Raw genomic sequence first — 55,721 nt, 5'->3', positions numbered from 1 at the left:
CGAGCTCAGTCACAGTCCAGTGCCGATCCAACTCCGCACGCAGGACCTGCGCGACCTCAAGAACCTCTGGACGTACCGGACGGAATTGACGATGACGTGGCACGGTGGGCGCCGATACACTTCGCCGCGCGCCAGCTGTCCCTTCATTGGCAACCACAATGAACGGAACCAGAATGTCGAACACGGCGGAGACGAGCGATTGCGCTCGATAGAACCGATCAGGAGGAAGGCCGTCTACGCTCAATGCAACCAACTCATCGAGCCATGGCATCATCAGTCCCGCCTTGTGCCTACCGATACGGACCACCTGGGTGGGTTCTGCGTAATGGGCGTCAAGGAACTGACTGGCGTCGAGCCGCTCATGGAACCGGGACGCGTACTGCCAGAACACTTGATCGATGACATAGTCTCGGTCAAGGTAGAGCGTCGTGGTCGAAATCCACCCCTCGGGCTCAGCTCCACAGAGAGTGTTCGCGGCCAGAATCACGACGTCACCCATGCTGACGAAGTGCACGCCAAACTCACTGAACAGTCGAGCTCTGCCCGCGCGAACGACGATGAACTTGAGACAGTCAAAAGCGATCGGGTCAACCGGGGCGTGTGCGACCTGGGTTCGGGCGAGGAGTGGCGAAAACGTGGCCACCGGCGCCAACGACACACCGTTGGGCCTCGTGAATACGTCCTGTCGACCATCGACCGTCATACTCGCTAATCGAAGGCTAGTCGCCGCCGAGAATCGAGTACCCCTAACAGTACCCATACGATGCGGGCCGAGAACCCTAACGCTGGCCTCGCACTGGACTCACAGAATCGAAGGTTGAGTCGGGTCTGTCACCAGAACATCGGTAGAAGTGACGCAAGGAACCCTACTACTGCGGTGCTGAGCATGGTGATCGCGAGAGTCCAGCATAAGCGCTCAGCGTGGGAGCGCTTATGAAGTTCAAGTCTCTCTGGATCGCGTTCTGATACGAAACCTGTGACGCTTGTCGATTCGCGGTCACGGATCTCGTCGCGTGCTGTCAGGGGGCGCGTGTAGGTGCGGTCCTGCACGCTCCACATCGCGATCGGTCTCTGGTCGAGGTCCTCGACGATGGTGACGTTCGTGGTGAGGCGGGGCCCGTCGATGGCGCGGATGATGAGGGCGGCGATGGCGAAAGGGACGCCGATGATCGCACCGATCCAGGACAGCAGCTCACCGATGATGCCGATGGTGTCGAGGATGCTCAAGGTCGCGTCGGTATCCCGAAGGTCAGGTGGTCATGCCGTCGAGACGGTAGCCCATACCCGGCTCGGTCAGGAGATGCACCGGACTGGTGGGGTCTTCTTCGAGCTTGCGCCGCAGTTGGGAGACATAGAGGCGGAGGTAGCCAGTGTCTTCGGCGTGTTCGGTGCCCCAGATGGTGGTGAGGATTGTTTGGCGAGTAACGAGCTTCCCGGCGTTGCGGATGAGGATGTCGATGAACTGCCATTCCGTGGGGGTAAGGCGTATCTGCTTTTGCCCGTCGGGAGTATCGCGGGTGACGCTGTGCGCGGCGAGGTCGATGGTTACCGCACCGAGGTGGACGACGGGGGTGGCGTCTTCTGGGGGGACTCTGCGGGTAAGGGCGCGGATACGGGCGAGGAGTTCTTCGACGGCGAAGGGCTTGGTGATGTAGTCGTCCGCGCCAGCGTCGAGCGCTTCGACTTTGTCAGCGGCGCCGGCACGTCCGGAGACGACGAGGATGGGTGCCTGCGACCAGCCGCGGATGCCGTGGATGACTTCGATGCCGTCGAGTTTGGGCATGCCGAGGTCGATGAGGAAGATGTCGGGGTGGTGGTCGATCGCGGCTGCGATAGCTTCGGCACCGTCTGCTGCGGTGAAGATCTGGTAGCCCTTGGCGGTGAGGGTGATGCGCAGGGCGCGGAGGATCTGCGGGTCGTCGTCGGCGATCAGGATTCTCATGATTGCTCCTGGCTGGTGCTGGTGGTGTTGAGGGAGATGACCATGGTGAGCCCGCCACCGGGGGTGTCCTCGGGCGTGAGGGTGCCGTGCATTGCTTCGATGAACCCGCGGGAGAGGGCCAGGCCGAGACCGAGGCCGGTGGTGTTGTCGGTGTCGCCGAGGCGTTGGAAGGGCAGGAAGATGTCGTCCAGATTCTCGGGCGGTATGCCGGGGCCGCGGTCGATGATGCGGATCTCGAGCCGGTCACCGAAGGTGCTGGTGCTGACATGGATCGGTGTGCCGGCCGGGGTGTAGCGGTGGGCGTTGGCGAGGAGGTTCACCAGGACTCGTTGCAGGAGTACGGGGTCGGCGTGGGCGAGCGCGTCGCCGTGGGCGAGGTTGAGGGTGACGTCGGTCGGGCCGAGGTGGAGTTCGTCGAGGGCGGGAGCGATGGTTTCTGCCGGGTCGGTGGGGATGTCCGCGATCGTCAGAACCCCTGCTTGTAGGCGGCTGACGTCGAGGAGGTCGGTGACGAGAGCCGCAAGGGCTGCGAGGCTCTCATCGGCGGTGTCGAGGAGTTCCTTCTTGTCTGTCAGCGCCAGGTCGGGGCCCGCCGCCTTCAACCCTCCGACCGCCGCGGCTGCGGCTGCAAGGGGGCGGCGCAGATCATGGCTGAGAGCGGAGAGGAGGGCGCCGCGTACCCGATCCGATGCCGCGATCGGTTCGATCTGCTGCGCCGTCTGGGTAAGGTGCTGGTGTTCGAGTGCGGCGGTGAGTTGGGCGGTGACGACCGCGAGGAGGCGTTGTTCCGCCGCAGCAAGGTCGGGGCCGTGCAGTTCCAGAGTGGTGTCGTCGGTGACGCGAATGCTGGTGTGGTGATTGTCGGGCAGCGGTTCCCCCGACCGGGCGAGCACGTCTTCGCCGCGCATGAGGCGGACGCCGGGAAGTTGGAAGGCTTCGCGGGTGCGGTCGATGAGCGCTTGGATCGCGTTGTCTGCGCGCAGGACGCTGCCGGCGATGGTCTGGATGAGTTCGGATTCGGCGGCGGATCTGCGGGCGGCGCGGGTGTAGCGGGCGGCACGGTCGACGATGAAGCTCACCAGACTCGCGATTACCACATACAGGATGAGAGAGAGGAGGTGGTGGGGCTGGTGGATGTGGATCGTGTAGAGCGGTTCGATGAACAGAAAATCCAGGGTGATCCCGGACAGCACCGCGGCGAACAGGGCCGGCCAGATTCCTCCGACCAGGGCGACGATGACGACGAGGAGCTGATACGCGAGGACGTCGGTGGTGATGGAGTCTTCGCTGCGGAACAGGGTCAACAGTGCGGTGAGCGCGGGCCCGCCGAGGAGGGCGACGACGAACCCGAGGATGCGGCGTTTGCGGGTGAGTGCCCCGGTGAGCGGGGGCAGGGTGAAGCGTTTCCCGGCGGCGGCGTGGTTGACCATGTGCACGTCGATGTCGCCGGATTCGCGGACCACGGTCGCACCGATGCCAGGCCCGGTGAACGCGGAGGTGATGCGGCCGCGTCGGCTGGCGCCGAGAACGAGCTGGGTGGCGTTGACGGAGCGGGCGAACTCCACCAGCGCGGTGGGGATATCTTCGCCGATGACCTGATGGTAGGTGCCGTTGAGTTTCTCCACGAGCGCCCGCTGCTCGGCCAGGATGGCGGGGTTGCCGGTCCGGAGCCCGTCTTGGCTGGTGATGTGCACGGCGATCAGTTCGCCGCCGGCGGAGCGGGCGGCGATGCGTGCCCCGCGGCGCAGCAGCGTTTCGCCTTCGGGGCCGCCGGTGAGGGCGACGACGACGCGTTCACGGGCCTCCCAGGTGCTGTCGATGCCGTGGTCCTTGCGGTACCCCTTCAGTGCTTGGTCGACTTCGTCGGCCAGCCAGATGAGGGCGAGCTCCCGCAGCGCGGTGAGGTTCCCGAGCCGGAAGTAGTTCGACAGGGCGGCGTCGATACGTTCAGCGGGATACACGAACCCGCCGCTGAGCCGGTCCCGGAGGGCTTGGGGGGCCAGGTCGACGACCTCGATCTGTTCGGCGCCGCGCAGGAAACTGTCCGGGACGGTCTCGCGCTGCGGGACGCCGGTGATCTGCTCGACAACATCGTTCAGGGACTCGATGTGCTGAATGTTGAGGGTGGAGATCACATCGATCCCCGCCGCGAGCAGCTCCTCTACGTCCTGCCAGCGTTTGTCGTTCTTCGATCCGGGCGCGTTGGTGTGGGCGAGTTCATCGACCAGCGCGACGGCGGGCTTGCGGTCAAGCACCGCGTACAGGTCCATTTCTTCGAGGGTGACGCCCCGGTGTTCCACGCGGGTGCGGGGCACACTCGGGAGCCCCTCGGTCATGGCCGCGGTAGCGGCACGGCCGTGGGTTTCCACGATCCCGACGACGACGTCTTTCCCGTCTGCGAGCAGGCGCCGACCGTCTTCGAGCATCGTGAAGGTTTTGCCGACCCCGGGGGCAGCCCCGAGCAGCACCCGAAGCTGCCCCCGTTTCGGCATGTTCAGCCCTCCAACTCGTCCACGGCGATGTTCAGTTCCAGAACGTTCACCCTCGATTCTCCCAGGTAGCCGGCGTCCGGCCCCTGGGTGTGCGCCGCGACCAGCTCCCGCAGCTGCTCTGCGGGGATGCCGCGGGCGTCGGCGATGCGGTTGATCTGGATCGCCGCATACTCGGGGCTGATGTGCGGGTCAAGCCCCGAGGAGGAGGCGGTGACCGCGTCGACGGGAACCTCCTCCTCGGTGACCCCGTTGAACTCCGCCACCTGGGTCTTGCGTTCGGTGATGGCGGCGATGAGGTCCTTGTTCTCGGGGCCGTAGTTCGACCCGGACGAGGCGCCCCCGTCGTACCCGTCGCCGGCGGCAGAGGGGCGCGGCTGGAAGTACTCCGGCAGCGGGTTCCCCTCCTCGTCCGTGAACGACTGACCGATCAGCGCCGACCCGACCGGGTCGCCGTCCTGGTTGGTGACGATCGACCCGTTCGCCTGGGCGGGGAGGGCGAGTTGTCCGATGCCGGTGATGAGGAGGGTGTACCCGACCCCCAACGCGAGGGTGAGGAGGGCCATGGCGCGGGTGGCGACCCAGATGGTGCGCCCGACTCCGCGAGCTTGTGTGTTCATGATGATCTCTTTCTCAGAAGGCTCAGAAGCCGGGGATGAGGCGGACGACGAGGTCGATCAGCCAGATCCCGATGAAGGGGGCGATCACGCCGCCGAGGCCGTAGACGGCGAGGTTTCGGCCGAGGATGCTGGACGCGTTCCCGGGCCGGTACTTCACCCCACGCAGCGCCAGCGGGATGAGGAAGACGATCACGATCGCGTTGAAGATGATCGCCGACAGCACCGCCGAGGCCGGCGAATGCAGCCCCATGATGTTGAGGGCGGCGAGCTGCGGGAACACGCCCATGAACATCGCCGGGATGATTGCGAAGTACTTCGCGATGTCGTTGGCGATGGAGAACGTCGTCAGCGCCCCACGGGTGATCAGCAGCTGCTTCCCGATCCGCACCACGTCGATGAGCTTGGACGGGTCGCTGTCGAGGTCGACCATGTTCCCGGCCTCTTTCGCAGCCGAGGTGCCGGAGTTCATCGCGACACCGACGTCTGCCTGCGCGAGCGCAGGGGCGTCGTTGGTGCCGTCACCGGTCATCGCGACGAGGTTGCCGCCCTCCTGCTCCTTGCGGATGTAGGCGAGCTTGTCCTCGGGGGTGGCTTCGGCGAGGAAGTCATCGACACCCGCCTCTTTCGCGATCGCGGCCGCGGTAAGGGGGTTGTCGCCCGTGATCATGACGGTCCGGATACCCATCGACCGCATCTCGGCGAACTTCGCCGGCAGCCCCTCCTTCACGACATCCTTCAGATGCACGACGCCCAGGAGGGTCCCTTCCCCGGCGGTGTCCTTGGTCGCGACGACCAGCGGGGTGCCGCCGGACTGGGAGATGCGTTCGGCGTACTCGTCCAGCTCGGCGAGCAGGGACGACGGCAGCCGCTTCCCGCCTTCTTCGAGCCAGGCGATGACGGCGGAACCGGCACCCTTGCGGATCTGGGTGCCATCAGGCAGGTCCAGGCCCGACATGCGGGTCTGCGCCGTGAACGGCACGACCTCCCCAGTGGTGTTCCGGTCGAACTCCCCATGATCTTGCTCGGCGAGCTCGACGATCGACACACCCTCCGGGGTCGGGTCTGCCAGCGAAGACAGCGCCGCCGCGCGCACGAGGTCCTGTTCGCGCACCCCGCCGAGGCGCACGAACTCGCTCGCGCGCCGGTTGCCGTAGGTGATGGTGCCGGTCTTGTCGAGCAGGAGCGTGGTGACGTCGCCTGCAGCTTCGACCGCGCGCCCGGACATGGCCAGGACGTTGCGTTGCACGAGCCGGTCCATGCCCGCGATGCCGATCGCGCTGAGCAGTGCGCCGATCGTCGTTGGGATGAGGCACACCAGCAGCGCCACGAGCACAGTCACGCTCACCGGCGCCGCCGCATACGAGGCGATGGGATTCAGGGTGAGGGCGACGACGACGAAGATGATCGAGAGCGACGCGAGCAGGATGTTCAGCGCGATCTCATTCGGCGTCTTCTGCCGGCTCGCACCCTCAACGAGGGAGATCATCCGGTCCACGAACGTCTCACCCGGCTTGGAGGTGATGCGCACCACGATCCGATCCGACAGCACCCGGGTGCCGCCGGTGACCGCGGAACGGTCGCCCCCGGACTCGCGCACGACCGGGGCGGATTCGCCCGTGATGGCGGACTCGTCGACCGAGGCGATGCCCCACACGATGTCCCCGTCGCCGGGAATCAGTTCGCCCGCGGTCACGACCACGACATCACCGAGAGTGAGGTCCGAGGACGAGACCTGCGTCGTTGCAGACAGTGTTGCGGCCGCGTCCGTGTTCGGGTCGTAGCTGGTGACGCGGTTCGCCATGGTGCTGGTTCGGGTCTTGCGGAGGGTCTCGGCCTGCGCTTTCCCGCGACCTTCTGCGACGGATTCGGCAAGGTTCGCGAACAGCACCGTCAGCCACAGCCAGATCGCGACTGCCCACGTGAACGACCACGGCACGACGGTGCCACCAGAATCGGCGGGGCCGCCGATGAACGGTTCTGCGACAGCGAGCATCGTGGTGAGTGCGGCGCCGACCCAGACGAGGAACATGACGGGATTGCGCCACTGTTCCTTGGGACTGAGTTTCCGGAACGCACCGGGCAGTGCCGCCCGGACTTGCTCCCAGGTGAACCCGCTCTTTCGGGCAGGGGTGCCCGCTGCGGTGGTGCGGGGCTCAGTGAGTGTGGACATGTGTTACATCAGCCCTTCAGCCAGGGGACCTAGCGCGAGAACGGGGAAGAAAGTCAGTGCCGTCACCAGGACAGTGACCGCAGTGAGGAGTCCGATAAACATCGGACGGTGGGTGGGGAGGGTGCCCGAAGTGGTGGGAACCTTGTCCTGCGCGGCGAGCGAGCCGGCCAGGGCGAGAACGAACACGATCGGCACGAACCGGCCCAGCAGCATCGCCACCCCTAGCGCGGTGTTCAGCCACGGCGTATTCGCCGTCAGGCCGGCGAACGCGGAACCGTTGTTGTTCGCAGCCGACGTGAACGCATACAGCACCTCGGACATGCCATGGATACCGGGGTTCCAGATCGACGTGCTCTCCACCTCTTCCCGGACGCCGGGGAGCGCGAAGCTCAACGCAGTGCCGGCGAGCACGAGGGTGGGCATGACGAGGATGTAGAGGGCTGCGAGCTTGATCTCGCGCGGGCCGATCTTCTTACCCAGGTACTCCGGTGTACGACCGATAAGTAGGCCTGAGATGAACACGGCGATCACCGCGAGAATGAGGATCGCGTACAAGCCCGAACCGACACCACCGGGGGTGACCTCGCCGAGCATCATGTTCAGCATCGGCATCATCCCACCCAACGCGGTGTAGGAGTCGTGCATCGAGTTCACCGCACCAGTGGAGGTGCCGGTGCTCGTGGTTGCGAACAGGGTCGAGCCGATGATCCCGAACCGCTGTTCCTTGCCCTCCATTGCGCCGCCGGCGAGACCTGGGGCGGTGCCCATGCCTGCGCTTTCCAGCACGGTGAGGATGCTGAACGAAGCGATATAGAGCACCGCCATGACCGAGACGATCGCAACCCCCTGACGGTTGTCACCAACCATGCGACCGAAGGTGCGGGGCAGAGAGAACGGGATAGCGAGCATCAGCAGGATCTCGAACATGCTGGTCCACGGTGTCGGGTTCTCGAACGGATGCGAGGAGTTCGCGTTGAAGAATCCACCACCGTTGGTGCCCAAGAGCTTGATGACTTCCTGAGACGCCGTCGGTCCACCAGGGATCGTCTGTGTGCCACCGGTGAGCGTGGTCACGGTGGTGAATCCGTTGAAGTTCTGGATCACCCCGCCGATCATGAGGACGATCGCGCCGAGCACCGCGATGGGCAGCAGGATGCGCAGCGTGCCACGGATCAGATCCACCCAGAAGTTCCCGATCGTGCCCGACCGGCGGTACGCGAACCCGCGCACCAGAGCGATCGCGACCGCGATACCCACCGCGGCGGACACGAAGTTCTGCACCGCAAGGCCCGCGAACTGCACCGTGTATCCGAGCGTGAGCTCAGGAGAATACGACTGCCAGTTCGTGTTCGTGACGAACGACACCGCAGTGTTGAACGAGAGCGATTCCGAGGGGGCCGGGAGCCCCAACGAGTACGGAAGCCACTGCTGCAAGCGCTGCAGGGTGTAGACGATCAGCACACCGACCGCGGAGAACGCGAGCACGCCGCGCAGATACGCCTGCCAGGTCTGCTCGGTCTTCGCGTCGACACCGATGACCTTGTAGATCCCGCGTTCGACCTTCCAATCCTTGCGAGACGTGTACACCCACGCCATGTAGTCACCGAGCGGACGGTAGAGGACGCCAAGAATGATGGCGACGGTCGCGAGCGCGAGGAGCGCGTACACCCAGGTCATCAGAAGCGCTCCGGTTTCACGAGAGCGAACACGAGATACACGATCGCCGCGACCCCGAGGCCTGCGGCGAGAAGTTCAAAGACGATCACAGCTTCTCCACCGCCTTCCCCAGCAGCCCGACGACGACGAACAAGGCGATCACGCCGAGCACGTAGACGATGTCAAGCACAACAAGCTCCATTCGGAGAACAAGCGACAGCAGGACCACTAGCCGCACGACCCGAAAACGCGGGCGCAACTCCCGATCAAACACGCGCCGCACCCTGTGAAACAGGCGTCCTAACGGAACCCATACGAGGATCCGCGCAACTCTGACATCCCCCTAACACGACACCCCGGTGCCCCGCCCCCGACGCCTCCGAGGCGGGTCACGGGCGATCCGGCCGGTCTTGTTAGGGGCTGCCGGTGTGGGCGCATGAGTTCTGTGAGGGACCATTCCGTACCGGTCGATGCCCGCGTAGGACTTGAGGCATGACTCTCACCGCGATCCTGCCCGCCCTCAGACGCAGCATCCCCGACCCCCTCGAACCTCGACATTGGCCGGAGCACACCGTGCCCACGATCTCGGACGTCGTGGTGGGCGGGGTGTCCTTGACGAGGCTGGTGGAGATCACCGGTACCCCGGCGCTGCTCACCGGAGACCTCCCGCACCCCAAGCCGGCGCACGCGCGCGCCCACGGCATCGGAAACGACGTGACCGTGCTGGTTTTCCGGATCACCCTCCGCATCGACACCGAAGCGGACAAGCAGGTTGCGCTCACCGACTGCGCGTTCGACCGTGTCACCCCTCGCTGGGACCAGTGCCGGCTCATCGGACGCACGTCGATCGCGAAGAACACCACCATCGAGCTCATCCCCGGTGAATCCGGTGCCGCTCCCTGGCCGTACCCGATCGTCACCCTCCCCGGGGATCTCCACCAGGGCGACCTGCTCGCCGTTCCCTGCGCCGGCGCTGTAGCGCTCCGCGACGTACGCCCGCAACTACCGGTGAAAACTGTCGCCACCCCCATGCCGCGCATCCTTGAACTCGCGAGTGCCTCATGAGCGTCCTGCACACCCTGATCTCGACGAAGGCGATGGCGCTCGCCGAGCTGTACCAGGACACCCCGACCTGGCCGGCAGGTACCACGTTCACGGACAGCGACATCACCGTCGGTCAGCAGTCGCTCACCAGTCTCGCGGCTGAACGCGGCACCCCGTGCGTGCTGATCGCGCCCAGCGGAGCACGTCAGCCGGGTGAGGAGTACCGCACCGTCGTGGTCGCTACGGTTTTGTCCTGCACGCCACGTGCCGGATGGCGGCACCCGATGGACGTCACCATCGACTGTGATCTCCGCGCCCTCGACGGCCGAGTCCTCGACACCCTGCTCCTGCAGCACCCGAACGCACGACACCGCAAAACGGTCCTCGTGCACGCCCCAGGCCAGCAGACCACGATCCGCGCCTGGCTCCCCGAGACTGCGGCCCCCGGCGACCTCCTCGCCCTCACCGTGGCCGGGACGATCGCGTTGGGACAGGTCATGTCCCACCCCACCCGCCCCGCTACAGGAGAAGACGATGACGAGCAATGGCAGGGCAGGTGCCTGAAGAAATGAACTCCATCCGCCCCGCCACCGGCCACACCTCCCTCGATAAGCGCGCTCCGTCACCGGTGCCCGTACTGCTGTGTGGCGACCCGCTCGACTGCCTCGGGCAGCTCGTCGTGCACGACTCAGAGGCACGGGACGCGCTGGAGCGTCATCGAGCCCGCGCGATCGTCATCGGCATCCACATTCCTGACACAGACCACTCCCGCAAGGCGGTGAAGTACCGACTGCGGAACGCGCACGACACCGTCAACACCCACCTGCGCAGGCACCCCCTCGTCCGCCACATCATCTACATCGTCCACCCCGACTCCGGTCAGGGCGCACCTGATACGGCGGTTAGGCTCCTGTCCGCGACCGTGGGCGTGCACCATGCCGAAATCGAAATGCGCCACGGCCGAGATGTCTGCATCACCGGGATCGTGACCTCCGTCCACACCAGCCCGGAAGCCCTCACGGAACGCGTGACCGGCAGAATCAAGACCACCCCGATCGAGGGGTCCTACGCAACCACATGGGACGAGATCGCCGACAGGCCACTCGCCACCGCAGCGGCAGAAGCGCTCCTCTGATCGCTCACCCGAACTGAACCGGCTTCGTCTCAATGCAGATGCGGTTATCCCTGGGGCGAAAGCTCATTGCTGCGATTTGCTTGGCTGATCCCCATCAGCCAAGGCATACGTTTCCTCGTACACCGCCATCCACACTCGCTCATAGACCGATCGAGAAATCTGCCCATGACGAAGATCATCCGTTGCCTGCTGCATCAGCAACGACAACTCCATGATCATCTCCTCACGTTCATCATCATCCCGGCTAGGCCGCAGAACAGAACGACTCGACCATACTGTGGCCACCCGCCCGCGAAGGGGGCGGGCCCTCCACCACAAGAACACCCCGATCGCACTACCGACGATCGCGAACCCGAGCGCAGCCCCCTCGGGCAACAACCCCGCCGCCACACACAGCAACCAACCCACCAACCCAGCGCCCAGCCCCACCGGAGCGAAGGCGCCCGATAGCCACGCCCGGAACCGTTCACGGTCAGAAGACACAGGCGAGTACACGACCAAGCGGGAGGTTCCCACCCCATGACGCGAGACAGAATGAGAAACGTGGCCCCAGCGCACAGGACGGGGCAGCTTGGATCCGCCACCCAGCGTCGAGTCGCTGGCGCCAGAACGAACAAGGGGCATGATCCGATAATCGCGAGATCGGCGCAGCTCCGGGAGCACGCATAACGGGGACTGTCAGCAAAACGGTGGATCTGGGACTGGCCTGACCGAAAGGAAGGGCTATGAGCCAGACCATCGAGATGATCGATCCTGTGACGGGAGAGATCATCGATCAGCAACAGATCGCCGAGCAGCTGCTTGCGCAGGCGAAGGAGCAGGGCGTCAGCCTCGTGGGGCCGGGAGGCCTGCTGGGCGGGCTGACGAAGACCGTGCTCGAGACCGCGCTCGAGGCGGAGATGACCGAGCATCTCGGCTATGAGAAGCACGCGTCATCGAACGGCGAGAACGCGCGCAACGGGACCCGGTCCAAGACCGTGCTCACCGAGGTCGGTGCCGTCGAGATCGACGTGCCGAGAGATCGGGACGGGTCGTTCCAGCCGAAGATCGTGCGCAAGCGGCAGCGGCGGTTGGACGGGATCGACGAGATTGTCCTGTCGCTGACCGCGCGCGGGCTGACGACTGGTGAGGTCGCGGCGCACTTCGACGACGTCTACGGGGCGAGTGTCAGCAAGGACACGATCTCGAAGATCACCGACAAGGTGATCGAGGAGATGACCGAGTGGCAGAACCGTCCACTGGACCGGGTCTACCCGGTGGTGTTCATCGACGCGATCGTGGTGAAGGTCCGGGACGGGCAGGTGCGCAACAAGCCGTTCTACGTCGCCGTCGGCGTCACCACGGCCGGGGAGCGCGACATCCTCGGGGTCTGGGCCGGCGATGGCGGCGAGGGCGCGAAGTTCTGGCTGGGCGTGCTCACCGAGATCAAGAACCGCGGTGTCGAGGACGTGTGCATCGTGGTCTGCGACGGGCTGAAGGGCTTGCCGGAGTCGATCACCACGACGTGGGAGCTCGCGGTCGTGCAGACGTGCATTATCCACCTGATCCGCAACACGTTCCGCTTCGCGTCGCGCAAGTACTGGGACCAGATCGCCCGTGACCTGCGCCCTGTCTACACCGCGCCGACCGAAGCCGCCGCGAAGGCGAGGTTCGAGGAGTTCGCCGAGAAGTGGTGCACGATGTATCCCGCGATCCGCAAGCTCTGGGAGAACGCCTGGACGGAGTTCATCCCGTTCCTGGACTACGACGTCGAGATCCGCCGCATCATCTGCAGCACCAACGCGATCGAGTCCCTCAACGCCCGCTACCGCCGCGCGGTCAGGGCGCGTGGGCACTTCCCGAACGACGCCGCCGCATTGAAGTGCCTCTACCTCGTGACTCGGTCGCTTGACCCCACTGGCAGGGGTCGGGCACGCTGGGTGACGAGGTGGAAGCCCGCACTCAACGCCTTCGCGATCACCTTCGAAGGCCGAATCAACTGAAATGCGCCAGGCCAGATCCACCGTTAATCTGACACACCCGCATAACGAGATCCATGCGACAAAGCCGCTGATCCGAGGTCTTTCCTGACAGGATCCTCATGACCTCATGCGGTGCTGACTCTTCAGTGCAGAGCAATCGACGTCAATAGGCGGTGGTCGAAGGACCGACTTCCCCGACTGTGTTGAGTGCGAGTGCGGTATCGATGAGCGCCAATCTGCCGAGGTGATCGAACCGAGCCGGCAGTTTGGCATTACCTAAGGTCGATTATGGTGCGCAAGAAGACATGTGTGGAGAGCGGTCGTCGCCTGCCGTGGAAGCACTCCATTCCCCAGCGCTGCGAGCTGCTGGTTCAATGTAAGGCCGTGCCTTTCATCGGTGACCCAGCCCGTCGGGAGACCCATAAGCCATTCCACGAACGCCGGTGCCGGACGCGGTCCAGAAGCATCGCTAACGAGTGCGGAGGCTGGCGCTGGACGGCCCACAATCTGCTCCCATCGGATCACCGCTTCGGCGTATCGTCCCCATCGTTGAAGAGCTGCCCGATTAGCGTCCACAGGGTGTCCGGCTCCTCTGGTTGCGGGTACCCGTTCGGTCCGTGGAGGGCGAGGTCGATGATCTGATGACTCAGCGCGATCGTGCCCCGGCGTGCCTTGACCTGTTCCAAGCTCTCCCCTCCACGGGAGGCATCGGAAGCGAGTGGGGTGCGGAAGAGCGCGGCGGGCGAGGATGAAGACACGGAATCTTGGATGAGGTGCACCAATGAGGGATGCGGGTAGACCAATCCATTGCGCGTCATACCGGAGGTCGGCCAGGTCTCCGAGAACTGCTCCTGCTGCCCGAAGAGGTCGAGTTCCGGTTTCTCCCAGATGCCACGGGTCGGGTTCCATATCGCGAGGGGTTGCATCGGTGGTGGATGCATGTTCGGGGTTGCGTTGCTCATTGTCGTCTCCTTCGAGGTTCGTGCGGATTGCGGGTGCAGACAGTAGCCCGCGGACGTTCTCGATCACGACCCACTCGGGTTGCAGCACGTCGATCGCAGCAGCCATGTGCGCCCAAAGCCCGGAGCGGGTGCCGGGTTTCAGGCCGGCCATCTTCCCGACGGTGGACACGTCCTGACAGGGGAACCCGCCACAGAGGATGTCCACCGGTGGCACGGCGTCCCAGTCGATGGTGGTGATGTCGCCGAGGTTCGGGGCATCGGGCCAGTGGTGCGAGAAGACGCGCGCGACGGGTTCGTTGATCTCGGAGAACCAGACCGTTCGAGCGTCGAAGACTTCCTCGACGGCGAGATCGAGTCCGCCGTAGCCGGAGAACAGCGACCCGACACGCAGCGGCGCGACACGGTCGGTGAAAGTCTGGTCGGCCACGGGTGAACCTCCTAGAACGGTGATCCCCGGAGTCGTGCTGCCACTCCCAGTTGGTCACCAGCCAGGTGCACGAGCCCCCCCACCCGCCGCCGCTAAGCCGACGCCTCCCACTCCGCACCGGCCGCTGTGGACGCGCAGCGCTGCCGACCTCCGCGGTTCGCTCGAACGGGTTGTCACGCGTCTTGCAAGCAAGGAGCGCCACCGTCCGAAAGCGACCTCAGAAGTCAACGCGACAGCGGATGACAGGGCTCACCTTCGGGGTGAGGAGAGGCGGTGACTGGTGACGGTTTCGATGCGGGTGATGTCCGCCGGCGACGGCTACAAGTACCTCCTGCGCACCGTCGCCACCGGTGACGGCGGCCGGATGCTCTCCACCCCGCTGACGAGGTACTACACCGAGGAAGGCACACCACCAGGGCGCTGGATGGGGTCAGCCGTCACCGAACTCGGCAGCGGAAGCATCACTGTCGGAGATGAGGTCTCCGAGGAGCATCTTCAACGTCTGATCGGCCAGGGCCGTGACCCCGTGACCGGCCAGGCGCTCGGCAGGCAGTACCGGAACTACCCGACCGTGGCCGAGCGCATCGAGCACCGCACCGCCCGTCTCGACGCGGGCCTCCCCGTGACCGCGCGTGCAGAGGCCGTCGCTGCGATCGAGGCTGAGGAGAGCGCACGGGGCGCACGGAAGGCGGTTGCGGGGTTCGATTTCACGTTCTCGATTCCGAAGTCCGCATCGGTGCTGTGGGCGGTTGCGGATGCGGGCACGCAATCGCTGATTGCGGACGCGCATCACGCGGCGGTTGCGGAGTTGGTTGTGTTCATCGAACGCGAGGTCGCTGCAACCCGGATCGGTGCAGCAGGACGCAATGGGGCTGTTGCGCAAGCCGATGTGTCCGGCGTGATCGCAACCGCATTCGATCACTACGACTCCCGCGCGTGTGACCCGCATCTGCATACGCATGTGGTGATCTCGAACAAGGTGCAGACCGTGCACGATGGCAAATGGCGCTCACTCGACGGCCGACCCCTCCACGCCGCCACCGTCGCGCTCTCCGAACTGCATGAGGCCGTGTTCGCGGATCATCTCACCCGCGCGTTCGGGGTCGAGTGGGAAGCACGAGATATGGGTCGTGACCGCAACCCGGCCTGGGCGGTCACGACGGTGCCGGAGAAACTGGTCGCTGAGTTCTCCTCCAGGTCCAGGCAGATTGATCAGGAGAAGAACCGCCTCATCGATGAGTGCGTTGCCCGGCACGGTCGGCAACCGTCGCTTGCAACGGTCATCAAGCTGCGTGCTCAGGCAACGTTGGCGACCAGACCGGAGAAGCAGGTTCGTTCCCTCGCGGATCTCACCGGCGATTGGCGGGAGCGTGCGTCGCACCTTCTCGGTGAAGACGCCACCGGCTGGGCTCGGACCATCACCGCGAATGACGCACCGCTGCTGTTGCGCGCTGACGATATGCCCTTGGACGTGATCGACTCACTGGCCCGCAGTGTCGTGGGGACTGTGGGTGAGAAACGGTCGACCTGGCGCAGATGGAACCTCACCGCCGAGGCCGCACGCCAGACCATGCCCTACCGGTTTGCCTCCACGCAGGATCGTGAGGCGGTGGTGGGGATGGTCGTCGATGCCGCAGAACGCGTCTCGATCCGTCTCACTCCGCCCGAGCTCGCATCCAGCCCGGCCATCTTCCGCCGCCCTGATGACAGCAGCAGGTTCCGGCCGACCGCTTCTACGGTGTACTCCTCACCGGACATTCTGGCGGCCGAAGACCGGCTCCTTCAGCGCGCACGTACCCTGACTGCTCCGACGGTTCCCGTGGAGGTGATCGAGAAGATCACCCGCCGCCCGGACCGTGACGGCCGTCTCCTCGCTGACGACCAAGCTGGGGCGCTGGCCAGTGTGGCGATCTCAGGCCGATCCGTTGATGTGTTGGTCGGCCCCGCAGGGGCAGGCAAAACCACCGCCATGCGCGCGCTACGTACCGCTTGGGAGCAGGAATATGGGCGCGGCAGTGTCGTAGGGTTGGCGCCGTCTGCGGTCGCAGCGCAAGTCCTCGCCGATGATATTGGGATCACGACGGAGAACACCGCGAAGTGGTGGCAAGACCACCAGAACACGGGAGCATCCTTCCGCGAAAGGCAGTTGGTGATCGTGGATGAAGCCTCCCTCGCTGGCACGCTCTCCCTGGATCGCATCACCGAGCAAGCCGTCGAGGCGGGTGCGAAAGTGCTGCTCGTGGGCGACTGGGCGCAGCTGCAATCCGTCACCGCCGGCGGCGCATTCTCCCTCCTCGTCCACGACCGCGACGACGCACCCGAACTGGTCGACGTGCATCGCTTCATCAACGCATGGGAGAAGACCGCATCCCTCGACCTCCGCCACGGACACAGCGAAGCAATCGACGCCTACGCCGAACATGACCGCATCACCGGCGGCGACACCGAGGCGATGATCGACGCCGCCTACACTGCCTGGCGCACCGACACACTCGCGGGCGCTTCAACGGTGTTGATTGCGGACTCGAACGAATCCGTCCATGCGCTGAACCAGCGTGCCCGCGCCGATCTCATCCTCGATGGCACCGTGGATGCCCGGCGTGAAGTCGCCCTCCACGGTGATGCTCATGCCGGGGTCGGTGACACGATCATCACCCGCAAGAACGACCGACGCCTGCACACCCCGCGCGGGTGGGTACGCAACGGTGACCGCTGGACCGTGACCGGCATCCGAAACGACGGATCAATCACTGCCCGCCGCGCTGGCAGCCGCGGCACCGTAATCCTCCCGACTAGCTACGTCTCCGAGCACGTTGACCTCGGCTACGCCGTCACCGCCCACCGTGCTCAGGGCATCACGACCGACACCTCACACGTGCTCGCCGACCCATCTACGACGCGCGAGAACTTCTACGTTGCAATGACCCGCGGCCGCCAGAAGAACCTTGTCTACGTCGCTACCGACCGACCAGACGACAGTCACTCCACTCGGCATCCTGCGGATGATCCGGATGCGACCGCGCGGAGCGTGCTCTACGGGGTACTGCAACACGTCGGGGCCGAACTCTCCGCGCACGAGACGATCACCGCTGAACAAGAAGCCTGGGGTTCGATCGCGCAGCTCGCGGCGGAGTACGAGACGATCGCGCAAGCCGCCCAACACGACCGCTTCGTCACCCTTATCCGTCAATCCGGCCTCACCCGAGACGAGGCAGAAGACACAATCCAATCTGACGCGTTCGGTGCCCTTTCCGCTGAACTCCGGCGCGCAGAAGCGAACCGCCACAACATCGACGCCCTTATGCCGCGCCTCGTCGCAGCGCGCGGGTTCAGCGACGCGGACGACATCGCTTCCGTGCTCCACCATCGTCTCGCCCGTGCGACCGTCAATCCCGCAGGGTCCGGCCGCACCCGCAAAGCGCCGCGCTTGATCGCAGGCTTGATTCCTGAGGCCGCAGGACCAATGAGCACCGAAATGCGGAAGGCACTCACTGAACTACGTGAGCTCATCGAACACCGCGTAAACGCCGTCCTTGACCAAGCCATCAACGAACGCCAGGAATGGGCACTCGTACTGGGCGAGGAACCCGACGGCGCGAAGACCGCCGCCGTGTGGCGACGGCAAGCCCGGACGGTCGCCGCATACCGGGACCGTTACGGCATCACCACGCGCACACCCCTCGGCCCGGCGCCCGAGGGCGACGCGCAGAAGCTCGACGTCGCACGGGCGAAAACCGCATTGACAAGGCTCCGTGACCTCGCCAGCACCCAGGGACATGACGAGCAGTCACGGACTCCGCGGCGTGAGGGAGCGAGTCGGGGTCTGTAACCGGTTGCCCTTCCGAATGTCTCTGGTGCGGCGTAACCTTGAACGTGAGGCGGATTTCTCCTTGATATGACGCTCTTCGGGGCAGGCCGAAAGGCCACTCACACACGCACCGCCTCCGACACGCTGTCGTACATGTGAGAGGAAACCCGTCATGATCCGTCAACTCTGGACCCTCAGCGTCCACACCCGCGCATTCCTGCGCCGCTATATGCCCACCAACATCCTCCTTGACGCAATCCGCACGAGGCGAGGACTCAAGTGGGGCGTACCCGCGATGCTCCTCGCCGTGCCCTACCTCCTGGCAGCCAGCACCTTCACCACCCTCATCACCGACGGTGGCCCAGGATGGCTCAACCTCCTCGTCCTCCTCTGCCTGTGGAATACGATGAAGTTCATCATCATGGGACCCGTCAGCCTGATCCTGCTCGCTCGAGTCCGCGTGCGTGAGGCCGTTACCTTCCATGCGCAACGGCGAGCTGCGACCGATCTGGCCAAGCAGATTGTTTGAGCGACCGTTGAGGTGAAGTACAGCCTCGTTCCCATGATCAGGGAGTTGCGCAGAGATTCCGACACCGCGATGAACGACGGCGATGCGCAATAACTGATGAAAGTGCATGCAAAGTGGCATGCGCATCATGCTTACCCTTGGGGCTGGATCGTGACTCTGGAACGGACCTGAGCTCGCACCTGGCTGTACACGTCGACGTTGAGTGCAGGTGCGACCCAGAGGGAGAGCGCGACGGCGAAGTCAATCCTCTCGCCGAGTAGTCCGCCGGCTTGCTCGTAGCACTTGACCCGTACCTTCATGTTCGATCCTTGCCCGGATGCGAATGTGCTCTGCAACTCCCACGACTGACGTTGCAGGGTTGTTGCTCCACGCGTAGTGGCGTCTGAGCTGAGTCCGGTTGGTGTTCCAAGCCGTGGAATGGCGCCCTCCGGCTTGACGAAAGACAACGCAGCTTTCCGGTACTGCCGATGCCGCCAGTTGACCGGAGTGAGCCAAGCGAGGGTCGCTTCGATACGCTTGGTCTCGCGTACGTTGAGGCCATCGGGCAGCGGGAAGAGCAGTTCTTGCTCCTCGTTCGCGCCGATCGATCCGATGAAGAGCACAACAGCCTCATTCGAGGTGCAGCCCTCCGAGTAGTCGCGTATCGCGGCGCCGTTCCCGAAGGCATTCTCACCAGGGATCGGGTCATGCTCCGAATGATCTGGGGCTGCTGCTCCGTGCGCCAAAAGTGCTTTGATCGCAGAGGCTCGTTGTCTTGTGCTGATGGATACCCCGGCGGTGATGTCGGAGACCACATCGTGGAGCCGCGCTGCTCTTCTGGCGACGAGTGCCGCTGCCGGGCTCGTGCCAGAGATGTGTGTCTCTTGAAACTGGCTCGGGGTCGCCACCCGGATGCCGGGTCCGAGCGCCGAGATACCAGCGAAAGAGATCGTTTCCTGCGCGGAGATGCCGTCTCTAAAGAACACGCGACCGCCGTTAGCTGCGAGGTCTGGTTTAACACTTCGACGGTATCCACTGCCAGTCGGAGATATGGGGCTGATGGCCGGAAGTCCATCAGTGGGATCAACGGCATATCCCTGCGGATCGACTGTCGATGCGTCGCCATGAATTGCGCCGACGCTGATGGCGTTCACTGATTCAGCGGGAGCAAGAAGCCGTCGTTTGTTCTGCTGGCGGGCGATCGCATTTAGGGTCGCCCGTCGTCGCTCGTCGCCTTGGAGTCCAGCGATCTCGGTAGAGGATGCTGGGCTGAGAACGAGACTCTGGTGATTTCCCGCCGAGACGATGATGAGCACGCCGTACTGATAGCTGAGCCAGTCGATGATGCGTGCCCAAGACGAGAGGATGGTTTCGAATGGTGAGGCCGGGTCACCCACCGAGATGTTGACGATCGCGATCGTCTCACCCGCTGCTGGCTGCGCGTCTGTGCCGTCGAACAGTTCCCGGAATGCCCGCCACATCAGGTCCGGCACAAGTTCCTCGGCAGGAAGCTCTTCGATCCTGTTCTCAGTGTCGTCGGCAGGGGTCAGGATTGGGCGGACGAGTACCGGTCGCACCGCAGGAGCCTCGCCGAGGCCGCGGTCGCCCCAGACGGCCACTGACGACATCCACGTGCCGTGTCGGAGTTCATCCACGGTTGCCTTTTCGAGCAGGTCGTCGGGATCGTAAACCTCCACGCGTCCGCGCAACAGCGGGTGGTTCGCCGCAGGGGCTCCATCAAGCAGGCAGAGAACCGGATCGCCCGTGGGCAGGGCGTTATCGATCTGTCCTTGTACTTCGGTGGGCGGTCCGACGATAGGGAGGGCTTGCCCCGACACGCGCAGGTACATGACATTCGCGGATCGGACGACACGAACCGCATCGTGGTCTCCGGACGCCAGATCACGCAGCACCTTATTCGGCACGGTGCATTTGAGCCCGTGATATCCGATCTGGTCAATGATCGCCGATGCAGTGACTTGACCACCGGCCTGTTCGACCAGAGCGGTCACCTCCTGCTGACTCTGTCGCCGCTTCTGATCACTCCGGCGATACCACAACTCAATTTCGATACTCTGCGGGCGATCATCAATGTGCCCGGCGAAGTACTCGTCCCAGTCGATGGCCCGCAGCCGATCTTGTGGCCCCCACGGTCGGAGGTCTTTCAGGTGGGCGAAGAGGTCCCGGAGCTTCGAATATCCGTTAGGAAGACCTTCCGTGGTTCTCCACGTACGCCAGAGCGAAAGCAGATTCTCAAACGCGGTCTGGTTCGCACATACGGCATGCAAACATGAACCGATGTACGGGTTCCGTGGTTCCTCGCTGACAAGCTCGAACTCCTCGGTGGGCGTGATCGCGCTCTCAGCCTCGATGAGAATTTCGATGCCAAGGTTGTTGGCCACAGTAGACAAATCGATCTGCTCATCGAGCGCTTCGAAAACGAGCACTAGCTGAGGGTCAGCAGCATGGATCGAATTCGAAATTTGAACCTGATCGCCGATCGCGGCTAGCGCCTCATCAAAACGTGCATCGATCCGCCGCGAGCGTTCCTCCGGATCGGTGAACCGAGCTCGTTCACCACCGCCACGCCGCCCTGGAATCGTGCGCGGCGATGTAACTCGCCCCAGAATGACGGGCCGCTCTGTTGAGGCCCGGTCCTCCGGAGGCATTACGCCTCGCTAACGTGGGCGCGACTCGACCACTGCTTGAGTAACTGCTGCACGACCAACGTCGAGTCGGGCTCCGGCCCCGAGAGGATGGAGCGCCTTTGGACGTCCAAAGCGAACTCTTCGAGCTCAGCGAAGCTGACCCGGCCGAGACGGTCAGCAATCGTCCGAGGAGAGAGCCCAAGGTTCACTCCGCTCCGAGCCGACCATGCTTGCAGCCACTCGATCTTTCCGGCTCGTGTGGGGTTCGGCAGGTCGAGCCGAAGTTGCATGCGCCGCCAGACCGCGCGATCCAGGAGCTCGGCATGATTAGTGGCTGCAATGACGATGACGTGACTCGGAAGCCTGTCCACTTGCAGCAGCAATGAACTCACAACCCGCTTGATCTCGCCGGTCTCATGAGTGTCACCACGTTCTTTCGCGACAACGTCGAACTCATCGAAGAAGAGCACGCACGGCCTGACCCTCACCGCATCGAACAATGCCTCCATGCGGGATGCGGTCTCACCGAGGAAACTGCCGATCAGACCTTCATAGCGAACACTCAGCAATGGAACGGCCAGCTCAGTCGCGACCGCCTCGGCCAGTGAAGTCTTACCGCCGCCGGGCGGCCCGACGAACAGGAGGCGATGACGAGGCTCGACACCGTGACTGCGCAGAAGATCACGGCGGTGATGCTCTTCAATGAGTTGACTGACTGATTGACGGGCCTCGACGGGAAGAACCAACTCCGACAGTCGCCGTTCGGGTTCCTGCTCGTAGAACAACCCGCGAACTGCGTCATTCCGCGCGAGTGATGTGACGTTGGCCGCCGGGGTGGATCGCCGAGTGTGCAACGCGTCCGTCAGCTGCGAGGCAAGCACATTGTGCTTCTTGTTTTCTTCCTCGGCGATGAGAGCCTCGGCTGCGCGCCGGAACGCGAGGTCGTCACCTCCGGCGCCAGATTGAACGAGAGCCAAAAGCAGGTCTCCGCGTGCCATGCTTCACTCTCCTCTGTGTTTGTTCAGTCGACATCCCTGATCTATCCTACCGAGTGGCCATAGGTGACCGTCCGTGCGCCGCGCCGTCGGAGAGTGTCCTGTCGACTCTGGCGGTCGTTGTTGCGAGCGCACTGGTCTTCTGACTCGGTCGCGCATTGTTCGCCGCAGACCGCTCAGAGCCGGCCAACTGGATTCCCCATCCTGGCAATCCTCGCGCTCAGTTTTACCCTCGCCTCCCTCCCGGCATGGCTTGATTTGCTTCACTCGCCCCTCACGCCACATCCGCCGTCCTAATTCATGTTCGCGTGAGCCGTCGGCGACCTTGCGGACGCAGCCTGCCACCTTCGCGAACCACGGCATTGCGAACCGTCTTGTCGTCAACACCAAGCCTCTCGGCGACCTCCTTCAGGGTGAGCCCATCCGCATAGAGAGTCGCTGCGCGGACACGGCCAGCGTCGCTGAGGCCAGGAGTCCGCAGAGCGCCACCAGACCTGAGCACGAACTTCGGGATCGTGCCACGGTGAACTCCGTACTTCGCAGCTATCGAGCGAACGGGTATCCCAGCCTCGTAATCGGCGACGAGTTCGGCATGTCGCTCAGCGGTCAATCGTGTTTGAGACTTGACCGAATTTTTCGCGACCACACCTCGTGTATCGTGCCTTTCCGGGGTTCGATTCCGAGGCCCATGCCCCTCAGACCCCCTGAGAACACGGCGAATCAACGATTTCAGCGCCGGACGCTTGTTTGAGAATCGCCTGGGAAGGCCCGCTCGGAGGTCCGAGGTTCGAGTCCTCGGCCGACGGGGTACACCGGGGACGCCCGGCCGTCGAGACGTGGAGAACTTCCCGGTCCCCGGTGGCTCAACGGCAGAGCGTCCGATTGTTAATCGGCAGGTTCCTGGTTCGAATCCAGGTCGGGGAGCTGGCTCATGCACGAGCCTTGGAGGATCCAGCCGATGTGGTGGCGGCACCCGTCTTGAAAACGGACTGCCCGAAAGGGCGTGCGAGTTCGACTCTCGCATCCTCCGCACCTTCCGCTGTGCGCTGCTGGTTGCGCGGCCAGACTTTGAATCTGGCGGACGCAGGTTCGAATCCTGCCGGCGGAGCCCGTCGCACCGTGCAGGTATGGCAATCGACGAAGAAGTGATGGCGCGGTCCTTCGTCCACCACACCGCTACCGACCTGTTCGCCGGCGCAGGTGGCTCATCCGAAGGGCTACGACAGGCAGGCATCACCGTCAAGATCGCCGCCAACCACAGCGTGCGCGCAGTGGCTACTCACCAGCGCAACCACCCCAAAACCGAGCACCGGATCGCCGACCTATCCGAAACGGACTGGACCACGTTCCCGAGCACCACCATCGCTTGGGCGTCACCATCCTGCGTGTGGCACGCACGCGCCGGTGGACGCCGGCCGCTCCCCGCCGACGTTGAGAAGGCTCGTGCTTCGGCGGGCGCGATCGACCGGGCAACCGCGTTCGCCGTTATTGCGGCATCCGAGGTCCACCAGTACAAGGCGGTGATCGTCGAGAACGTCCCTGAATTTCAGGGATGGGTGCTCTACCCGCAATGGCTGGCGATGATGAACGCCCTCGGCTATCACCACCAGGAGTACATCATCAACGCCGCGGCCCTCGGCACGCCACAGCATCGAAAGCGGATCTTCATCATCTTCACGCAGCGGCCGCTCACGTTGGACCTCCCCACGATGCCGGCCGTCACCGCGAGCACCATCCTGGAAGACCTGCCCATGAAGCGAATGGACCGGCACCTGTACATCACGCCGCAGGTCCACCAGATCACCGAACGCGACACCCCGCATCTCGTGATGATGCGCCGAAACGCCCAGCCTCGCCGAGCTGACCTGCACCCGGTCGCGACCGTCACCGCGGGCGGAGTGCACCACTACCTCGCCGAACGCACCGGGACCGGCGATTGGTACCGCCGATTCACCCCGCGCGAGCTGGCAAGGGCACAGGGGTTCCCCGACTGTTACGAGATCACCGGCACTCAGGCCGAGCAGGTGCGCCAGATCGGGAACGCAGTCCCCGTGCAGGTGGCTCGCTGGATTGGCGAGCGTGTTGTCGAATCCCTTGACGGCTCGAACGTCTCGCGCGCGGGGAGTTTGGCGTAGACGGAACGACGACGGGGACCGTCGCACCGTGCAGGTATGACAATCAACGAAGGCGATATGCGCTGACGAAATCAAGTCCGGGCACGCAGTCGCGGAGTGGGATGACCCGATGTGCAGGCATGGCTGGTATCGCAGCAACGCCCGTGCTGCCGTCACCGCCGCCCTGGTCGAGGTGATTGAGGCTGAGGCACGGGTGCTGGCGCAGCACCAGATCGAGTCCCACGGGATGACGCACGGGTTACCAGACCGATGCACCTTTGACCCGTCCCTCGACACGCGCCGGCTGCTCGACGAAGTGCGAGCGGTCCGCTCAGGCCGTCGCACCGTGTCTGCATGACCACGTTTCAAGAATCCGATCACCCGCGCTCCGGCGATGGGCGATTCGCCCCCTCGTCGTCCTCCGAGTCGTCCGCGGTTCTCGAGCAAGCACCGACTCCGGTCGGTTGGCACGCCGACAACACCGACGGTGTCCCTGACGTGAACGGACGACCGTTTGCTGAGGTGTTCGCGGAGCACTTCAAGCCGTTGGATGACTTCGAATCGGAGCACGGTGAGTACGCGCCGGCTGAACGGGTCACCGCCGAACGTCTCATGGAGCACGCCGGTCTGGCGGGCCGCAACTTCGGGCGCATGCGCGGCATCAGCGTCGAGTTACGTCAGGATGACTGGACCGAGGAGGAGACGGGGCCCTTCCTGGTCGTACACACCCGTAACGGTTCCGGCAACCGGGAGCACTACGGCGAGGACACCGAACCGGGTCCGGCCTGCGACTGCACCGGTTGCGTGCAGACTTACCAGATCCCCGGCTATCCGGGCTACGTCGACGACGAGGATGACGACGGCGACTACACATACGCGAACAACTTCTTCGAGTTGCCCACGCTGCCGCCGGACGGTGACTACCCGACAGACACCGCGCAGCGCCTGCAACTAGACGAACTGAAGCGAGCCCGCGAGCTGGTCCAGACCGGGGCGCTTCGGCCGTGGCACTTTCTGGCGCGGCGCACCGATCGAGACCCGAAGCAAAGGTGGTGGCCCGGTTTCAGCCAGCCCTCCGATCTGCAGCGCGCCACGAAGGAACGCGACTCCGTCCTGGAGCAGCTCCAGGCCGAGCAGCAGGCGTTCGCGACCGCAACCCCTCCGGCTGTCCGGCCCACGGTGCGCACCAGACCGAAGATCGGTTCCCGCGGCCAGACGCTGCGTACCCGGCAGCCGATCAGGGTGCCGAGGTTCTCGATTGCCAAGAAGGAGCTCGACCAGGCCGCAGCGGATCTCGCCGAGCACGAGCGGAAGAAGGCAGAGCTCGACGCCACGTTGGCGATGGCGTCGCTACCGCCGGCCGCAGCCGACGTCATCCGCAAGGAGCGGGAGTCGTTGGCGAAGTACGCAGACCGATCGCGGACCGCAGCGTTCGACGATGCGCAGTACCGGCACGACATGGCGTGGTTCGAGGCGGCCAACACCATCGCTTCGTTGAGCGATCTGGCTCAGCGTCAGTCGGAGCGGGTCGAGCGCCTGACGGCCGCCGAGCGCAGGGACAGCGACTACAACTGGCGCAACTGGCCTGGCGACCGAGACTCCTACGAGCGCTGGAATGCCGACCACGGGCTGACCGAGAACGGCGAGAAGCCGTAGCGGCTCCCCGTCGCACCGTTGCAGCATGGCTGAAACCGAGATTCGATGCGGCACCCGCGCCGGGAGCCAGCGGCACCGCCGCCTCGCAGAACCCGTCTGCGACCCCTGCCGATTGGCTTGGAACGCATACATGCGCGAATGGAAGGCCACCCGCAACTCTGAAGCTCGCATCCGGCGCAACGCTGAACGCCGGGCCAAGGACGAACTATCCCGCCGTTACCAGCGCGAGTACGCCCGGCTGGTGGCCGACTACCTGAAACTCGTGAGCTGAGACCAAGCCCTCAGGCGAAGTCTGCTTCACCGTTCATGGCGCTGTGCCCGAGTGGTCAGGGACCGGTCTGCAATACCGGTGACGTCGGTTCGATTCCGACCAGCGTCTCTCAACTGTCCGGCCCCACGACATAGAAGGGAGGTGGCCGGTGATCTGCACATCGACCCACCTCCCGGTGGATTCGACACGCAGTAGCTGACGATTATGACCAACGTCATCGTCTACAACGCAGGCACGAAGGAAGTCCTGCACGAAGTACCGCTCAAACACGCCATCAGGATGCTCGACCGCAAGGTGGCATTCATCGTCGACGCCCACGAAGACACCTTCGGACCGCACCCGCGGCCGAAGGCGCTCGAACTGGTGAAGTACGTCTTTACCAAGTGGCTGTACGACACCACGGGACGTGTGCCGTACAGCCGCAGCGGAGTGCTGCGGCGCGACAAGCACTCGTGCGCGTACTGCGGCCGCGCCGCCGTCACGATCGACCATGTCACCCCGCGCTGTCAGGGCGGTCAATCGACCTGGTTGAACGTCGTCGCGGCGTGCTCCAAGTGCAACGGCGCCAAGAAGGGCCGTACGCCCCGCCAGGCCGGGATGAAGCTGCAGTGGCACCCGTTCGAGCCGACCCCGGCCGACCTGTTCCCGCGTCAGGCATCCCGCCGGCGCTGACCGCCGAAGGAGGCGACCCATCATGTCCATCACGAACCGTCGTCCGTTCACCCGGTCGGCGAGCAAGCCCCTGACCGCTGTTCGGGGCAGCGACCCGGTGCTGTCCGCGTACGCGCTGGATGGTCCACCGGCGCCGCACACCGACGACGTTCCGGACTGGTCGTGCTCCGGCTCGACCACGCCGGACCTGTGGTTCCCGACCACGGTCGAGCAGCTGGATCAGGCCCGCGCGGTCTGCGCTGGCTGTCCGGCACGCGCCGTGTGCGCTCAGCGTGGACTCGCGCTGAAGGCGGACGGTGTCTGGGGTGGAACGCTGCTGTCTCACGGACGACCGACGGATGAGCTGTTTCGTCCGTCCCGCGAGCCGGCGCGAGCCACTGCCTGATCGAATGCCCCGGCCGCTGTGGCCGGGGCATTCGTGTTGGTGCTGTGGTGCTCCCGCCACTCCTTCAGACAGGGTGTGCGCTCCGAGCCCGGACGGTGGGCGGCTGCACCCTGGTCCGAAAGGGAATCCCCATGATTCGACGTCGCATCCTCACCGGTGCCGCTGTGGCGGCGCTGTCCTTCACCGGTCTCGGCATGTCGGGCGCACAGGCCGCGCCTGTGCAGTCGGCGCCGGTCCAGACCGCGTGGTCCTCGTGCATGCCGACCATGCCGTACATCACCTACCCCTCCCTCTACATTGGTCAGCGTCCGTACGCGCAGACGGCGTTGGACATCCAGATCAACGGCGCCGGGTGTGAGGTTCGGGCGCTGTCCGGTTCGGTCATGAACTTGCAGAAGCGTCTGCGCGCCCACGGCTACAGCTACGTCGCGGTCGATGGTTCCTTCGGATCGGCCACCCGCAGCGCCGTGATCTCGTTCCAGCGCTCTCGCGGGCTCGTCCAGGACGGCATCGTCGGTCCCGCCACGCAGCGGTACATCGGGCTGGCATACGTCGTCGCCTGACGACCAGCTGACAACCATCGAACGTCATCGAATGCCCCGGCCACAGCGGCCGGGGCATTCGTGTCCGCCGCCATTCCATCGGGTATCAGACCGACGAACCGAAGGACTTGAACCCATGTCGACCATCGACCCCAGCGGTGCCATCCACGATGCCAAGGGCCGGTTCGCGGGCCATGTCGCCGGCGAGTCGTCCGTCGCGCTCGAAGCGCCGGCCGAGCAGTCCACCGGTGACCTGGACGACCTGGACGCGCTGCTGGCTTACCTCGGCGAGGGTCGCGAACAGGAGCAGGCCCCGCCGGAGCCTGCAGCCGAACCGGAGCCGGCACCGATCGAGTTCGCGGTCGGCACGCCGGAGTTCAAGCAGCTCGAAGCAGACCGTGACGCGCTGCGACAGTGGGGTGAGGCGTACGCGAACAGTCCGGATGGCCAGACGGCTGACGCGCTCGAGTTGGACGATCACGCGAGGGTGTTGCGTGATCGTGAGCGTTCGATGTTCCCACCGGCTGAGCTGCCGACCAAGTCCCCGTGGGGAGCGGTCCAGCAGGCGTACCAGGAGTCCCCCGGCATCGTCGGCGTGCACACCGCAGGTCACGGCGGATACAAGCTATCGCCGGAGCGCAACGCGCAAGTTCCGGCTGCGCTGCGCCGCCGCAGCGGCTGGTATGAGGAGGACTGCGAAGCGGCGATCGTGACGATGACCTTCCCGAACGAGACGAGCCGCTACAAGAACGTCGAGCAGTGGCGCCAGAGCGGCGCGCGCGACGTGCGTGATTGGTTTCCTGACGAGTTCGAGAAGGCGACCGGTCAGACGATCAAGCATGGCGAGTCCCGTGGCCGTGACGAGCAGACGTGGAACGAGCACCTGTCCGGCAACGGTCTCGGGGAGATCATGAGCCCCTCGACCCCGGACCCGGACCACCCCGGGTACAGCACCGCGCGGGTGAAGGTCCCCGGCGCCGGCGTGCGCACCTACCGGATCCCGGACGAGGAGGCGGCCAAGGCTGCTGCGTTCGTTGGTACGCCGACGTGGGGTGCCTACCGTCCGTGGTACCCGCCGGTGAGTCTGGCCGGCGGCGTGGATGTCACCGAACCGAAGCCCGTCGAGCCGGTCAAGCCGCGGGTTGCCGGGTTCGATGAGTCGAAGGTGGCGGCGTCCAAGCGGGCTACCAGCGACCTGGATAAACGTTGGCGTGCACACTCGGGCGAGGTGCGGACGTTGCGCGAGATCGGTGAGCAGGGTTTCACCGGCAAGGGCAGCATGGTCGACGGTTCCAGCATCAAGCACTACCTGTACGTCGACGAGAACGCCTACCCGGTCTCCAAGCAGACGTTCGAGGCGGCGAACGCTCCGGATGAGCGCAAGCCGTACACCGAGGCGCTGCAGCGGTACCAGATCGCTGATGCGAAGTACCAGGACGCTCAGGACACCTCGTGGTCCCGTATCGGCGCCCGGTCGCAGACGCAGGAACTGGCGCAGGCAGCACGGGAGGCTCGCAAGGAGTACGAGCATCAGCTGGCCTTGTACGAGCGCAGCGTCGGGCAACAGCCGGACGAGCAGCGGTCCGCCTGACCCGGCGAGCCGCGTCGCACCGTATGAATACCAGCCGCCAGGAAAGGCACCCCGCGACCCGGAGACCCTCACCTGGCGGCTGAGCCAATGCTAGGCCGGATTGAGCCGATTCGTCAGGCTCGTCGCACCGTGTCGGTACTTGGCGGCCATCCCGGCCGTCCGGAGGAAGGAAGAACCCATGACCGGACCCGGTCTCGGTCTCGGATTCCTCGCCGTCGGCCTGATCCTCGCACTCGCCGTGCAGGACCGGATCAGCGGTGTGGATCTGTCGATGGTCGGCTGGATCTGTGCGGCGATCGGTGTCGTTGCTCTGATCGTCTCGTTCGCGCAGACGCGTCAGCGCGCCAACACCAGCCATCACGAGGTGGTCGAGCGTCACGACGACATCAACCGTCGGGACATCGTCTGACCCTTCCAGGGCACGGGCCGGGACCTCGGGGAAGCTCTCCTCGGTGCCCGGCCCGTGTGCTTTCCACACCGGGTGACGCAACCGGCGCTAATGCGAGTTAGCGCAGTGGCTCCGGTGAACGGATGTCTGACCCGTTGAACCCCTGAGAACGCGACGAAGCCCGCCTCGACCCCTCGAGGCGGGCTTCGTCTTCCCACCAGTACCTACACCCACGACCAGGCTAATCCCTGAAGTCGCAGCGGTTTAGGGATGGACCTTCACCAATCGTCCTGCGCGCGAGCCGAACCGCGGCGGGTCTGTGCGAATCCGCTGAGCGCGGAGGCGTCCTGCGTCGTGATCCGACGGATCGGTCGGTAGGTGCGGCCGGCGAGCAGCATGCGGGTGGTCTGTTGGACGACCGGGCTCGTGGTGCGGGTCCGGCGACGCAACGGGATGACGACAGCATCGCGCTGCTCGTCGCTGTTCGAAGCGGGCATAGTTCTCCCCTTGAAGGTCAGTGGTTATGGAATGGTCAACGTCTTCCGGTAGGCGAAAAGTCCCGCCCTTGCGTAGATCTCCGACACGCGCGCGAGGCGTCGCACCGTCCAGTCATGCCTTCTTCACTCAACGTTTTCTTCCGCTGCAAGACCGTCGTCGAACTCGACGACGACTTCGATTTCCGCACCAGCCCCAAGGTCCTCATGTGGGACGGCGAGCGTGACGTTCAAGCCGCTCGCGCCGACCGTGACGACCTCACCCGGCAGTACAACGAGCGGTTCGCCCAGCTCGTCGGATTCGCCATGACTGCACCGACGGCGGCTGCGCGATGACGTACGTCCCCACTCGGGTCTACCTCGCGGGTCCGTACCGTTGCCGCGACCTCATCCGGGAACTGCGCACCGAACTCGAAGCCGGCGGCGCGTACGTCAGTACCGCTTCCTGGTTGGACGAGGACTGCGAGATCACCCCCGCGGTCACGGGCGCCGCCCCAGGTCTGTCCGATGAGCAGGTGCAGCAGTTCTCCCTGGCCGACCTGGCGGACGTCGACCGCGCGCAGTACGTCATCCATTTGACGCCTGCAGTGCTGGACGGCGGCGACCCCGGCTCCGGTGGCCGTCACGTCGAGGTCGGTTACGCCCTCGGTCGCGGCATCCCGGTCGTCACCGTCGGTGAGCCGGAGAACATCTTTGCCCGCACCGCGACGACCTGCGTGCCGGACTTCGGCGCCGCCGTGGACTACCTCGACAAGCAGCGTGCGTGGACCATGTCTGCGGTCGCACCGACGGCGGAGTGCGGATGATGCGGTTGCTGATCACTGGCTCCCGCGACTGGAGTCGGGCCGACCTCATCCATGCCGCGCTGGATGCTGCGCTGTCCGAGCTGGTCACCGGTCCGGCCGACATAGTGACACTGGTCCACGGTGCGTGCCCGACCGGAGCAGACGCGATCGCTGCCGCGTACTGGTCGCAGCTCGGCCTGCCAGTCGAGGCGCACCCGGCCGACTGGGTCAGGCACGGGCGCGCTGCTGGCCCGGTACGCAACGCCGCAATGGTGAACGCCGGCGCGCTGCTGGCCCGGTACGCAACGCCGCAATGGTGAACGCCGGCGCCGACCTGTGCCTGGCCTTCCCGAAGGGCGCTTCACGCGGAACCCGCGGCTGCCTACGTCTGGCGCAACAGGCAGGGATCCCGGTCCGGGTGCTCGAAGGCTGACCCGGCGAGCCGCGTCGCACCGTCCAGTCATGACCAGCGCTGCATACACGTCCTACTGCCTCGCGATCGCCACCGTCCTCGCCGCCGGATGGGCCGTGTGCTCGCTCGGCGTCGTCTCTTCGCTCACCCTGTCGGCCACCAAGGGACGAGAGATCCCTGGCACCCGGTTCATGCTCGGCGGCCTCGTGGCCTCCGGCACCGGAGCACTGGTGTTCGCCGCAGTCGGTCTCGCCGCGCGCATCGCAGCTTGAACAACCGCCAGGTCTAAGACACGTCCGCAGACTGAGCCCGGACCCGGGCGTAGTCCAACGCGGAGACGATCATCCCGAGGTAGACGATGATCGGCCCGATGACACCGCATGCCACCAGGGCGAGCAGCGGGAAACGCATCCCTGGCACCAGCACCACCGGGGCCAGCAGGCCGGCCAACGTCGTGCCGCCGAGCACTGCTCGCGCCAGGGTCCAGGCGACAGCGACGACGCCGGACCACAGCCAGGCTGGGCTCACCCAGAGGCGGATGTCTCGGGCGTCCTCGAGGGCCAGGTGCCCGCGCACGGCTGCGCGGATGCCGAACGTCAGCGCCATCGCCGAGGCGATGAGTCCGGCGGTCAGCAGTGCATCGGAGTCGACGATCGGCACGTCAGGCGTTGGCTCGTTCGCGCAGTGCCTTCTCATCACACGGCCCGCACAGCACCGCGGATGGCAGGGTGCCGTCGAGCAAAGCGGTGATAGCAACGGCGAACGCAGGGACGGGGGCAGTGCGAGTCGATGATCTCTTCATGAAGGTACGGTGCGACGCGCTTGGCTCGGTTGCGCTGAGTCAGGCGGTGGCAGCGAGCACACGGGCGACACCGCGGCGGGCGATGAGTGACGTCGCGACACCGGGCACAGAGATTGCCTTCGACAGCGGACCGGCGGGCAGTGCGTGCACGTCGGACACGGCACCGGACAGGAACACGCCCTGACTTTCCACCTCGGGGTACTCCGGGACGAGCATGCGCACGGTGACGCCGTCGGCCTGCACCGTCTCGGTCGGAACCACCAGGTCCTCGTCGCCGGACACCAGAGCGATCTGGCCGACGACACCGGACATCGCAGCGACCATCATGTCGCGGGCGATGAGGGTGTCGACGCGCTTCTGAACCCACGAGCCGCCCTGGTGACGCAGCTTGCCCAAACGCAACTCGACGAGCGGGTGAGCTGCCAGTGCTTCATGCTCCGGGGTCGGCGGACGGTCATCGCGCGCGGCGTCGTACCAGTAGATGGCCGGCACGGGCAGTCCGGTGATCTCTTGAGACTGCTGGATGAGCAGGCGGACCAGCGCGTCGATGTCGGCCTTGATCCGCTCGCGCGGAATGTCGCAGCGACCGGTCACAGCGAGGGTGGCTTGGCGCAAGAACCAGCCGCCGTCGACCATGACCAGAGTGACGCGACTTTCCTCCTGGGTGTCGCTGGTGAGTGCTAGGGGCTTCATAGGCGAGACGGTGCGACGCGCGCGACGTCCCGCATGAGGACCGCTCGAGAACGACCGCGCACCGGTCGGCTTCGGGCGCAGGGCCCGACGGGCACGCTCGAACGCCATGAAACCCGACCCGGCCGCCCTGCGGTCCCCGTCGACGACCTCGACCCCGGACACCGAGCCCGTCGTCACACCGATGTTCGCAGCAGGCCACCGCCGCCGATCTGCGCCGTGGAGCAGCGCGTCCAGGATCGGCCCCGCCGTCTTGCGCACCCGCCCCGCTCCCGGGTGGCCTGCACGACCTCTGGGCTTCGCGGCCCGCAGCGATCAATCAACGGGCACGGACGGCGAACGAACGCAGCCGCTGCGACATCACGGCGAAGCGCAGCGATTGGCTTTCCCCCGTGACAGCATCGGCTCATGAAGTTCCAGGAGATCGTGCACCGGGTCAACGGCGTCAGCGGCATCGCAGCGGCATCGTTCGGTTCTGACGTGGAGGATGACCTGTCTCAGACCTTGCCCACACCGGATCGTGGCCGTGATTGACGACGACCTCAGCGCGCTGCGCTCTCAGATGTGTCACCTTTCTGCTGACTGGCTTGCCGATGCGGGCGACAGCCTGTGGGTCAGCGCATGGGTCACGCAGGACGACGACGTCGAAGCCGTTGCGCTGGTGACGCAGATGGTCGGGCAGCTCGGTCAGGAAGCAGCCGGCGCGTTTGACCGTCAACGCTGGTATGCGGCAACCGCCCTCACGCGGCAGATCGTCGAGGTCCACTACCTGATGGCCGTGTTCCGCGACGACGCCTCCCAGCGGGGTCGGTGGCTGAGCGCGTCGACCAACCGCATCGAGAAGTCGTTCCGACCGGGCCAGATGCGTAAGGCAGGCAGGTTCAGACTTAGCGAGTACAAGCAGCACTGCTCGTGGGGAGGTCATCCGAACCCATCCGCGCGTTGGCTGCTTCCCAATCACACGGGCAAGGTTGACCCGAGCATCTTCGTGGCCGACCTTGGGATGCACCTAATGGAGACGGTGGACCTACTCGGGGCGGTCCTTCAGACGATTCCGAGCGCCGCCGGGCTCGCGGAGAGCCTCCCGCCACAAGGCGATCTGCCCGATACCTACCGACGATGGCGTGCACGCGACCCGTTGTCGGGTCGGGTCAAGACTCCCGACAGCCCCGCCGATCGCTAAGGCGAGGCGAGACGGATGGGCCGTTTGTTGCTACCGCCCGGACGCGCGTGGTGGGCAAGCCGAGGTTGATGGCGGTGCGCCGCATCTGGGTGAGCTTCTGCTGGGCGGCGTCCAGCCCCGTAGGCACGACTACCAGTCGTCGTCGGTGACTTTGCCCGCCGGCTTCCAGAACGGGAAGGACGGCGCCGCGTTCTTCTCCTCGATCGAAGGAACGCCGACCGGCTCGGCCGACTTGTCACCGTCACTGGGTACGTCGGTCGTTTCGTCGATGTCGACCGGCATGTCGTCGACCGGCTCATGCGCGGTGTCAGCGGAGCGGACGATCTGCGCCATCAGCTCGTCCAGGTCCGCTGCGGGACTCCGGACTTCGGGCTCGGCCGGTTCGTCCACACCCTCGTCGGGCAGGTCGTACAGGTCGCCGTCGAACGGGTCGTCGGGCAGGTCGTACAGGTCGCCGTCGAACGGGTCGTCGGGCAGGACGGGAGCGTCGTCATCGTCGTCCGGGATGTCGTACGGATCGCCGGAGTCGGATTCCTGACCGAATGCCGAGTCGCCGTCAGCAATCCCGGTCAGATCGAACGGGTCGCCCTCCTCGTCTGCCACGGCAACGGAGATGTCGTCGTGAATCGTCTCGGCCTCGTCCGGTTCATCGTCGAAGTCGAAGTCCAGGTCGAGATCGTCCAGGTCAACGGTCTCCTCCGAGACGATCTCGGCTTCGGCGACGTCTGCCAGGTCCAGGTCGAAGTCGTCGAGCTCGAACGTCTCATCGGACACGACGGTCTCGATCACGGGCGCACCCCCGCGCAGGCTCGGCGGAAGTTCGCCGATGATGCCTGGCGCGGTCGTCTTCTTCGGCTTGAACTTCTCGAAGTCGATCCTGTCGTCGTCCGTGTTCGCAGCGACGCGCTGATCGAGCTCGTACTTGTAGGTGCCCGGTTTGTAGGAGTCGTCCGTGGCGCCCTGTCCTGCGTACCAGCACTGAACGGCCATCGACCGTGGCAATGACAGCGGCTCCCACAGTCCTCGGCCCTTGGGGATGTTGCCGCCCAGGTCGGGAGCGTTGTCCGGAGAGCGCAGAGCCGACATCTTCTCCCCCTGCCCAGTGTTGCCGAGCAGCAGGCGAGCGAGGTTGGTCTTCAGGTCAGACCCGCCAGGGATCTTCTCAAGGCTCTGGCGGTCGAGCTTCTGCGTACCCAGTACGAGGTGGATGCCGGCCGACCGCAACTCGCGGGCGATCTTGCCGATGAACCGGCCGATCTGCGCGCGCGCCGCGTTGCGCGCTTCGATCTCGGAGATCTCACGCTGGATCTCGGGGTCGCTCGACTTGCCCGGAACGGAGTCCTTACCCATCGCCGAGGTGAACTCATCCATGAACAGCATCCAGTGGGGCGGACGAACTGCGCTCGGCAGTTCGTCGACGTGGCCGACCTTGTGATCGGCGTTCAGCTTCATCCGCCGGCGACCCTCAAGGTAGATCGCTTCGATCATCGCCGCAGCGTCTTCCGGAGTCGTCGCAAATCCGAGACTGTGATCACGCAGGAACTGAAAATCTGCCGCTTCCTTCTGGATGTCGATAATCGCGATCTGCATGCCCTTGACCCGCAACGGCCAGAGCATCGCCTGCGCGGCTGCCGACTTACCCGATCCGGACGTTCCGGCGAACAGAACGTGCGGCGCGTCGAGGAAGTCCATCTCGATCGGCGTGCCCTCGATGCCAGTCATGAAGGTCGCGGTTGTCACCGGGCCCTTGGCTGCCAACTCGAAGTCGAACGGTGCCGGGAAGGGCAACGGGTGCTGTCTGGCAACCAGCATCATTACCTGATCGGCCGACTGCTCGGACGGACGGACCTCGATGAAGCCGTTACCGGTCGCCGGGGACAGCTTGGAGCGAGCACCCTTGATCCGGTCGATCGACAGACCGGAGGGAACGGTGATCTCCAACTGGGTCACCGAGTCGTTGTTCTCTAGCGTTGACACCGACACCACGGTCGGCGTCGAGCCCTCCGCGTTGACCACCTTCGCGTCCACGAACGCTTGCGACCAGTCCAGGTTCGCCAACCGCAGCGCGTCGCGCTCGGGGCGCACCAGCTTGGCCGAGGCCGGACGCCCACCGGCGTAGATGCTGACACCGTCGGATTCGGGCTCCATCCGCAGCCACGGGACGCCGAACGATTCGCGCAGCACGGAGGCCTTGGACCGGACGTCGGCGAACGTGACGCCGTCGTGCAACCGGATCGACAGCTGCCACACCGTGTCGGTGCCCGCGTTGCGGGTCAGGCAGGTGGCGGTGATCAGTTCGGGTCGCTTGAGCTTGGCGTTGTCGAAGGCGGTGTTGATCATGCCCGCCAACAACCACGCTTCGGCGTTCTCCTGCTGCGGAGACAACGGACGGCCCGGCTTGTCGGTCTGCACCGAGGAGATCGAGGTCGGGATCTTGGCGTTCGGTGGAGAGAAGTAGATGTTCAGCGCCATCGGGTGCCGGTTACCAGGACGGTCCCCCGGCGCCGGCCATCCGGTGATCGCCACGAACGAGGAACCATCCATCGCGGCACGCATCGCGGACTCGGAACCGAAGTAGTCGCGCGGGTCGATGCCCTGGCGGACCATGAACGGCTGCCGGGTGATCGGGGTGGTCGACATACCGACCCGCAGGTTCGCCGTTGCTCGCAGCGGGTGCTGGGCGACCGGCGGGGACAACTTCAACCGGCTCGGACCACCGGCGGCCCACCGCGACTCCCACTGCAGTTCCAGACGCATGTTGTCGAACATCGTTGCCAGCTCCGGCGCCAGGTCCACAAGTGCAGGGTGCTCGAGTTCGCCGGTGTAGATGCCGGTCTTGGCTTCGTGCACTCCCCCGGTCCGGTGGTAAACGAGCACATCGGAGCCGAGCGTTCCGTACAGTCCGAATGGCACAGAGCTGCCCTTGACTCCGAGCAGGTTTTCATTCCATTGGCTGCGCCAGATCGGAACGCCGAGCTTGTCCGGCGCCACGTTCTCCACACCGATCATCGCTACGGGCTCCATCGCGTTCGCGCGGCGCACCACGGTCATTGCCGCCTCATGTGCCAACGCCACGAGACCCGCATCCATCTCGGGGTCGTCCACCCGCAGCGTTCCGGCCGAGGCGAGCAGCACCCGGAAACGGGTCACGTCGATCGAAGCGGGAACAGGCTCACCGCCGGCGCTGATCGAGGGAGCATGAAAGATGAGGCACTGCGGATCCGAACCGACGGTGGCGACGATCTTGTCGGCCATCCGAAGCATGTCGGCGGATGATTTGCCGGGCGGTGCGACCCACGTCATGAGGGTCCACTGGTCCTTGTTCAGCAGTTCGACGTCGACCAATCCCGGTGCGGGAACGATCTTGAGCGCCTCCCAGCGCGGGCTCCATTCGGCTTGGGTGTCCTGACGCAGCTGCCACAACCGGCGCGCCTCCCCCATCGCGGTGATGCCGAGGTAGGCGCCGGCAGCGAACAGCGGCGCGAACAGGGTCGCGGCAGGGCTGAGCTCACCGATGATCGGCAGACGGAACATCCGGGCGGCGACCAAGCCCGCCGCGGTGACCACCGCTACAGCAAGAGCGAACAGCACGTGGCTGCGGCCGGACTTCACCAGCGCGCGGACGTGTGCCAGCGTGGTCGACGGACAGCCCGGACCGACCTTCTCACGCATCGCCATCGAGAGGCCGACGACCAGCAGTGCCGAGCAGATCGCGTTGCTGACGTGACCGAACAGTTGCAACTGCGGGATCGTTGCCGGGTTCGTCGGAGGCTTGAGCTGCACCGGCCAACTGACCGGAAGACACGCGCCGAGCACGAACGCTCCCCATCCGGCAAGGAAGGTCATACGGATCTTCTTACCGGGCACGAACAGTTCTCTCGGGATGATGACTTTGGCGCGCAGCGACCGCCAGAACGCGGACTGGCTGTACCGGCGCTGCTCGTAGTCGCTCGCTGCGGTCGGGCGCTTGGTCGCAGTGTCGCGCGGCCCGGTGAGCAGGACTGACGGCTCAAGCCAAGCAGCCAGGCTGACACCGAACCAGAGCAGAGCGATCGAGGGCAGCTTGAAGAACGAGGCGAACGCCGCGAGCGTGGCAGCGACCACCACGATGAGAGCGGCGGTCGATCCCGGCGGTTGGTTGTTCTTGGTCTGTCGCGTCGAAGCCATACCCTCAGAAATCCAATCCAGCCGCGACGTACCCCGACGGGCGCGGCGGCGTGATGAGCAGCGGGATGAGTGCCTCAACAACCTCGCGGTTCGCCGGTTGCGCGTTCTTAACCCACCGGTTGACCAGACCGGGCAGGTTGCGGTGGTGCACCAGCAGCGCGGTCTTGTTGGTGGCCGCCCACAGCGACAACTTCTTGCTCGAGTTCGAGGGCCACACGACAACGGTGGTGTCGACGCAGATCCCGGTGATGCCGCGCGTGGCGAAGTGAGCCATCAGCCGGTCTCGGCCCATGCTCAAGTCCTTGTCGATGCCTTCGGTGCGCTCCATGCCGCGTCGGGTGGTACCGCCGACGGTCCACAGGAAGCCTGGACGCCAGGCCTTGCTGTCGATGAGATGCACGGTGTTACCGACGATGAAGATGTGGTCGATGTTCGCGCCACCACCGTTCGGCAACCGCAGATCATGCAGTACGACGGCGCCGGTCGGTGAGGTCGCAGGGTCGAGCAGGGCGGCAGTGTCCCGCTCCGCCTTGGCTGCCGCCATCCGGCCGTGCTGGGAGGTGACCTTGGCACCCTTCCAGCCGGTGTTGAGGGAGCCGCCGGGAACGCCGTACACACACGTCGGTTGCATACCGGCGACGGTGCGACGGACCTGACGTTTCGGTGCTCAGGCAGCCTTACGGCCGCGGTTGCGCCAGTTGCACAACGGGCAGATCGACAGTCCGCGCGGGAAGGTCCAACCTGCAGCGATCGCCGCACTGCGTGCTGTGCGCCTGGATGCGGAAGAGGAGTCCTCGGTCTGCTCGGCGCAGCGATCGCAGATCGTGGTGACGGTGATGCGGCGCATCACTATCGCTTCGAGATGGCGGCGAGGACGGCGTACCGGCGCTCGATCGCGACGAAGTCGCTGCCGCCGAATCCTGACGCGTGCGCGAACACCGCATAGGCGGTCCGGAACCGGGCCACACCGCAGAATCCGCGGGTGCGTGGCAGGTAGCGGTTCGCCAAAGCTTCGGCGAACTGCGGTCCGATCCACGGCTGCTCCTCGACCGTGGCGTACTTGGTGATGAAGCGGTCGGCGACCGGGGTATCGGAGTCCGGTCGGACGTCCAACGGGTGACCGGGTTCTACGGATGTCGTCGGCATGCCAGCACGGTGCGACGTGTTCTTCATCCGGGGCGTCGCACCGTGCCGGGGTGAATGGGCTCTTCATCGTGTTCGAGGGCGGCGACGGCTGCGGTAAGACGACCCAGGTCGAACGGGCGGCCCGGTGGTTGTCGCAGTTCGACGGCGAGGTCATGTTGACCCGCGAACCGGGCGGCACACAGCTCGGCTCGCAGATCCGCGAACTGCTGCTGCACGGCGGTCATGTCGACCCGCGCGCGGAGGCGCTGCTGTTCGCCGCTGACCGGGCCCACCATGTCGCCACCGACATTCGTCCGGCGCTGGAGTGTGGGGCGATCGTGGTGTGCGACCGGTACATCGACTCATCGGTCGCTTACCAGTCCGGCGGGCGGGGTTTGGCCGAGTACGACATCGAGGACCTGTCGGCGTGGGCCAGCGGGGACCTGCTGCCCGACCTGACCATCGTGCTCGACCTGGACGTGGCGGTTGCCGACGCCCGTCGTTCGGCACGCTCGAGCGCTGACCGCATCGAGGCCGAGGGCGCCCAGTGGCGCCAGAGCATCCGGGAGACGTTCCTGCGCCGGGCGGCTCGCACCCCGGATCGTTACCGCGTCGTCGACGCCGACGGCGCACCGGATGAGGTTGCGCAGCGGGTGCGGTCCGTCCGCGCCACGACCGCACTCAACAAGACACGAGAGCTGTCCACCGAGGAGCTGCGCCAGGAGCAGCGACCTGCTGCTCCCGCACATTCTGGGGCGAGCCTGTAGGTACGTCGGGCTACGACCAGTTTGTGTCGAAGGCGATCCATACACTGGACTGTAGGCACGGTTCTCCGACCCGCCGTGGCGATCAGCGAGGAGCAAATGTGCGCGTCCGCAAGGTCTGGATTCGTTTCTACAAGTCGTTCAACTTCGACTATGAACTGAAGGCAACGCCGCGAGCGACGCCGCTGCCGTGGCAGCAGACAGACGACGGGTGGATGCCGCACGTCTGCATCCCGATCGAACCGGACATCACAGCGGTCGTCGGTGCGAACGAGTCCGGTAAGACTCACCTGCTAGACGCGATCAAGATCGTGCTCACCGGCAAGGGCCTGCTTCAGCGTGACTTCTGTCGCTCATCTTCACTGTTCTCCGTCGAACACGGCTCCCGACTATTCCCGGAAGTAGGCGCGACGTTCGGCCTCGGCGCCGACGAGACCAATGTTCTTGACGAGCAGGGAATCCCACTTCTCAAGAACGGCGACCTGCTACTGCTCCGGCCCGAGCCTGATGTCGTCGTGGCAGTGAATGGAGACCATGAGCGTGTCACTCTTACCGACGAGCAAGCAGATGCGGTCCAAGCCCTCATGCCGCACGTCCATGAGTTGAACACCGACATCGCTCTTCCCGACTCCGTTTCGATCGCACGGCTTGCCAACAACGGCGGGCCGCTCGCCGGACGCAAGAAGCGATCGGCCCTCTGGACCTTGCTGGGTTCGGTCACAACTGCCGATGAGGTAACGAAGAGTGCCGCCGACCTTGTTGCGCTGGTCACGGACGACGAGGCACAGCAATCGAAGGAACAGCAACTTGGCACCGACCTCCTGATGAAGATCGCCCGGATCGAAGAGTCGAGTTTCAAGGAACTACAGAGCGCGATAGCGGAGGAGCGCGAGGGTCTGGTCAACGGCCTCATCCAAGAGATGAACAACTCCATCGCACGCCACCTGAACGTCTCACGATGGTGGAGTCAGGACCCCGAGTTCCAACTCCGAGTCTCACCTCGGGAACACGAACTCGTGTTCACCATCCGTGACCGGACGGGCACCGACTATTCCTTCACCGAGCGAAGCCGAGGTTTGCGGTACTTCCTGAGCTACTACGTGCAACTTCTCTCCCACGACCGTCCGGACTCAAAGCCGGAGGTTCTGCTGATGGATGAGCCAGATGCCTATCTATCGGCGTCGGGTCAGCAAGACCTTCTCCGGGTTCTTGAATATCATGCGCGCCCCGACGACGCAGACCGTGAAGATCAGGTCGTCTACGTGACCCATTCGCCCTTTCTCATCAACCGCAACGCGGGCCACCGCGTCAGAGTCGTCGACAAGGGAACACGAGACGAGGGCACACGGCACGTCAAGGACGTAACTCGGAACCACTACGAGCCTTTGCGCACATCGCTCGGTGCCTTCGTGGCTGAGACCGCATTCATCGGCGGCGACAACCTGTTCGTTGAGGGCATCGCAGACCAAGTTCTCTTGGCTGGCATGAACATGAGGCTGCTCCGCGCGGGGACTCCACCCAGCCAGTGCCTGGACCTCAACCAAGTGACCATTGTCCCCGGAGGTTCAAACATCCCCTACATGCTTTATCTCGCCCGCGGTCGCGATCAGGTCAAGCCCGCCTGCGCGGTACTGGTGGACGGTGACACCGCTGGTGAGACCGCGCGTAAGCAGATCAGGAAAGGGGGAGCCCATGGTAAGCCAACAGTTGGCGATGATCTGATCGTGGTCGTCTCCGAGTGGGCAGCCTCCGCCAACCCCGAGGTCACAACCGGGGTCACCGTCCGCGAACCCGAAGACCTCATCCAAGTCGCCGTCGCCGTCGCTGCCGCCAGGCGATACGCGCGCGCCTTCCTCGGCCACGACGAGGAGACCGCCAAGAAACTGACCGAAGACAGCGTGACGAGTCGGCTCGCCGACAAGGACGGGAGCATGTGGGACGCACTCGATGAGTCATTCGAGGCAGCGTTCGACACCCGGATTGGTAAGGCCGGGTTCGCCAAGGAACTCCTCGCGTACCTGGCCGAGTCTGAAGGTGGCGCGAGCCGACCGCCGGGGGTGCCCGCGCTGGACAAGAACTTTGCGTCGCTGATTCAGCACCTTGCCGACACGCTGAACCTAGCCCGCGAGTGCGAGTCTGATGATCGTCGGGACCAACGCCTGGAACGGATCATCGACACGTTTAGCAGCGACTACCCGAGTGGCTGCACTCGGGATCGCGCCGCGACCACGCTTAAGCGCATTGACGCGGCCGTGGACGACACGACTGCGGGCGACATCGTTCAAGCTGGAACGGCGCGCATCCGCCGAGACTTCAAACTCTCGACAGAGCCGCTCAAGAATGTCGACCGCTACCCAGACTTCCTCGAGCAACTTGGCAACTTGAGACACCTGGAACGCCTCAACCATCAGGGAGCCCTCTCGCGAGGATCAGGCTCGTAGCCGGGCAGGCCGGGAACGACGACGGCGGTTCGACGACGCACGAACCACGAAGGAACTCGGATATGCCTGGCTCTACGCCGATCTTGTTCACGCAGACGATAACGAACGGGCAGCAGCCGAAGGGTTCGACATTGACCACCGCTACCACGCAGGGTGTGACCTCGTAATCCAAGCCGCCGTCGGCGTGCTTGCCCTCATCTACGTCATTCGCATGCCCTACGAACGGGGACTACTCCCAATCAAGCCAGCCGTGTTTGGCGAGCAGGCCGAACCATTCACACAGTTCGACTTTGAAGTCGTCCGCATGGCCAGCGCCCCGGTCGGCACACCACTTGACGTACTCGCCGCCGTATTGGACGGAGCCGCAGCGAGCAGCACCGACGAGTAAGCACACTAGGTAGTCGCCGTTGGGGCTACCTTTCCCGCCGACGTTTCCGCCACGCAGCAACACCCCACCACCGCCCGGCTCCCACGCGCCCTTGCCTGACCTCCACAGTGAGCGGGCAGGTCTCGCACGGCACCCTGTCACTCCAACACCGGGGTGTTCCCCACATAAGTCGGAACAGATGACGGTAGCGGACAGATCCGACAGCGTTCGGCCGCCATCGGTAAAGACGTCCGGACAGCGGGCACGCCTCAGAACAGGCTGGAGATCAGCTCCCAAATGAGGAACAGCACCAGGATGATGACCACGGCGCCCGCGACCATGCCGCCGCGTCCGGCGAGGAAGTCGCCGATCCTCTCGTTGTCGGTGTAGTCGTGGTCAGGTCGTTCGGGCATGCCGGGTCTCTTCCTCGAGGAGCTGGGTGAAGGTGTGCATCGCTTCCGCATGAGACTCGTCGAGCACGAGCAGTTCGCGCACTTGGCGGATGGCGGCGCGGGTAGCCGGTGCGTAGTGCTCGGGCCAGCTCGCTCCCTGCTCGGCGGCCAGCGTGGAGCCGACCATGAGCAGCGACGTCACCGAGAGCAGCGTGTTGGTGTCATCGGGGCCGATGAGAGCTCGGCGGTCACCGTAGGACTGGATGCGGGTTGCTGCCTCGACGAGCGTGCTGCAGGGCATCGTGTCGGTCCACGACTGACCGTGCACTTCGCACCGGTCGATCGAGCGACGGCAACCGATGAGTCCTGCTGCCAGTTCCAGTGCTGAAGCACTCACAGCGCCGGGACCAGCACGCGCGGCTGGCCGATGACGACACCGTTGCTGGTGCTCCACCCGCCGGACACCCGGCGCACGAGCAGGTCGGCGTACATCCGGTGGTCGCGGTTCATGTAGTCGATGGTGGCCGGCTGGCCGATCGCGTAGGTAGGGGTTTCCATGCTCGTCACGGTGCGACGATCCTCACGACCGGGGGTCCTGGGGTGGGAGGCCTCCGGCTCAAGCCGTGGGGAGGATTCAACCATCGCGGGTTGGCGTGGGTGTCACCGATGATGCCGAGCCGGTCGACACCGCCGAGGTTGAAGCAGCTCCGGTCATGACGACCCCGTCTTCCCAGTCGCCGAGGTGAGTTCGGCGTAGACGATGTAGCGCTGCTTGTTGTCCCAGCGCGGGTGGCAGCTCGACAGCGTCAGGTACGCCTTGGACGGGGTCGCCTTCGGCTTGTTCGGAACGGGCAGGAAGACCCGGACATCGGTCGGCCTGACGATCTCCGTTCCGGTGATCGTGTAGACGTAGTTCGCGGTGGCCGTCTCGATGTTGATGACGTCGCCCTTGCCGAGACGGTCGATCTCGTAGAACGGCTTGCCGTAGGTCACCCGGTGCCCAGCGATCGCCACATTGCCGACCTGACCGGGCATGGCGGAACCAGCGACGTGACCGACGCCGCTGCGCAACTGTTCGACGTCGGCTCCTTGAACAACCGGCTGAATCCATTTCTTGCCCAGGCCCGGCATGCGCATGATGGCGAACGGTGTGCCCTGGCTGCCGGGACTGACTTCGCGCTCACCGGAACCGTCGCCAGGAATCGTCGGTGTCGCCGGTGTCGGGGACTTCTTCCACTGCTCCTGCAGATCATGCACGGACTGCGTCTGCTTCTTGGCCGCGACGACATCCGTTCCGAACATCATCCAGCTGACGTACCCACCGATACCGATACCGACGGTCAGCAGCGCGACGCCCAGCAGTGCCATGACACCGAGCGGCTTGTTGTCGACCAGCGCGCGAAGCACCGAACCGCCACGCTGTTCACGCTTGGCCGCACGGGTCATGCTCGTTGGTTCGTGAATCCTATTGTCGTTCAAGCGGATTGTGCGCCTTCCCAGTCGATCATGTCGGCGGTGAAGACCGCCAGGGCGTACGCCTGCCAGACGTCCTTCTTGAACCCGTAGAACCAACCGGGTGCCGCTTTGGTGCCCTTGCCGTAGTTCTTGGCGCCGGGCGCGAACCTCTCCACCAGGGCGCGGGCGACGTTGCCGTCTTTCGCCTTCGGTGAGCGGCAGTGGTAGGTGACGACCGGCTTGCGCTTGATGCGCTGGATGGCTCGACCCGGTTCGACGGCGTTCAGCACCTCCATGAAACGGCCGATCCAGACGCAGGTCTCGAAGACCTCCTGCCCGACAGCCATCCCGTAGGCGGCGATCATCTCGATCGCGACGACGCGCAACCTGCGGAACTGCTCGTCGTTCTGCAGTATCCGGCGAAACTCGTTGTTCTCGGTCTTACCGAAGCTGATCGGCCGGCGGGTCGCGATGTCGATGAGGGCCCATCCGGACTCATCGGTGCCTGGGTCAATGGCGAGCAGCACACCGGCTGCGGGAGCGCGGGACTCTCGCAGCGCCGCAGCGGTGAAAGCGTCAACGGTCCTTTCAGCGGCCACGATTACGCCGCCTTGGGCAACGGCACCCGGATGCGGATTCGGTCACCCGGTTCGAGCAGGTGCAGGACGTCGCCGCTGTCGGCCACGCACAGCGACACCTTGCCGCCCTGACGGTGTGTGATCTGGGTAATGAGCTGCCAACCGAACATCATCGTCGGGTGGTCGTCGGTGCGCGGGACGAATGCTTCCAGGCCGAGGTGCTCGCCGCACAACTGGTGCGCGGGCACGCCGTCGAGGAGCTGGCTATCGGAGTGGATCACAGACATACAGCCACGGTGCGACGACACCGACGGTTCGTCAGCCCTGCAGTCCGCTCTGCCCACGTACCCGAGCAATGACGGCGGTGGCCCGGCCCAGTTCGGCTTCGTCGGCCGATTCCGGATCAGCGTTCAAGGCGCTGATCAGATCATTCGACAACTCGGTCGCTTCGGTGTCACCGGCAGCCAGTCCCGTGTTGAGCCGATCCAGGTCGACCTGGGTGATGCCGAAGTTCGCCGCGGGTCCGCTCGCCCGGCGCAACCAGCTATAGCCGCGGGACCGGCGCAGAAAGAGCACACCGACAAGACCGAGGCATGCGGACGAGATGATGGAGATGACGAAACCCGCCGTCGCCCCACTGTCGGTGAGTGCGCTGACGCAGACGGCCACCAACAGGCTGAGGACAGCAAGAATCGGGTACTGCGCGAGTGAACGGTCGAACCACCGTTGCCGGTGCTCGAAACCTCGGATGGTGGCGCGGCCGACCCGCCACTGCTGAACGGGCTTGCCGATCATGCCGGAACGCTATCGCGGAGCGTGCCACTGATGAGTGCGCGCTCCATCCCGTCGGTCAGTTGCCCATCGAGCATCGACCTGTTGAACTGCAGCGCCACCGGGTCGCCGGCTTCGAGGCGAGCATTCAACTCCGTTAGTCCAGCCGGTGCGGGTCCGTCCCACCGGATCGTCCCGTCGATGTTGTTCAGGTTCTCGGTGGCGTCCAGGCTGATGGAGCACGAGGTGACGAACATCATCGCCCCGAAGACGTACAGCGCAAGCGAGGTTCCGGCGAGCAGGCCAAAGAGCAGCATCGAGACGGCCACTCCGATCGGCGAGAGCTGCAGGAGCAGGTCGGTGCGGTAGTCGGCAACCGGTTCGGTCGTCAAGCGTCCGTTGCGGTGCTGCCACGGGTCGGGGGTAGGCATACCGGCACGGTGCGACGAGCCTTCCGGTCCTGGCCGCCGTTCCATCTGCGGCGACCGCCAACCGTCGCACCGTACGCATCGAAACCCACCCGGAAGGAGACGCTCATGGCCCGCAGCCACCATCGCAACACCGCCGCTACGGCGAACCCGGTCCTGGCCGCCGCCATGCGTGAGATCGCACGGTCGAACGCTGCTGGGACGCATGCCAACAAGGCGACCCGCCGGCGCCGGACGCGTGCCGGAGCTAAGTCCGCGGCGCTGCGCGACTTCCGCTGACACAAGCGGCGTCAGGAGTCGACCGGAGGCCACCGCGTGACGGGGAGTTTCAGAGGCTCCGGACGCCACGCGGCGATCGCTTTCGCGTCGTCGGGGTGCCCGTCACCCTGCAGGATCGGCTGCTGGAGTCCCCCGACCTTGCGGATCATCCAGACTTCGAGGCGTTTGCGTAGTTCAGCTTCGGTGGTGGGGTCGCGCATCCAGAACGGTTGGCCGAGCAGCATCTGTGTGCCGAGCATCTGCTGGGCGGTGAGTTCGGCGTATTCCTGCGACGGTGGTTTCCACGGGGTGCGGGACGGGTCGCCGATATGCAGGATGCGCCACGGGTCGGTGATCTCCGGGTTGACGACGTCCTTCTTCAGTCCGTAGACCGGCAGCGTCGGGAAGTGGGTGCTGACGAGGCCGCCCTCACCGAACCAGTCGGTCCAGTCCACCCAGAACATGCGCTGAGCGACGCGGGCAGTGATCCGTTCGACGTTCGCCAGTGCGGACCGGGCAATCGCCTTCGACAGCCGCGGCACGATCTGCCGGTGGGTGGCGGGTCGGCGAGCGGCGACGAACACCACGGCGATGCTGCGCGTCTCGTCCTTGGCGAGCGTGTTCGCCCACGCTTCGATCTTGGCTTCGAGGTCGGCGTTGGCGAAGCTGGTCATCTCGACGGCGATCTTGAAGCCGTCGGGTCGGATCCACACGGAGTCGGCCATCTGCCGGCTCTGGACGGGCAGGAGTTCTTCGACCCGTCCGCACAGTTCACCGAGCACTGCGAACAGGTTGGTGAACTCGGCCGCGCGCAGGGACAGCTCGGTGGTGAGCAGGTTGTGCCGGGCGAACTGGCTGCCGAGCACGACGCGACGTCCGGCGGTGATCGCGAGCCAGTCGGCGTAGCTGAGCTGACGGGACTGACTCTTCCATTTCGGCATGACTGTCGGGCGTAGCAGCGGCGGGACGTCGTACAGGGTGTGGCTGAGCGTGCCGACGTTGAGCAGGTCCGAGCCGACCATCTGCGTGATCGTCCCGTTCAGTTCTGAGCCGGTCAGCCCGCACAGTGCGGGCACTTGTGCCAGGGCTGCCATTTGATCGGTCGTGGCGGTGCGCCACATGAGCGCGGAGGCGAGCATCCGTTTGCGGTTGCGGTGCCCCTGACCGAACCACAGCGTGCTCGGGTCGATCGCGGTGACCATCTCCTCATGCTTTCGGCGCGGGCGCAGGTGGCCGCCACGGATCGCGCGAGCCACGTCGGCGCGGCTGGTCCAGTTCGCGGTCTGCGGCCCGTCCCACAGGTGCGACCACATCGGGTCGATCCGAGTTCCGGCGCGGTACTGGTCGGGCGCACGGCTGGGTAGGTCGGCGAACGGGACGTACGGTCCGAAGTGACCCTGCGGGGTCGGATGGTCGAGAGTCGCGGGCATGGGTGCGAGTCGCGTGACGGTGCGGTCGTCGTCACGCGGTGCGTAGATGCCGTCGGCGGTCAGAGCCATCGGTTGGGTGCTCCGGTCACCAGTCGTTGTTGTCGGCCGGGTTGTCGGCAGACGTCGGCTTGAACGGTGCCCCGAACCGGGTCGGGTCGAACCGGGTCGTCCCGTTTTCCGGCCCGGTTTCCGGTTCGGCATGGCCGGAGGTCTTGGACAGGTCGACGGTGGCGGTTTCGATGGTCGCGGCATCGCCGGAGTCCACGGCACCGGCGGTTTTCGGAACCCGGATCCACGGACGGTCGGTGCTGATCTGTTCACCGTGCGCCAGACCCTGCGCGGCACGGAAGCCTTCCCAGTCGTGCCGCTCCCAGTCACCGACACGAATGATCGCCGGCGTCTGACGTCGGCCGTCCACAGTGGCACGGATCGCGGCGTGGTACTTAGGCAGCGCGGCGATGGTCGGGATGTCCCAGGTCGAGTCAGACATCACCATGTCGTCGACGGCGTCGCGGGCGCCGGGCAGCGTGGCCGGGGTGAACCAGGCGACGTTGCCGAACCCGACGACGGACTGTCGGACAACCTCCGGCAGTTGAGACAGGAACTGGGTAGCGAAGACCGGGCGCACACCGTAGCTACGTCCCTTCTCCCGCAACCAGGACACGACCTCGGGGCTGGTGCCGGCCAGGTCGGACAACTCGTCGGCGATGATCGTCGTCGAGCGGCCCTGATGCTGCCAGCCGGAGCACAGACGGGCGATCGTTTCGCGCAACCCGAACAGCAGCATCGAGCTCGTCAGGCGGGTCTGCTCGGCGGAGACCTGCACACCGTTCACCCCGACACCAAGGTTGATGACGACGGCGTCGTGGTGGCTGACGATGTCGTCCCAGGACACGATCGCGCGGCCCGGCTCCCAGGCACCGGCAATCTTGACGAGCGCGTCAAGCTTGTTGCGCGGAGCATCGCAGCGCTGACGACGGGCAGACGGGTTGATCGAAGCCCCGTACAGGATGTCCAGTCCTTGCGCGGCGGCGATGGCGTCCGGGTCGGAGTTCGTCGAGGCGGACAGGGCGGCGGCCCGCTTGACGCGCGCGGCCAGTTCGACGCCACGCTCGTCGTTGCCCCCACCGCACAACAGCTGGTAGATCAGCACGAGCGGGTGCTGGTTCACATCCGGCTGGTGCGACAGGTAGATCGCGGCCGGGATGACCGACTGCAGCGTCTCGAACGACTGGTACTGCATCGAGTCCGAACCGAACGCGTACCGCGCCATTTCGATCCACCGGGTCGCCTTCTCATCCAGCGTGCCGGGGAAGGAGAACAGGTCGATCATCGGCGTCGAGGGGTCGGCCAGGTCGATGAGCAACGGGTCATCGCCCATCGCGCGAGCAGCACGGATCGACTCCATCGCTCCATCGCCCTTCGCTTCGAACGAGACGATGCCGGACTGGCGACCGGGGAAGCCTGCACGACCGGACGGCGACACACGCTCGGCGCAGGCGAAGGCGAGCAGAATGTGTGTGAAGAACGACTTGCCGTACCCCGGCTGACCAAAAGCGGCGATGCCGGCGAACAGGTCATCGGCGCTCAGGTGGCACGGCTTGCCGTCCAGGTCGTAGCCGAGCAGCGGACCGATTGGTTCACGCATTGCGGGCGGTGTGGGCCGGTTGGTAACCGTCCGTTCACCGGACAGCGCGCCCCCGACTGGGGCAGCCAGACCCACCACCATGTGCGGAGCCAGCAGCAGCGTGTTCGGATGCAACGGGTAGGGCGGATCCTTCGGCGTCGGCACCGTCCCGTCGGGTCGGGCCTTCGGCGGGCGCGGCGGGTTGACGGCGCGGTGACGCGGCTTGGGCCAGGTGCCGGACTCCACGGATGAGATGAGTTTGCTGCGCGGGGTCCGCCCGAGTGCACCATGCGCCAGCACGGCGGCAGCCGACGAACCACCGAGCATCATCCACGGCTGAACCTGCGGCAGTGTGGAGGAGAAGTCGACGGTCAGGCTGACCGCGTAGGCGGCAGCGGACGCAGCACCGAACGCCCAGGGCAGCGATCCGGAGCCGACCGGGACCGCGTCGCAGTTCACGTCCAGACCGGGCATCGCCGCGACCAACTGCACGAGCAGGTCACGCGCCGACCCCATGTCCGGACCGCAGCAGTAGACCGAGGTGGCGATCAGTTCGCCGCCGCGGCTGTAGTGGCTGTCGGTTCCGCCGCGGCCCGAGATCCACCGGCGCAGTGAGACCTCTTCGCGGCGTGACGGGCCGCGCATGACGACGGCGACCCAGCTGCCCGGAGCACCGTTGCGCGCAACCACCTTCGCCAGTTCGGTCGGGTCGGCACCGGCGGCGTTGTCGCGGCTGGCGATGGCCTCGTGCCGGACGCGCGCGGTGACGATCGGGCCATCGACCGGGAGCTGCGGAACGTCTGCAGGTTCGAGTGCGCAGTTCAAGGTGGCGGCCAGGTTGGTCGCCAAGTTCTTCACGGTGCCAGCAGCGCGTCCACCCCTGCCGGGAGGCGCGATCAGATGCGTTGCGACAGACCCGTCCTGGCGAACCTGGGCGATGATCGCCGCCCACGGAAGCTGGCGCAGCACGGAGCCGAACGACTTGGCGCGGTGGGTGAAACCTGCGGGGTCCAGGTCGGTTGATCCGGTGGGACGCAGGGAGAAGGCGATGGTGTCGGCAGTGGCGCGCATACCTGATTCATGGGCAACTGGAGGTTCGCCAGGGTGCGATTTTCGCGCCGGAGTGCGTCGAGGTCAGCACATCGAAGTGCCCCGTCCGATTTTCGGACATTCGCAGGTAGAACCGGGCGGGCAGGTCCGCCGATGCCGGCCTCCGGCCAACGGAGTTGGGGTGGGTGACGGAATGTGTGTTGATGAGTGTTTGAGGGGATGTAGGGGTTTTGTTGGGGGGAAAACGTCAGTATGAGTATGCAAGCGGATGAATGGTGGATGCATAGAAGGTGGGTCGGGGCGGGCTGCGCCGCGGTGGATCGGACAGGGGATGGAGGGTGGATGAGTAGCTCGGTGAGTGACGGTGAAACGGGGATGTGGTGACGGTGAGAGGTCAGGTAGTTGAGGAGGTGTGTCGCAACAGTGATGGTGAGGGTGAGACGGGATTGGTGGAGGGGTGAGGTGTGACGGTGAAACGGGGGTGGCGCAGCCGATTCGGGATGAGGTGATGTGGACAGAGAGTGGCGCAATGGCGGGGGTTGGCGGAGGTGATGTGGTGGCGAGGTGTGACGGTGAAACGGGGATGGTGAATGGAATGACGGCGGCTGCGTGAGATGAGTTGGTGGAGGTGGATCAGGTGGTGACGGAGTGAGCGGAGAAGCAGGAGAACGGCAAGGACTGGTGAATGGATGAGGTGCAGGTGGTGGTGTGCAGCGGAGATGGGTGAGTGGGTGGAGTGATGGTGGAGGCCGGACGTGATGTGCGCGAGAGGTGAAGGAACGGACGCAGGGATGGGTGGAAGGAGGGGTGGTGGACAACAGACCCGAGACGAACAACGCGACGGCACGACGAACAGACCAGAGGAACGAGGGGAACGGATGACAGCGAAGCGACCAGGTGAACCAGGCACAGACGAACAGCGCAGCGGGAAAGACTGAAAGACGAAACCACCAGGAACAGGCAACGACACAGACGACAAGAGCACAGACGCGAACAGGGCACCGGAAGGACCAACGGGCAGCACCAGCGGGGAACGGCGACAGCAGCAACGCAGGACAACGAGGGCAGCGGCAACGAACAGAACAGGCGGAGATTTCAGACAACCGACGAGATCAAGGCGAGCAGACAAGCGACAGCGGCAGGGGAACAAACGAGCAGACGAACACCGAAACGAACAACGATCAGAGCACCGGAAAGCGAACAGGGCACCAGGCGAGAAGTCTCAGCAACAAGCGAACAGGACAACAGAACGACGAGAAGACGAACACCAGGAAGAACAACAACAAGGACACCGGACAGAACAGGAACAAGGCAGCACAGAACAACGACGACGAACAGACGAACCGGGCACCGAACAGAACCACGACAAGAAGAACGCCCGAGGGCCGAAGGCCCGAAGGGCTCACTACTGGCTTCTGTTGGTTGGTCCGGTTCCGGCTGGCTCGGCTGTTGGCTTCGGTCGGTCGGTTGGTTGCTCCGTTGGTTTCGGCTACCGCCTATCGGCCAGGCTCCGGCTAGCGCCGGTCGGTCACGCGGCTGCCGCGCGTCATTGGGCGCGGACGTTCTTGGCGAAGTCGTCGAGGGCGGACTGCACGTCCGGGCCCATCGAGTTCATGTCGGCCGAGACGGTGACGCCGTTCTTCGTGGCCGTGGCGCCATCTGCGGGTCCGGCATCGCGGCCCGAAGAGAACGACACGAGGAAGTGCTTTTCGCTACCGGTGATGTCGCACTCGACACTGTCCTGGCTGAACCCACTCTCGGCAGCCAGCTTCGGTTCGCCCTCCAGGTCTTGGCCGCGCAGCTTCGCGTAGACCGATCGGATGTCGTCCGCGTTGCCAGCGTGCATCGCGTTGACGCAGAACTGGTCGGCGGACTTCTGATCGGTGACGCTGGACAGAACCGCGGTGTCGTAGTCGCCGCCACTGTCGCCTGAGCATCCGACGAGCAGTCCGGTCAGCAGCGGTGCGCTCAATGCGGCGGTCAGCTTCGTGATGGTCCTGCGCGTCGGGCGCGTCATGGTGGTCCCCTCGAGATGTTGTGCCAGTCCGATCACTGGTGGCGTCAGAATGGCTGGGCCGGGTCGCACCGTCAAGCATCAACACCGTCGCACCGTCACGCCATGTCCAACATCAACCCCGCTTCTGCGGCGACAGACCTCTCCCCTACCGCGCTGCATCGTGACCTGGTTGACTTCTCGGCCCGGTTGCGTCAGGCCGCCGACGCGATCGACGAGTGGTCGGCGTCCAGCGCCGGGCGTCACGGGATCAGCTTCCCTTTGACGATGTGCTCGGTGCTCGCGTCGGTCATCACCCAGGCAACCGTGGTGCGTAAGAAGGCCGTGCTCACCGCGCTGCGCCAGGGCGCCAACCGCAACCGCGTCGCCACCTCCGCCGGCGTTGCTTACCGGACGGTCCAGCTCTGGTCGCCGGACAACGAGCCGAAGACGGACCACGCCGCACGGAATCGAGCCAACTGATGTCTGATCAGAACCGTCCCGCTGGGACCGGCATCACCGCGCAGTTCTGGACGTTGGCTCACCTCGGGTACAGCGGCAACCGTCGACTCGATGTGTGGCTGTACCGGACCGAAGCCGAAGCGTTGGCTGCTGGTGCGCGACTCGCGATGGAGTGCGGCATGGACGACGACCGCCGCACAGTTCAGCTGTACGCCTCGGGGAACTTTGTCGCGGTGATGAGCCGGTACCAGCAGGTCATGGGGCCGGGGTTCATTCTTCGTGTCCAGCCGGCGATCGACGCGACCAGGGGGCAGTTCATCGCCTGAGGCGGCCGAGCTGTGTCGCACCGTTCTGACATACCCGCCGGACACACCGGCACATGACCAGAACGGATGAGAACAATGGGTTCGTGCACCTTCGAGGCCGTCTATACCGGAACCGCTGATGTGCAGGCCGCGTACCTCCAGATGGTCGCGGACGCCACGTCCGAGTTCGGTTACGACGCTTACAACGGCACCATCTCCACCACGTCCAGTGTCCACTTGGTCCAGCACGAACCGATGCCGCTGGCCGACGCCCGCGAACTATCGCAGTCGCGCATTGACAACCTCAGCAAGTGGGATGACTGCGAGGCGATCCCGCTGATGACCGAGACGCCCGCGCGGTGGAAGGACGTCAAGCAGCGCAGCGTCACGCTGGAGGTTGCGGCCGCGAAGGCGGGCGACGTGGAGCACCTGCGCCGGCTGGCGCTGAAGGAGCTCGGCGTCAAGGAGTCCGAAGTCGTCTCCTTCCGTCGTGGCTCGTGCGTCGCGAGCAGCCGCACCACGAAGGCGGTCGCGCCGAAGGGTAAGACCCAGACGCGCTACTACGTCGTGGCGACCGGGCGCTTTCCCAGCCCTGAAACGTCGTCGTACGCCTCCCAGGCTGAGGCTCGCGCCGCTGCGGTGAAGCTCGTAGACAGCAGCACCTGGTTTGAGGGCGTGACCTACGAGGTTGTCGCCATGACGCGCCGCATCGGCGGAGATCCGCTGGTCGTGGTGTCCTCGACCACGAAGACGGCGAAGGTGGAGTGCTACGTCGAGACGGGTCGGTTGGTGCGGAAGGCGACCGTCACGCCGCAGCGGTCCGGCACCGCTCACATCTGTGGCGCGACACCTGCGCTGAGCTGAGGAGCAAGCACAAACGCACCACGCCCTATCGGCCGCAGACCAACGGCAAGATCGAACGCTTCCATCGCACCATGGCCGACGGCTGGGCCTACGCCCGGTGTTACACCTCGGAGGCTGAGCGCTGAGGCGAACTCGCCGGATGGCTCCATTACTACAACCAGCACCGTCCCCATACAGCCTGCGGGAACCAGCCGCCCTTCTCACGATTGATCAACGTCCCCGATCAGTACATCTAAAGGTCGATCCTCGCCTCTCCAGCGAACCTCGGGCAGGAGGTTGCAAGAACGACCCCTGCCGATCAGCTATCGGCGGGGCGCGATATGCAGCTTGCGGGTTCTATAAGCAGCAGGCCAATGCCGTGTCGGTTCCCGCTGTGGCTCTGACTGCCGCGCTGCCGATTGCGACCAGGCAAGCTCGGGACCTACTCGCTGATGGTCTCGACCGAGGCGCTTGACCCGCTCTTGCCTGGATCATTTCCCCTTCAGGAGGCGATGCCAGTAGATCAGCGGTTGGGCGAAGAGGTCGAAGGCGAAAGTGGCCATTCTGGGCCGCGCCAGAGAGATGAATGACAGGGTCTTTTCCTCGTGGCCCTGACGGTCCCACTCTGCCAAGATGAGGTGGCGCCGATCGATCGGGATTGGTGCGACGCTGTACCCGTCATAGCGGGCCGCGAGGGGTTGGCCGTTGCGGCGTGCGATGAGGTTGTCACTGAGGACGGGGACCTGGCGTCGTAGACCGCCACCAGAGGAGGCGGTACCGAGTTGCGCGGCGTCCCCTAGTGACCAGATCCCGTCGTTTCGCCGGTGATGCAGGGTGTTTTCGTCGATGTCAATCAGGCCTGTCTCGGGTCGAGCGATACCTGCGTCGGCGACCCAGTCGTGGCCACGGTGGGCT

At 65.2% G+C, this 55,721-nt stretch carries 59 protein-coding genes, 4 tRNA genes and 2 pseudogenes (2 of these 65 cut by a window edge); 31 read left to right on the top strand and 34 right to left on the bottom strand.

Going from position 1 to position 55,721, the window contains the following annotated elements; genetic code table 11:
• From FB459_RS10185 to FB459_RS17320, 9 genes are all read right to left on the bottom strand, one after another.
• Window positions 1-703: the 5' portion of an AraC family transcriptional regulator gene (locus FB459_RS10185; RefSeq protein WP_141928411.1), read on the bottom strand. It extends 272 nt beyond the left edge of the window; 703 of the gene's 975 nt are visible here — the first part of the coding sequence; it begins with the start codon at window positions 701-703; its stop codon lies beyond the left edge, outside the window.
• 128 nt (window positions 704-831) lie between these two features.
• On the bottom strand, window positions 832-1,227 hold the full coding sequence (locus FB459_RS10180; protein WP_026937592.1) for a hypothetical protein: 396 nt from the start codon (window positions 1,225-1,227) through the stop codon (window positions 832-834).
• Between the two features lie 22 nt (window positions 1,228-1,249).
• Entirely contained in the window at window positions 1,250-1,942 is a 693-nt protein-coding gene (locus tag FB459_RS10175; protein WP_100814277.1) for a response regulator, read from the bottom strand.
• Complete coding sequence (locus FB459_RS10170; protein ID WP_141928410.1) at window positions 1,939-4,434, bottom strand: ATP-binding protein; 2,496 nt, start codon at window positions 4,432-4,434, stop codon at window positions 1,939-1,941. Before FB459_RS10170 ends, FB459_RS10175 begins: the two co-directional genes overlap by 4 nt.
• 2 nt (window positions 4,435-4,436) lie before the next feature.
• Entirely contained in the window at window positions 4,437-5,051 is a 615-nt protein-coding gene (kdpC, locus tag FB459_RS10165; RefSeq protein WP_141928409.1) for a potassium-transporting ATPase subunit KdpC, read from the bottom strand.
• 22 nt (window positions 5,052-5,073) lie between these two features.
• A complete protein-coding gene (gene kdpB, locus FB459_RS10160; protein ID WP_141928408.1) occupies window positions 5,074-7,221 on the bottom strand; it encodes a potassium-transporting ATPase subunit KdpB in 2,148 nt (715 codons plus the stop codon).
• 3 nt (window positions 7,222-7,224) lie between these two features.
• Window positions 7,225-8,898, bottom strand: coding sequence for a potassium-transporting ATPase subunit KdpA (gene kdpA / locus FB459_RS10155; protein ID WP_141928407.1), 1,674 nt, complete (start codon window positions 8,896-8,898; stop codon window positions 7,225-7,227).
• Window positions 8,898-8,987 carry a potassium-transporting ATPase subunit F gene (locus tag FB459_RS18240; protein WP_035731468.1) on the bottom strand — a complete coding sequence of 30 codons (90 nt, stop codon included), beginning with the start codon at window positions 8,985-8,987 and terminating at the stop codon, window positions 8,898-8,900. The genes kdpA and FB459_RS18240 overlap by 1 nt, the downstream gene beginning before the upstream one ends.
• A complete protein-coding gene (locus tag FB459_RS17320; protein WP_157811306.1) occupies window positions 8,984-9,151 on the bottom strand; it encodes a hypothetical protein in 168 nt (55 codons plus the stop codon). The genes FB459_RS18240 and FB459_RS17320 overlap by 4 nt, the downstream gene beginning before the upstream one ends.
• Window positions 9,152-9,369: 218 nt before the next feature.
• Between FB459_RS17320 and FB459_RS10145 the strand changes: the two genes are divergently transcribed.
• The 3 genes from FB459_RS10145 to FB459_RS10135 are packed head-to-tail and all read left to right on the top strand — an operon-like array spanning window position 9,370 to window position 11,056.
• The gene (locus tag FB459_RS10145) at window positions 9,370-9,942 is read left to right on the top strand and encodes a hypothetical protein (protein WP_211345175.1); all 573 of its coding nucleotides are present in this window, start codon (window positions 9,370-9,372) and stop codon (window positions 9,940-9,942) included.
• Entirely contained in the window at window positions 9,939-10,493 is a 555-nt protein-coding gene (locus FB459_RS10140) for a hypothetical protein (RefSeq protein WP_141928406.1), read from the top strand. The genes FB459_RS10145 and FB459_RS10140 overlap by 4 nt, the downstream gene beginning before the upstream one ends.
• On the top strand, window positions 10,490-11,056 hold the full coding sequence (locus FB459_RS10135) for a hypothetical protein (protein ID WP_141928405.1): 567 nt from the start codon (window positions 10,490-10,492) through the stop codon (window positions 11,054-11,056). The genes FB459_RS10140 and FB459_RS10135 overlap by 4 nt, the downstream gene beginning before the upstream one ends.
• 63 nt (window positions 11,057-11,119) lie before the next feature.
• On the opposite strand, the gene FB459_RS18130 is transcribed toward FB459_RS10135, so the two are convergent.
• A complete protein-coding gene (locus FB459_RS18130; protein ID WP_342771327.1) occupies window positions 11,120-11,680 on the bottom strand; it encodes a DUF6611 family protein in 561 nt (186 codons plus the stop codon).
• A gap of 119 nt (window positions 11,681-11,799) precedes the next feature.
• Here FB459_RS18130 and FB459_RS10130 point away from each other — a divergent pair, with 119 nt between their 5' ends.
• On the top strand, window positions 11,800-13,038 hold the full coding sequence (locus tag FB459_RS10130) for an IS256 family transposase (protein ID WP_425472379.1): 1,239 nt from the start codon (window positions 11,800-11,802) through the stop codon (window positions 13,036-13,038).
• A 500-nt stretch (window positions 13,039-13,538) separates the two neighbouring features.
• Here FB459_RS10130 and FB459_RS17830 read toward each other — a convergent pair whose 3' ends face one another.
• Window positions 13,539-13,979, bottom strand: a complete 441-nt coding sequence (locus tag FB459_RS17830) for a hypothetical protein (protein WP_246092583.1) — start codon at window positions 13,977-13,979, stop codon at window positions 13,539-13,541.
• Between the two features lie 94 nt (window positions 13,980-14,073).
• A pseudogene (locus tag FB459_RS17825) lies at window positions 14,074-14,406 on the bottom strand (DNA cytosine methyltransferase); the annotation flags it as partial.
• Window positions 14,407-14,698: 292 nt separating this feature from the next.
• Here FB459_RS17825 and mobF point away from each other — a divergent pair.
• Both mobF and FB459_RS10115 read left to right on the top strand, forming a co-directional pair.
• Window positions 14,699-18,235, top strand: coding sequence for a MobF family relaxase (mobF, locus tag FB459_RS10120; RefSeq protein WP_141929506.1), 3,537 nt, complete (start codon window positions 14,699-14,701; stop codon window positions 18,233-18,235).
• 151 nt (window positions 18,236-18,386) lie between these two features.
• Complete coding sequence (locus FB459_RS10115) at window positions 18,387-18,743, top strand: sulfate permease (protein ID WP_141928403.1); 357 nt, start codon at window positions 18,387-18,389, stop codon at window positions 18,741-18,743.
• Window positions 18,744-18,874: 131 nt separating this feature from the next.
• Here the strand turns inward: FB459_RS10115 and FB459_RS10110 are convergent, their stop codons facing one another.
• Both FB459_RS10110 and FB459_RS10105 read right to left on the bottom strand, forming a co-directional pair.
• A complete protein-coding gene (locus FB459_RS10110; protein WP_141928402.1) occupies window positions 18,875-21,391 on the bottom strand; it encodes a S8 family peptidase in 2,517 nt (838 codons plus the stop codon).
• Window positions 21,391-22,368: an AAA family ATPase gene (locus FB459_RS10105; protein ID WP_141928401.1), complete on the bottom strand. Its 978-nt coding sequence runs from the start codon at window positions 22,366-22,368 to the stop codon at window positions 21,391-21,393. Before FB459_RS10105 ends, FB459_RS10110 begins: the two co-directional genes overlap by 1 nt.
• 849 nt (window positions 22,369-23,217) lie before the next feature.
• Between FB459_RS10105 and FB459_RS10095 the strand changes: the two genes are divergently transcribed.
• The 12 genes from FB459_RS10095 (at window position 23,218) to FB459_RS10045 (ending at window position 30,005) form a co-directional block, all read left to right on the top strand.
• Window positions 23,218-23,289 (top strand) — tRNA-Asn (locus FB459_RS10095).
• A gap of 20 nt (window positions 23,290-23,309) precedes the next feature.
• Window positions 23,310-23,395: transfer RNA gene (locus FB459_RS17310), tRNA-Ser, on the top strand.
• A 5-nt stretch (window positions 23,396-23,400) separates the two neighbouring features.
• Window positions 23,401-23,473, top strand: a tRNA-Gln gene (locus FB459_RS10090).
• Between the two features lie 19 nt (window positions 23,474-23,492).
• A complete protein-coding gene (locus FB459_RS10085) occupies window positions 23,493-24,500 on the top strand; it encodes a DNA cytosine methyltransferase (RefSeq protein ID WP_211345173.1) in 1,008 nt (335 codons plus the stop codon).
• Between the two features lie 333 nt (window positions 24,501-24,833).
• On the top strand, window positions 24,834-26,135 hold the full coding sequence (locus FB459_RS10080) for a hypothetical protein (protein WP_141928399.1): 1,302 nt from the start codon (window positions 24,834-24,836) through the stop codon (window positions 26,133-26,135).
• A 25-nt stretch (window positions 26,136-26,160) separates the two neighbouring features.
• A complete protein-coding gene (locus FB459_RS10075; RefSeq protein ID WP_141928398.1) occupies window positions 26,161-26,406 on the top strand; it encodes a hypothetical protein in 246 nt (81 codons plus the stop codon).
• A gap of 37 nt (window positions 26,407-26,443) precedes the next feature.
• Window positions 26,444-26,514 (top strand) — tRNA-Cys (locus FB459_RS10070).
• 96 nt (window positions 26,515-26,610) lie between these two features.
• Window positions 26,611-27,078, top strand: coding sequence for an HNH endonuclease (locus FB459_RS10065; protein ID WP_141928397.1), 468 nt, complete (start codon window positions 26,611-26,613; stop codon window positions 27,076-27,078).
• Window positions 27,079-27,100: 22 nt separating this feature from the next.
• The gene (locus tag FB459_RS10060) at window positions 27,101-27,463 is read left to right on the top strand and encodes a WhiB family transcriptional regulator (protein WP_141928396.1); all 363 of its coding nucleotides are present in this window, start codon (window positions 27,101-27,103) and stop codon (window positions 27,461-27,463) included.
• A gap of 131 nt (window positions 27,464-27,594) precedes the next feature.
• Window positions 27,595-28,026: a peptidoglycan-binding domain-containing protein gene (locus FB459_RS10055; protein WP_211345172.1), complete on the top strand. Its 432-nt coding sequence runs from the start codon at window positions 27,595-27,597 to the stop codon at window positions 28,024-28,026.
• A 115-nt stretch (window positions 28,027-28,141) separates the two neighbouring features.
• Window positions 28,142-29,596, top strand: coding sequence for a DUF7007 domain-containing protein (locus tag FB459_RS10050; protein WP_141928395.1), 1,455 nt, complete (start codon window positions 28,142-28,144; stop codon window positions 29,594-29,596).
• 178 nt (window positions 29,597-29,774) lie between these two features.
• The gene (locus FB459_RS10045) at window positions 29,775-30,005 is read left to right on the top strand and encodes a DUF6458 family protein (RefSeq protein ID WP_141928394.1); all 231 of its coding nucleotides are present in this window, start codon (window positions 29,775-29,777) and stop codon (window positions 30,003-30,005) included.
• Window positions 30,006-30,262: 257 nt separating this feature from the next.
• On the opposite strand, the gene FB459_RS10040 is transcribed toward FB459_RS10045, so the two are convergent.
• Window positions 30,263-30,481 (bottom strand): hypothetical protein, encoded by a 219-nt coding sequence (locus FB459_RS10040; RefSeq protein WP_141928393.1) that lies wholly within the window; start codon window positions 30,479-30,481, stop codon window positions 30,263-30,265.
• A gap of 114 nt (window positions 30,482-30,595) precedes the next feature.
• On the opposite strand from FB459_RS10040, the gene FB459_RS10035 reads away from it, so the two are divergent.
• From FB459_RS10035 to FB459_RS10020, 4 genes are all read left to right on the top strand, one after another.
• Window positions 30,596-30,814 (top strand): hypothetical protein, encoded by a 219-nt coding sequence (locus tag FB459_RS10035; protein ID WP_141928392.1) that lies wholly within the window; start codon window positions 30,596-30,598, stop codon window positions 30,812-30,814.
• Window positions 30,811-31,284 carry a TIR domain-containing protein gene (locus FB459_RS10030; protein WP_141928391.1) on the top strand — a complete coding sequence of 158 codons (474 nt, stop codon included), beginning with the start codon at window positions 30,811-30,813 and terminating at the stop codon, window positions 31,282-31,284. The genes FB459_RS10035 and FB459_RS10030 overlap by 4 nt, the downstream gene beginning before the upstream one ends.
• Window positions 31,281-31,583: a DUF2493 domain-containing protein gene (locus FB459_RS10025; protein ID WP_211345171.1), complete on the top strand. Its 303-nt coding sequence runs from the start codon at window positions 31,281-31,283 to the stop codon at window positions 31,581-31,583. Before FB459_RS10030 ends, FB459_RS10025 begins: the two co-directional genes overlap by 4 nt.
• A 142-nt stretch (window positions 31,584-31,725) precedes the next feature.
• Window positions 31,726-31,947 carry a hypothetical protein gene (locus FB459_RS10020; protein ID WP_141928390.1) on the top strand — a complete coding sequence of 74 codons (222 nt, stop codon included), beginning with the start codon at window positions 31,726-31,728 and terminating at the stop codon, window positions 31,945-31,947.
• Window positions 31,948-31,960: 13 nt separating this feature from the next.
• On the opposite strand, the gene FB459_RS10015 is transcribed toward FB459_RS10020, so the two are convergent.
• From FB459_RS10015 to FB459_RS10010, 3 genes are read right to left on the bottom strand one after another with little or no spacing between them, the layout of a single operon-like run.
• A complete protein-coding gene (locus tag FB459_RS10015) occupies window positions 31,961-32,335 on the bottom strand; it encodes a hypothetical protein (protein WP_141928389.1) in 375 nt (124 codons plus the stop codon).
• A 1-nt stretch (window position 32,336) separates the two neighbouring features.
• Window positions 32,337-32,477 carry a hypothetical protein gene (locus FB459_RS17305; RefSeq protein WP_170221855.1) on the bottom strand — a complete coding sequence of 47 codons (141 nt, stop codon included), beginning with the start codon at window positions 32,475-32,477 and terminating at the stop codon, window positions 32,337-32,339.
• Window positions 32,478-32,516: 39 nt separating this feature from the next.
• Entirely contained in the window at window positions 32,517-33,170 is a 654-nt protein-coding gene (locus tag FB459_RS10010) for an NYN domain-containing protein (protein ID WP_170221853.1), read from the bottom strand.
• Between the two features lie 405 nt (window positions 33,171-33,575).
• On the opposite strand from FB459_RS10010, the gene FB459_RS18055 reads away from it, so the two are divergent.
• Entirely contained in the window at window positions 33,576-33,701 is a 126-nt protein-coding gene (locus tag FB459_RS18055; protein ID WP_281279555.1) for a hypothetical protein, read from the top strand.
• Complete coding sequence (locus FB459_RS10005) at window positions 33,694-34,350, top strand: hypothetical protein (protein ID WP_211345170.1); 657 nt, start codon at window positions 33,694-33,696, stop codon at window positions 34,348-34,350. The genes FB459_RS18055 and FB459_RS10005 overlap by 8 nt, the downstream gene beginning before the upstream one ends.
• 129 nt (window positions 34,351-34,479) lie before the next feature.
• Here the strand turns inward: FB459_RS10005 and FB459_RS10000 are convergent, their stop codons facing one another.
• The 4 genes from FB459_RS10000 to FB459_RS09985 are packed head-to-tail and all read right to left on the bottom strand — an operon-like array spanning window position 34,480 to window position 39,663.
• Window positions 34,480-38,517, bottom strand: coding sequence for an FtsK/SpoIIIE domain-containing protein (locus tag FB459_RS10000; protein WP_141928387.1), 4,038 nt, complete (start codon window positions 38,515-38,517; stop codon window positions 34,480-34,482).
• Between the two features lie 4 nt (window positions 38,518-38,521).
• Window positions 38,522-39,148 carry a nuclease-related domain-containing protein gene (locus FB459_RS09995; protein WP_141928386.1) on the bottom strand — a complete coding sequence of 209 codons (627 nt, stop codon included), beginning with the start codon at window positions 39,146-39,148 and terminating at the stop codon, window positions 38,522-38,524.
• A gap of 36 nt (window positions 39,149-39,184) precedes the next feature.
• The gene (locus tag FB459_RS09990; RefSeq protein WP_141928385.1) at window positions 39,185-39,364 is read right to left on the bottom strand and encodes a hypothetical protein; all 180 of its coding nucleotides are present in this window, start codon (window positions 39,362-39,364) and stop codon (window positions 39,185-39,187) included.
• A 2-nt stretch (window positions 39,365-39,366) separates the two neighbouring features.
• Window positions 39,367-39,663 (bottom strand): hypothetical protein, encoded by a 297-nt coding sequence (locus tag FB459_RS09985; RefSeq protein ID WP_141928384.1) that lies wholly within the window; start codon window positions 39,661-39,663, stop codon window positions 39,367-39,369.
• Between the two features lie 50 nt (window positions 39,664-39,713).
• On the opposite strand from FB459_RS09985, the gene tmk reads away from it, so the two are divergent.
• Both tmk and FB459_RS09975 read left to right on the top strand, forming a co-directional pair.
• The gene (gene tmk, locus FB459_RS09980; protein WP_246092404.1) at window positions 39,714-40,409 is read left to right on the top strand and encodes a dTMP kinase; all 696 of its coding nucleotides are present in this window, start codon (window positions 39,714-39,716) and stop codon (window positions 40,407-40,409) included.
• Window positions 40,410-40,507: 98 nt separating this feature from the next.
• Window positions 40,508-42,847, top strand: coding sequence for an AAA family ATPase (locus FB459_RS09975; protein WP_141928382.1), 2,340 nt, complete (start codon window positions 40,508-40,510; stop codon window positions 42,845-42,847).
• A 636-nt stretch (window positions 42,848-43,483) separates the two neighbouring features.
• Here the strand turns inward: FB459_RS09975 and FB459_RS17300 are convergent.
• From FB459_RS17300 to FB459_RS09945, 8 genes are all read right to left on the bottom strand, one after another.
• Complete coding sequence (locus FB459_RS17300; protein ID WP_170221851.1) at window positions 43,484-43,627, bottom strand: hypothetical protein; 144 nt, start codon at window positions 43,625-43,627, stop codon at window positions 43,484-43,486.
• Window positions 43,611-44,003 (bottom strand): hypothetical protein, encoded by a 393-nt coding sequence (locus FB459_RS09970; RefSeq protein ID WP_141928381.1) that lies wholly within the window; start codon window positions 44,001-44,003, stop codon window positions 43,611-43,613. The genes FB459_RS17300 and FB459_RS09970 overlap by 17 nt, the downstream gene beginning before the upstream one ends.
• On the bottom strand, window positions 44,000-44,164 hold the full coding sequence (locus FB459_RS17295) for a hypothetical protein (RefSeq protein ID WP_170221849.1): 165 nt from the start codon (window positions 44,162-44,164) through the stop codon (window positions 44,000-44,002). The genes FB459_RS09970 and FB459_RS17295 overlap by 4 nt, the downstream gene beginning before the upstream one ends.
• A 153-nt stretch (window positions 44,165-44,317) precedes the next feature.
• Window positions 44,318-45,052 carry a class E sortase gene (locus FB459_RS09965; RefSeq protein ID WP_141928380.1) on the bottom strand — a complete coding sequence of 245 codons (735 nt, stop codon included), beginning with the start codon at window positions 45,050-45,052 and terminating at the stop codon, window positions 44,318-44,320.
• A 29-nt stretch (window positions 45,053-45,081) separates the two neighbouring features.
• A complete protein-coding gene (locus FB459_RS09960) occupies window positions 45,082-45,660 on the bottom strand; it encodes a hypothetical protein (protein ID WP_211345169.1) in 579 nt (192 codons plus the stop codon).
• A 2-nt stretch (window positions 45,661-45,662) separates the two neighbouring features.
• Window positions 45,663-45,926 (bottom strand): hypothetical protein, encoded by a 264-nt coding sequence (locus FB459_RS09955; protein WP_141928379.1) that lies wholly within the window; start codon window positions 45,924-45,926, stop codon window positions 45,663-45,665.
• 31 nt (window positions 45,927-45,957) lie between these two features.
• Entirely contained in the window at window positions 45,958-46,434 is a 477-nt protein-coding gene (locus tag FB459_RS09950; RefSeq protein WP_141928378.1) for a hypothetical protein, read from the bottom strand.
• A complete protein-coding gene (locus tag FB459_RS09945; protein WP_141928377.1) occupies window positions 46,431-46,841 on the bottom strand; it encodes a hypothetical protein in 411 nt (136 codons plus the stop codon). The genes FB459_RS09950 and FB459_RS09945 overlap by 4 nt, the downstream gene beginning before the upstream one ends.
• Window positions 46,842-46,946: 105 nt before the next feature.
• Between FB459_RS09945 and FB459_RS17290 the strand changes: the two genes are divergently transcribed.
• Entirely contained in the window at window positions 46,947-47,117 is a 171-nt protein-coding gene (locus FB459_RS17290) for a hypothetical protein (RefSeq protein ID WP_170221848.1), read from the top strand.
• A gap of 11 nt (window positions 47,118-47,128) precedes the next feature.
• Here the strand turns inward: FB459_RS17290 and FB459_RS09940 are convergent, their stop codons facing one another.
• From FB459_RS09940 to FB459_RS09930, 3 genes are all read right to left on the bottom strand, one after another.
• A complete protein-coding gene (locus FB459_RS09940) occupies window positions 47,129-48,595 on the bottom strand; it encodes a hypothetical protein (protein ID WP_141928376.1) in 1,467 nt (488 codons plus the stop codon).
• A gap of 16 nt (window positions 48,596-48,611) precedes the next feature.
• Window positions 48,612-51,224: a type IV secretory system conjugative DNA transfer family protein gene (locus FB459_RS09935; RefSeq protein ID WP_141928375.1), complete on the bottom strand. Its 2,613-nt coding sequence runs from the start codon at window positions 51,222-51,224 to the stop codon at window positions 48,612-48,614.
• A gap of 1,525 nt (window positions 51,225-52,749) precedes the next feature.
• Complete coding sequence (locus FB459_RS09930) at window positions 52,750-53,220, bottom strand: hypothetical protein (RefSeq protein ID WP_141928374.1); 471 nt, start codon at window positions 53,218-53,220, stop codon at window positions 52,750-52,752.
• A gap of 102 nt (window positions 53,221-53,322) precedes the next feature.
• On the opposite strand from FB459_RS09930, the gene FB459_RS09925 reads away from it, so the two are divergent.
• The 4 genes and pseudogenes from FB459_RS09925 to FB459_RS09910 all read left to right on the top strand — a co-directional run.
• A complete protein-coding gene (locus FB459_RS09925) occupies window positions 53,323-53,679 on the top strand; it encodes a hypothetical protein (RefSeq protein ID WP_141928373.1) in 357 nt (118 codons plus the stop codon).
• The gene (locus FB459_RS09920; RefSeq protein WP_141928372.1) at window positions 53,679-53,984 is read left to right on the top strand and encodes a hypothetical protein; all 306 of its coding nucleotides are present in this window, start codon (window positions 53,679-53,681) and stop codon (window positions 53,982-53,984) included. The genes FB459_RS09925 and FB459_RS09920 overlap by 1 nt, the downstream gene beginning before the upstream one ends.
• A 75-nt stretch (window positions 53,985-54,059) precedes the next feature.
• Entirely contained in the window at window positions 54,060-54,827 is a 768-nt protein-coding gene (locus tag FB459_RS09915; RefSeq protein WP_141928371.1) for a hypothetical protein, read from the top strand.
• Window positions 54,788-55,063, top strand: a pseudogene (locus FB459_RS09910) (integrase core domain-containing protein); the annotation flags it as partial. The gene FB459_RS09915 and the pseudogene FB459_RS09910, both read left to right, overlap by 40 nt.
• 234 nt (window positions 55,064-55,297) lie before the next feature.
• On the opposite strand, the gene FB459_RS09905 reads toward FB459_RS09910, so the two are convergent.
• Window positions 55,298-55,721, bottom strand: partial view of an FAD-dependent oxidoreductase gene (locus FB459_RS09905; protein ID WP_141928370.1) — the 3' end only. 839 nt of this gene lie beyond the right edge of the window; 424 of the gene's 1,263 nt are visible here — the last part of the coding sequence; its start codon lies beyond the right edge, outside the window; the stop codon is at window positions 55,298-55,300.

Origin of the sequence: Yimella lutea (genome assembly GCF_006715095.1) — a bacterium.
Classification (GTDB): domain Bacteria; phylum Actinomycetota; class Actinomycetes; order Actinomycetales; family Dermatophilaceae; genus Yimella; species Yimella lutea.
This window is presented reverse-complemented; position numbering and strand designations above follow the sequence as displayed.

Coding starts and splice junctions, on each gene's coding strand:
- FB459_RS10000 (WP_141928387.1), bottom strand. CDS start 38,517: ATGGCTTCGACGCGACAGACCAAGAACAACCAACCGCCGGGATCGACC.
- FB459_RS09930 (WP_141928374.1), bottom strand. CDS start 53,220: ATGACGCGCCCGACGCGCAGGACCATCACGAAGCTGACCGCCGCATTG.
- kdpC (WP_141928409.1), bottom strand. CDS start 5,051: ATGAACACACAAGCTCGCGGAGTCGGGCGCACCATCTGGGTCGCCACC.
- FB459_RS18130 (WP_342771327.1), bottom strand. CDS start 11,680: ATGCCCCTTGTTCGTTCTGGCGCCAGCGACTCGACGCTGGGTGGCGGA.
- FB459_RS18055 (WP_281279555.1), top strand. CDS start 33,576: ATGAAGTTCCAGGAGATCGTGCACCGGGTCAACGGCGTCAGCGGCATC.
- FB459_RS09915 (WP_141928371.1), top strand. CDS start 54,060: ATGGGTTCGTGCACCTTCGAGGCCGTCTATACCGGAACCGCTGATGTG.
- FB459_RS17290 (WP_170221848.1), top strand. CDS start 46,947: ATGGCCCGCAGCCACCATCGCAACACCGCCGCTACGGCGAACCCGGTC.
- FB459_RS17305 (WP_170221855.1), bottom strand. CDS start 32,477: ATGAAGAGATCATCGACTCGCACTGCCCCCGTCCCTGCGTTCGCCGTT.
- FB459_RS10030 (WP_141928391.1), top strand. CDS start 30,811: ATGACGTACGTCCCCACTCGGGTCTACCTCGCGGGTCCGTACCGTTGC.
- FB459_RS10010 (WP_170221853.1), bottom strand. CDS start 33,170: ATGAAGCCCCTAGCACTCACCAGCGACACCCAGGAGGAAAGTCGCGTC.
- FB459_RS10025 (WP_211345171.1), top strand. CDS start 31,281: ATGATGCGGTTGCTGATCACTGGCTCCCGCGACTGGAGTCGGGCCGAC.
- FB459_RS10050 (WP_141928395.1), top strand. CDS start 28,142: ATGTCGACCATCGACCCCAGCGGTGCCATCCACGATGCCAAGGGCCGG.
- FB459_RS17830 (WP_246092583.1), bottom strand. CDS start 13,979: ATGAGCAACGCAACCCCGAACATGCATCCACCACCGATGCAACCCCTC.
- FB459_RS09945 (WP_141928377.1), bottom strand. CDS start 46,841: ATGCCTACCCCCGACCCGTGGCAGCACCGCAACGGACGCTTGACGACC.
- FB459_RS10140 (WP_141928406.1), top strand. CDS start 9,939: ATGAGCGTCCTGCACACCCTGATCTCGACGAAGGCGATGGCGCTCGCC.
- FB459_RS09950 (WP_141928378.1), bottom strand. CDS start 46,434: ATGATCGGCAAGCCCGTTCAGCAGTGGCGGGTCGGCCGCGCCACCATC.
- FB459_RS10065 (WP_141928397.1), top strand. CDS start 26,611: ATGACCAACGTCATCGTCTACAACGCAGGCACGAAGGAAGTCCTGCAC.
- FB459_RS09955 (WP_141928379.1), bottom strand. CDS start 45,926: ATGTCTGTGATCCACTCCGATAGCCAGCTCCTCGACGGCGTGCCCGCG.
- FB459_RS09935 (WP_141928375.1), bottom strand. CDS start 51,224: ATGCGCGCCACTGCCGACACCATCGCCTTCTCCCTGCGTCCCACCGGA.
- FB459_RS17295 (WP_170221849.1), bottom strand. CDS start 44,164: ATGGAAACCCCTACCTACGCGATCGGCCAGCCGGCCACCATCGACTAC.
- FB459_RS09965 (WP_141928380.1), bottom strand. CDS start 45,052: ATGACCCGTGCGGCCAAGCGTGAACAGCGTGGCGGTTCGGTGCTTCGC.
- FB459_RS10115 (WP_141928403.1), top strand. CDS start 18,387: ATGATCCGTCAACTCTGGACCCTCAGCGTCCACACCCGCGCATTCCTG.
- FB459_RS10040 (WP_141928393.1), bottom strand. CDS start 30,481: ATGCCCGCTTCGAACAGCGACGAGCAGCGCGATGCTGTCGTCATCCCG.
- FB459_RS10045 (WP_141928394.1), top strand. CDS start 29,775: ATGACCGGACCCGGTCTCGGTCTCGGATTCCTCGCCGTCGGCCTGATC.
- FB459_RS10170 (WP_141928410.1), bottom strand. CDS start 4,434: ATGCCGAAACGGGGGCAGCTTCGGGTGCTGCTCGGGGCTGCCCCCGGG.
- FB459_RS10020 (WP_141928390.1), top strand. CDS start 31,726: ATGACCAGCGCTGCATACACGTCCTACTGCCTCGCGATCGCCACCGTC.
- FB459_RS09920 (WP_141928372.1), top strand. CDS start 53,679: ATGTCTGATCAGAACCGTCCCGCTGGGACCGGCATCACCGCGCAGTTC.
- FB459_RS10080 (WP_141928399.1), top strand. CDS start 24,834: ATGACCACGTTTCAAGAATCCGATCACCCGCGCTCCGGCGATGGGCGA.
- FB459_RS10085 (WP_211345173.1), top strand. CDS start 23,493: ATGGCAATCGACGAAGAAGTGATGGCGCGGTCCTTCGTCCACCACACC.
- FB459_RS10035 (WP_141928392.1), top strand. CDS start 30,596: ATGCCTTCTTCACTCAACGTTTTCTTCCGCTGCAAGACCGTCGTCGAA.
- FB459_RS09995 (WP_141928386.1), bottom strand. CDS start 39,148: ATGCAACCGACGTGTGTGTACGGCGTTCCCGGCGGCTCCCTCAACACC.
- FB459_RS10135 (WP_141928405.1), top strand. CDS start 10,490: ATGAACTCCATCCGCCCCGCCACCGGCCACACCTCCCTCGATAAGCGC.
- FB459_RS09925 (WP_141928373.1), top strand. CDS start 53,323: ATGTCCAACATCAACCCCGCTTCTGCGGCGACAGACCTCTCCCCTACC.
- FB459_RS17300 (WP_170221851.1), bottom strand. CDS start 43,627: ATGCCCGAACGACCTGACCACGACTACACCGACAACGAGAGGATCGGC.
- kdpA (WP_141928407.1), bottom strand. CDS start 8,898: ATGACCTGGGTGTACGCGCTCCTCGCGCTCGCGACCGTCGCCATCATT.
- FB459_RS10075 (WP_141928398.1), top strand. CDS start 26,161: ATGGCTGAAACCGAGATTCGATGCGGCACCCGCGCCGGGAGCCAGCGG.
- FB459_RS10060 (WP_141928396.1), top strand. CDS start 27,101: ATGTCCATCACGAACCGTCGTCCGTTCACCCGGTCGGCGAGCAAGCCC.
- FB459_RS09990 (WP_141928385.1), bottom strand. CDS start 39,364: ATGCGCCGCATCACCGTCACCACGATCTGCGATCGCTGCGCCGAGCAG.
- FB459_RS10145 (WP_211345175.1), top strand. CDS start 9,370: ATGACTCTCACCGCGATCCTGCCCGCCCTCAGACGCAGCATCCCCGAC.
- FB459_RS10110 (WP_141928402.1), bottom strand. CDS start 21,391: ATGCCTCCGGAGGACCGGGCCTCAACAGAGCGGCCCGTCATTCTGGGG.
- FB459_RS09940 (WP_141928376.1), bottom strand. CDS start 48,595: ATGGCTCTGACCGCCGACGGCATCTACGCACCGCGTGACGACGACCGC.
- FB459_RS10175 (WP_100814277.1), bottom strand. CDS start 1,942: ATGAGAATCCTGATCGCCGACGACGACCCGCAGATCCTCCGCGCCCTG.
- FB459_RS09985 (WP_141928384.1), bottom strand. CDS start 39,663: ATGCCGACGACATCCGTAGAACCCGGTCACCCGTTGGACGTCCGACCG.
- mobF (WP_141929506.1), top strand. CDS start 14,699: ATGCGGGTGATGTCCGCCGGCGACGGCTACAAGTACCTCCTGCGCACC.
- FB459_RS10130 (WP_425472379.1), top strand. CDS start 11,800: ATGATCGATCCTGTGACGGGAGAGATCATCGATCAGCAACAGATCGCC.
- FB459_RS10105 (WP_141928401.1), bottom strand. CDS start 22,368: ATGGCACGCGGAGACCTGCTTTTGGCTCTCGTTCAATCTGGCGCCGGA.
- kdpB (WP_141928408.1), bottom strand. CDS start 7,221: ATGTCCACACTCACTGAGCCCCGCACCACCGCAGCGGGCACCCCTGCC.
- FB459_RS10055 (WP_211345172.1), top strand. CDS start 27,595: ATGATTCGACGTCGCATCCTCACCGGTGCCGCTGTGGCGGCGCTGTCC.